Below are 56873 nucleotides of genomic sequence, written 5' to 3' on the forward strand. Positions count from 1 at the left end.
CGGTCACTGACCGGCGTTACTTTACCTGCATTTGCAATGGCTACTTTCCTTTATCCCGCATAATCTCCGTCAACTGTCGGTCTTTCTCTTCCCAAAGCCCATTCAACCAGCGCTGAAAACTACGCTTAAAGTTCTTATCGTTAACGTAATCGCCGTGCAGCTCTTCACCAATAGGGATCAGATTGATACGTACTACAATGCGCGTCAGGCGGCCGCTTAACATATCGTAAAACGGTCTTGTATTATTCTCCGGGTAACACAGCGTGACGTTCAGCAGTTTATCGAACTGCGAACCGAGTACGTTGAGCGCCATGGCGATACCAGCGGCTTTCGGCGGTAAAAGATTGTGGTAAGGAGAGCGCGTTTCGCGCTTTTTTTCTTCGGTAAAACGCGAGCCTTCTACGAAATTGACGATAGTTGTTGGATGCGAACGGAATTTCTCACAGGAACGACGGGTGGTTTCGACATCTTTACCACGGCGCTCCGGATGACGAATCAGATAGCTGCGCGAATAGCGGCGCATAAAGGGCATATCCAGCGCCCAGCAGGCGAGCCCGATAAACGGTACCCACGCCAGCTGTTGTTTAAGGAAATACTTGTTCATCGGAATGTGTTTGCGAAAGAGCACACACAGCACCACGATATCTGCCCAACTGTGGTGGTTGCTGATCAGCAGATACCAGTTTTTTTTGTTCAAGCCTTCCAGCCCCTGGACGTCCCATTTAATCCAGGGATTGAGATGTAACAGCAGCGCCAGCCCTTCGCACCAGCAGTACATCATAAAATTGCAAAAAACGGATATAGAGCGCCATACCGCAGGAATAGGGACCAGCAGTTTAATCAGCCCGGCGACGATGATCGGTACAGAGCAGATAATGGTGACTAAGATGGTTAAGGCGATACTCAGCGGAAGTGTTATCGCAGCGAGTAATCTCGACATAGTTAATTTATTCAGAAAGTTAGGCTAACAAAGAGCGCCTTTAAGCCGCGCAAGAGGCTGATTTTACCAGAAAACGCGGCAAATGACGGGTCTTAACAGAACAGAAAAAAACAAGGATCTTCTATCCACATGGAGCATTGGGTCATCAAATGGATGCCAGGACCGTCGATCTGTTTTTAATTAACTGATATATAAAGATTAATAGTATTTATTCATTTATTTTCAGGGGCGGATAAGCTGACGCTGTAAAACTATACACAAAGTTATCCACAAGCAAAGTTGTCATGCGATCGCGACGATCATGGAATCTTTTCCGCGAATTGCGGGAAAAATTCAGGATTTTATGCCCGTCTGTGGCATCCTTTACCCATAATCTGATAAACAGGCACGGAAATTATGGTTCAGATCCCAGAAAACCCTCTCATCCTCGTTGACGGCTCCTCCTATCTTTATCGCGCATATCATGCGTTTCCGCCGCTAACTAACAGCGCAGGGGAGCCGACCGGGGCTATGTACGGCGTACTCAATATGCTGCGCAGTTTGATCCTGCAGTATCAACCAACCCACGCCGTCGTGGTCTTTGATGCGAAAGGGAAAACCTTCCGTGATGAATTGTTCGAACACTACAAATCTCACCGTCCGCCGATGCCGGACGATCTGCGTGCGCAGATCGAACCGTTGCATAAGATGGTGAAAGCGATGGGGTTACCGCTGATGGCGGTCCCGGGCGTTGAGGCTGACGATGTGATTGGCACCCTGGCGCGGGAAGCGGAAAGGGCGGGACGTCCGGTGCTGATCAGCACCGGTGATAAAGACATGGCCCAGTTGGTGACGCCGGGGATCACCCTGATCAATACCATGACCAACACCATCCTTGGACCTGATGAGGTGGTCACCAAATATGGCGTTCCGCCGGAGCTGATTATTGATTTCCTGGCGCTGATGGGTGACTCGTCAGATAACATTCCCGGCGTACCAGGCGTGGGCGAAAAGACTGCCCAGGCGCTGCTGCAAGGCCTTGGTGGCCTCGATACGCTGTATGCGGAACCGGAGAAAATTGCTGAACTGAGCTTCCGTGGCGCGAAAACGATGGCGGCGAAGCTGGAGCAGAACAAGGATGTGGCTTATCTCTCTTATCAGCTGGCGACCATTAAAACCGATGTCGAGCTGGAGCTCACGTGCGAAGAGCTGGAGGTGCAGCCGCCGGCGGCTGACGATTTGCTGGCGCTGTTCAGACAGTATGAGTTTAAGCGCTGGACAACCGACGTTGAGGCCGGGAAATGGCTACAGGCGAAGGGCGGCAAACCGGCTGCGAAACCTGCAGAGCCTGCAGCGGCACAAGCAGAAGACGTTGAACCGGCCACCGCCCTTTCAGCAGAGCATTATGTCACTATTCTTGATGAGGCCACGCTGCTCAGCTGGATCGATAAGCTCAAGCAGGCGCCGCTTTTTGCCTTTGATACGGAAACCGACAGCCTGGATAATATCTCCGCCAATATGGTCGGCCTTTCATTCGCGGTTGAGCCGGGTGTGGCCGCCTATGTTCCGGTGGCGCATGATTATCTTGATGCGCCGGATCAGATCCCTCGCGAGCGTGTGCTGGCGCTGCTTAAACCGCTGCTGGAGGATGAGAAGCTGCTCAAGGTCGGGCAAAATCTCAAATACGATCGCGGTATTTTGGCCAATTACGACATTGAGCTGCGCGGGATTGCATTCGATACCATGCTGGAGTCTTACATCCTCGACAGCGTGGCGGGCCGTCATGATATGGACAGCCTTTCCGATCGCTGGCTGAAGCATAAAACCATTACCTTTGAAGAAATTGCCGGCAAGGGTAAGAATCAGCTCACCTTTAACCAGATTGCGCTGGAAGAGGCTGGTCGCTACGCGGCGGAAGACGCCGACGTCACGCTCCAGCTGCATCTGAAGATGTGGCCGAAGCTGCAGCAGCATGAAGGTCCGCTGAATATCTTTAAGCATATCGAAATGCCGCTGGTGCCGGTGCTGTCTCGGGTTGAGCGCAACGGCGTGAAAATAGACCCTGCCGTGCTGCATGCGCATTCGCAGGAGATCGCTCAGCGTCTGGTAGAGCTGGAACAGCGCGCGCATGAGATTGCCGGGGAAGCGTTTAATCTCTCCTCCACCAAACAGCTGCAAACGATCTTGTTTGAAAAACAGGGCATCAAGCCGCTGAAGAAAACGCCGGGCGGCGCGCCGTCCACCTCTGAAGAGGTGCTGGAAGAGCTGGCGTTGGATTATCCGTTGCCGAAAGTGATTCTGGAGTACCGCGGGTTGGCGAAGCTGAAGTCCACCTATACCGATAAACTGCCGCTGATGATTAACCCTAAAACGGGCCGAGTGCATACCTCCTATCATCAGGCGGTTACCGCTACCGGCCGTTTGTCGTCTACCGATCCCAACCTGCAAAATATTCCGGTGCGTAACGAAGAAGGGCGACGTATTCGCCAGGCGTTTATCGCGCCGGAAGATTACGTCATTGTCTCAGCGGACTACTCGCAAATCGAACTGCGTATTATGGCGCACCTGTCACGAGATAAAGGCCTGCTGACCGCCTTTGCTGAAGGTAAGGATATTCACCGGGCGACGGCGGCTGAAGTGTTTGGCTTACCGCTGGACAGCGTCAGCAGCGAACAGCGCCGCAGTGCGAAAGCTATCAACTTCGGTCTGATCTATGGCATGAGCGCCTTCGGCCTGGCCCGCCAGCTGAACATTCCGCGTAAGGAAGCGCAGAAGTACATGGATCTTTATTTCGAGCGTTACCCGGGCGTCCTGGAGTATATGGAGCGCACCCGCGTTCAGGCGAAAGAGCAAGGGTATGTTGAAACGCTGGATGGCCGTCGACTCTATCTGCCGGATATTAAATCCAGCAATGGTGCCCGTCGCGCTGGAGCGGAACGTGCGGCGATCAACGCCCCAATGCAGGGGACGGCAGCGGACATTATCAAGCGGGCGATGATTGCTGTTGATGAATGGCTGCGGAAGGAGCAACCTCGCGTGCGGATGATCATGCAGGTTCACGATGAACTGGTCTTTGAAGTCCATAAGGATGAGCTTGATGCTGTATCGAAGAAGATCCATGAACTGATGGAGAACAGTACCACCCTGGCGGTACCGTTGCTGGTGGAAGTGGGCAGCGGCGAAAATTGGGATCAAGCGCACTAAGTATACAAAGTACAAAGCGATTTTCTGTAAGTAAGCAACATAACTTATAGAGTTTTGTGAGGATCATTTGAATTTGCTATGTAAATAGTGAAAAAAAACTACAAAAAATGCTTTATCCGTGAGCGAAAGAAGAGTAAAGTTATTCGCGTAGGGTACAGAGGTAAGATGTTCTATCTTTCAGACCTTTTACTTCACGTAATCGGATTTGGCTGAATATTTTAGCCGCCCCGGTCATTTATGACCGGGGCGTTTTTTATTGCGCGAAAGAAAAGTTTTACACAGTTAAAACTGCGTAGTATGAACGTCCGGATAGGGCGCTAAGCGCCGTTATCCGGAAAAAGCGGGGTTACTCTGCGTCTTCGACAGCTTCTTGCGGCGGGATTTCGTTAAACCAGCTATCCAGCTTCTGTCGCAGCTTATCCACGCCAGATTTTTTCAGCGAAGAGAAGGGTTCAACCTGGACATCGCCATTGAAGGCCAGTACCGCTTCTCGCACCATATTCACTTGCGCTTTACGCGCGCCACTGGCGAGCTTATCGGCTTTGGTCAGCAGCACCAGCACCTGAATATCGCTCTCTACCGCCCATTCGATCATCTGCTGATCGAGATCTTTAAGCGGATGGCGAATGTCCATCAGGACCACCAGGCCCTTCAGGCACAGACGTTTTTCCAGGTATTCCCCCAGCGCGCGCTGCCATTTAATCTTCATCTCTTCCGGGACTTGCGCATAACCATAGCCGGGCAGGTCGACCAGGCGTTTGCCTTCGGCGACTTCGAACAGGTTAATCAGCTGCGTACGTCCGGGGGTTTTGGAGGTGCGCGCCAGGTTTTTCTGGTTGGTCAGCGTATTCAGCGCGCTGGATTTTCCCGCATTGGAGCGGCCGGCGAACGCCACTTCAATACCAGTATCGGCAGGAAGATGGCGGATATCTGGCGCGCTAGTGACAAAGTGCGTCAGTTGATAATTCCAGTTGGTCAAGACGGTCGTCTCCGTTAAAACAGGCTATGGCAGGGATTATACCTGAACAGCAGAAAAAGGCTGTTTTTACCGCACGCTGGTTCTGTAAGTAAAAACCATACGCTTTGTGAGACATTGGCTATTCTTCGTATAGGACATACCTGAGAAAAATGAGACCAATTGCAATTAACCTACTGAAAATAAATACATTATAAAAATAGAGAAATCTGAAAATGGATTTTTAACGGCCAGACTGGTTGTCGATTTTTGTCAGCAAGGTAAAGTAATACACAACGGCGGGGATGCTGAAAGGATTAGGACTCAGGACGAGGAGTCAGGAAGCGCCAGGAGGCGAAGACCACAGGATTGTCAGGATGACGCGCGTCTTGGAGACGTTTCGAAGGGAAAAGGAAGTAACAAGGATAGTTGGACGCTAAGGGAAAGACAGGGTAAGTCGTTAGCGAACAGGGAAAGAAGAGCCCGTAAAGGGTGGTCAGTGAGGAAAAAGGCGACAGAGTAATCTGTCGCCTTTTTTCTTTGCTTGCTTTCTGCTAGATTCCGCCTCAATTCTATACTGAATAATACTGTCTGAAGATTACACACCATGAAAAAACCGACATCCGCCACCCGTGGCAAATCCGGCCGCAAGTCGCGTGAAGAGTTAAATCAGGAAGCTCGCGATCGCAAACGGCAGAAGAAACATCGTGGCCACGCGGCTGGAAGTCGCGCGAACGGCGGCGATGCGGCTTCAGCGGGTAAAAAACAGCGTCAGGCGCAAGATCCGCGCGTTGGCAGCAAAAAACCGATCCCGCTGGGCGTGAGCGAAAGCAGCACCCCAGCTCCCAAGCAGCATAAACCAAAGAGCGAGAAACCTATGCTTTCACCGCAGGCTGAGCTGGAGTTGCTGGAGAATGATGAGCGCCTGGACGCGCTACTGGAACGTCTGGAAGAGGGCGGCACCCTGAATGCTGAAGAGCAGAGCTGGGTGGATGCCAAACTGGATCGCATTGATGAGCTGATGCAACAGCTCGGCCTCTCTTACGATGACGAAGATGAAGAAGAGGAAGAGCGGCAGGAAGATATGATGCGTCTGCTGAAGGGTGGAAACTAACATTTGCATCCCATCGGATTCCCGGTACTGCTTATAACCCTTCTGGTTATATGTTATCTGCTGTGGTTATTCGTTAAACTACGACGGTTGTCGCGGCGTCAGAAATGGCTGCGCAACCGGCTCATGACCCGCGGTGCGGTAGGGCCGGGACGGCGTACCCGTCGGCGGCACCATCGGAAGGAGTGAGCATGTCTGAGCAGATAATCGACTGGGATCTGGCCCTGATCCAGAAATATAACTATTCCGGGCCGCGCTATACCTCGTATCCCACCGCGCTGGAGTTTTCACCGCAATTCGGCGCGGCGGAATTCGATGCCGCTGTGGCTCGATACCCACAGCGTCCCCTGTCGCTGTACGTGCATATCCCGTTTTGCCATAAGCTGTGTTATTTCTGCGGCTGCAATAAGATAGTCACCCGCCAGCAGCATAAGGCCGATCAGTATCTTGATGTCCTTGAACAGGAAATTATTCACCGCGCGCCACTGTTTGCTAACCGTCAGGTTAAGCAATTGCACTGGGGGGGTGGCACGCCAACCTATCTTAATAAGGCGCAAATCAGTCGTCTGATGGCCCTGTTGCGGAGCCACTTCCATTTCAGCGCGGAAGCTGAGATCTCCATTGAGGTCGATCCGCGTGAAATCGAACTGGATGTCCTCGATCATTTACGCACTGAAGGGTTCAACCGCCTGAGTATGGGCGTGCAGGACTTCAATAAAGAGGTTCAGCGTCTGGTTAACCGCGAGCAGGACGAAGCGTTCATCTTTGATTTGCTCAACCATGCGCGGGAGATTGGATTTACCTCGACCAATATCGACCTCATTTATGGCCTGCCGAAGCAAACGCCGGAGAGCTTTGCCTTTACCCTGCAAAAGGTTGCGGAACTTAACCCTGACCGCCTCAGCGTGTTCAACTATGCGCATCTGCCCACGCTCTTTGCCGCTCAGCGGAAGATTAAAGATGCCGATCTGCCCTCTGCTGAACAGAAACTGGAGATCCTGCAGGAGACCATCGGCTCGTTAACGGCGGCAGGTTATCAGTTTATCGGTATGGACCACTTCGCGCGTCCTGATGATGAATTAGCTGTCGCACAACGTCACGGCGTTCTACATCGCAATTTCCAGGGTTACACCACCCAGGGCGATACCGATCTGCTGGGGATGGGCGTTTCGGCGATCAGCATGATTGGCGACAGCTACGCCCAGAACCAAAAAGAGCTCAAGCAGTACTACCAGCAGGTGGCTGAGCAAGGAAACGCCCTGTGGCGCGGGATCGCGTTAACCCGCGATGACTGTCTGCGTCGCGACGTGATTAAGGCGTTGATCTGTAATTTCCGGCTGGATATCGCGGCGGTCGAGGCGCAGTGGGACGTGGATTTTGCGTCTTATTTTGCGGAAGACCTGAAGCTGCTGGCGCCGCTGGCGCATGACGGGCTGGTGGAGGTGGATAGTAAGGCAATTCAGGTAACGGCGAAAGGCCGCCTGCTGATCCGCAACATCTGTATGTGCTTTGATGCCTATCTACGGCAAAAGGCCCGGATGCAGCAGTTCTCACGGGTAATTTAAGGTTTTCCCCCTCTCCCGCAGGAGAGGGGGAACAATTAGCTGAACAGCCCGACCAGCGCAGCGCACAGCACGGCAGCGACTGCCGTTTGTGGCGTGTGACTCGCAGCGGCGCCGCTCGATATCATACTCACCAGTGATTCAAACATGATGCTCTCCCCTAATGCCGGGCACGATCATACTCAACTCATCGGAACAGTAAAGTACAAAATAGCAGCACTTTGCGCTGTTCGGCGATTTTTCATCACGCCGTTAATCACTACTCCATGCCCAGCTCTTTTAGCTTACGTGTCAGGGTATTACGCCCCCATCCCAGCAGGCGCGCAGCCTCCTGTTTGTGCCCCTGAGTATGGCGCAGGGCGGTCGTCAGCAGCGTGCGTTCCATTTCGGGTTGCGCTTCGGAGAGCAGGTTTTGATGACCGGAGCGCAGCGCCCGATCGGCCCACTGGCCCAGCAGCGTCGCCCAGCTGTCGGGCTGCATTTGCGTCGGGCTGTCCGGGACCGTGGTCTCAAACAGTTCGCTCGGTAGATCCTGCGTCAGCACCTCCTGGCCGGCGGCCATGACGGTGAGCCAGCGACAGGTATTTTCCAGCTGACGGACGTTGCCCGGCCACGCCAGGCGGGTCAGCGCCGTCTCCGTTTCCGGATGCAACTGCTTGGCTTCAACGCCCAGCTCGCGGGCGGCTATCTGCAGGAAATGGCGGGCCAGACGCGGAATATCTTCCCGGCGCTCGCGCAGCGGCGGCAAATGCACCCGGATGACGTTCAGGCGGTGGAATAAATCTTCCCGGAATTTCCCCTCCTGCACCCGCTGCTCCAGATTCTGGTGGGTGGCGGCGATGATCCGCACATCAACCTTCACCGGCGCGTAGCCGCCCACACGATAAAACTGGCCATCCGCCAGCACGCGCAGCAGACGAGTCTGGACATCAAGCGGCATATCGCCAATTTCATCCAGGAATAGCGTGCCGCCATCAGCCTGTTCGAAGCGTCCCTGGCGGACGGTATTGGCGCCGGTAAAGGCTCCTTTTTCATGCCCGAACAGTTCAGACTCGATCAGGTCCTTGGGGATCGCCGCCATATTAAGCGCGATAAACGGCGCTTTCGCGCGCGGGCTATGACGATGCAGGGCATGAGCGACCAGCTCTTTACCGGTACCGGATTCACCATTGATCAATACGCTGATGGATGAGCGCGACAAGCGGCCAATAATGCGAAAGACATCCTGCATAGCCGGCGCTTCGCCAATGATATCGGCGGTTGGGCTACTTATCGGCGCATTTCGCGGCTGCTGTTGCTCTTGATAGTGGCTAATCGCCCGGTCGACCAGGGCAACGGCTTCATCAATATCAAAAGGTTTGGGCAGATAATCAAACGCGCCTTGCTGATAAGCGCTGACCGCAGCGTCCAGATCGGAATGCGCGGTCATTATGATGACCGGAAGCATTGGATGACGCTGCTTAATTTGTTTGAGCAGCGCCAGACCATCCATTCCCGGCATACGGATATCTGACAGCAGGACATCCGGGGTTTTGGTGGTGAGGGCATCTAGCACCTCATTGCCGCTTTCGAACGTTGTGCAGCTCAAGCCGGCTCCGGTGAGCGCGCGTTCAAGCACCCAGCGGATGGAGCTATCGTCATCAACGATCCAGGCTATCCCTCGTTGCATAAACACCTCTACTTCCGAATAGGCAGGTATACCGAAAATTCGGTATGACCCGGCCAGCTGGTGAATTCAATTTTGCCGGAGTGCTGATCGATAAGGCTGCGGGCGATCGATAAACCCAGACCGGTACCGCCTTCGCGGCCGCTGACCATCGGATAAAACAGCGTATCCTGAAGATGGGGCGGAATACCCGGGCCATTATCTTCAACGTCAATACGGGCGGCGAGGCGATAACGCACCCCGTGCAGCGTCAGCTGGAAAGCAGTGCGGGTGCGGAGAACAATTTCGCCCCCTTCCGGCCCCAGCGCCTGCAGCGCATTACGGACGATGTTCAGCAACACCTGTTCAATTTGATCCGGGTCGTGGGGTAGCTCTGGTAGGCTGGGGTCGTAATCGCGGATCAACTTCACGTTGTCCGGTAACTCCATGGAGACCAGTTTCACTACCCGCTCGGCGACTTTGTGGATGCTTTCGGTAACGTGCATACCCGGATGCTGTGGCCCAAGCAGGCGGTCGACCAGATTTCTCAGCCGATCGGCTTGCTCAATGATCACTTTGGTATATTCCGTTAGCGCCGGGTCGGGCAGGGCTTTGCTGAGCAGCTGTGCCGCGCCGCGCAGGCCACCTAACGGGTTTTTTATCTCATGTGCCAGGCCGCGGACCAGATCGCGGGCGGCGACCTGCTGCGCGTGCTGCAACTGCTCCTGGCTCAGGCGGCGCTGGTTATCCATCGGCGCCATTTCCAGCAGAATAAAGCCTTCCGGTAGCCGCTGGGCGGTCAGCGACAGGATGTGCGAGCGGCCATCGATAACCAGCGTGACTTCGTTATCGGTAAATCCCTGGCCCGCCTGCAGACTCTCCTGCATCAGCCCAATATTCAGTGAGAAATAGCTCAACAGCTCAGGTAACGGGGTGCCAAACAGCTTGCGCGAACTCTGCGCCAGCAGCTGCTGCGCCGCAGGGTTGGCAAAGTGCACCGCCAGGTCATCATCGACCAGTAAAATACTGTTGATAAGAGAGTTAAGGATCTGCCCAGCATCGGGCAGTGTGCCTGTTGCCATTCGACAGTCTCCTGAAAATGAGTGCACCAATTTAGTGCAGTATAGCTTTTTAGCGGTAAAAAGCTCGCGAGATCAGCGTGTTGGTGGAGAAAAAAGCCCATCCTGAGATGGGCTGAAAGTTTCCACGGCAACAAAATATCCCGGGCATCCCGCGCCACAACACGACATACCCTGGATTTACAGCAAAATTAGACGCTGTAGTACAGTTCGAACTCAACCGGATGCGGCGTCATGCGTACACGGTCGTTCTCTTCCAGACGCAGGGCGATGTAGGCATCGATAGCGTCATTGGTGAACACGCCGCCAGCGGTCAGGAACTCGCGGTCAGCATCCAGGGCCTGCAGGGCTTCTTCCAGAGAGCCTGCAACCTGCGGGATCTCTTTCGCTTCTTCCGGCGGCAGGTCATACAGGTTTTTGTCCATTGCTTCGCCCGGATGGATTTTGTTCTTGATACCATCAAGGCCAGCCATCAGCAGCGCCGCAAAGCACAGGTACGGGTTGGCAGCCGGGTCCGGGAAACGCACTTCGATACGACGCGCTTTCGGAGAGGTTACTACCGGAATACGGATAGAGGCAGAGCGGTTACGGGCAGAGTAAGCCAGCATAACCGGCGCTTCGTAACCCGGGACCAGACGCTTGTAGGAGTTGGTGGTCGGGTTCGCCAGGGCGTTGATGGCTTTAGCGTGTTTGATGACGCCGCCGATGTAGAACAGCGCCTGCTCAGACAGACCAGCGTATTTGTCGCCGGAGAACAGGTTAGTCCCGTTTTTCGCCAGAGACATATGGCAGTGCATGCCGGAGCCGTTATCGCCGAACATTGGTTTCGGCATAAAGGTCGCGGTTTTACCGAAGCGGTGAGCGACGTTGTGAACAACGTATTTGTAAATCTGAATTTCGTCCGCTTTTTTGGTCATGGTGTTGAAGCGGGTTGCCACTTCGTTCTGACCTGCGGTAGCCACTTCGTGGTGGTGAGCTTCAACAACCAGGCCCATCTCTTCCATGATCATACACATGGTGGAACGGATATCCTGAGAAGAGTCTACTGGCGGAACCGGGAAGTAACCCCCTTTCACGCCCGGACGGTGACCTTTGTTACCGCCTTCGTATTTGGTGGAGGAGTTCCACGCACCTTCGATGTCATCGATCGCGACATGGGAGCCGGAGATAGAGGCGCCAAAACGGATGTCGTCGAACAGGAAGAATTCTGGTTCTGGCCCGAACAGGACGGTGTCAGCGATGCCAGTGGCGCGCAGGTACTCTTCAGCGCGTTTCGCGATGGAGCGCGGGTCACGGTCATAGCCCTGCAGGGTGCCTGGCTCGAGGATATCGCAGCGGATGATCAGGGTCGGTTCTTCGTAGAACGGGTCAATGACCGCGGTGGACGCGTCCGGCATCAGGACCATGTCAGATTCGTTGATACCTTTCCAGCCACCAATCGAGGAGCCATCAAACATTTTGCCTTCTTCGAAGAATTCGGCATTTACCTGATGAGACGGAATCGTGACGTGCTGTTCTTTACCTTTGGTATCGGTGAAGCGCAGATCGACAAACTTCACTTCGTGCTCGTTCAGCATCGTCAAAACGTGTTCAGCGGACATACTTAAACTCTCCCGGATTGGTCATTGTCGTCGTGGTAACGAAAACTTCATACTGCTTAAAAGTGGCGTTGTTGCCTTAAAAAATATAAAGCGAAATCTGTGCCAACTTTTAAATGCCCCATAAAACGCTGTATCATGCGCACCATAGTGCAAAAGGACTGCACCATGATGGAGATAATGCACCAAAATAGTGCCTCAGTGTGAACATTGAGCACCATTTTGGTGCAATTTTTGTTACGGTGCCCTTTTATCGCTCCGTGAAAGCGGTCACAAAGAAACTCTGCAATACTTGTTTGCGGAGGATGTTTGTGATCCTGTTCAGTCCTTCGCTTAATACGTGTACAATAACGCGCTATTTCTAATGCCTGAGGCAAAGTTGTGATCGAAAATCTGCGTAATATCGCCATCATCGCGCACGTTGACCATGGTAAAACTACCCTGGTTGACAAGCTGCTACAGCAATCCGGTACGTTCGACGCACGTACTGAAGCACAAGAACGTGTGATGGACTCCAACGATTTGGAGAAAGAGCGTGGGATTACCATCCTCGCTAAAAACACCGCAATCAAATGGAATGATTACCGTATCAACATCGTTGATACCCCAGGGCACGCCGACTTCGGAGGTGAAGTTGAGCGTGTTATGTCCATGGTTGACTCTGTGCTGCTGGTGGTAGATGCCTTTGATGGCCCGATGCCGCAAACGCGCTTCGTGACCAAAAAAGCTTTTGCCCACGGTCTGAAGCCGATCGTGGTCATTAACAAAGTTGACCGCCCGGGCGCGCGTCCGGATTGGGTTGTCGATCAGGTGTTCGACCTGTTCGTTAACCTCGACGCGACCGACGAACAGCTGGACTTCCCGATCGTTTACGCGTCCGCGCTGAACGGTATCGCCGGTCTGGACCACGAAGACATGGCTGACGACATGACCCCGCTGTATCAGGCGATTGTCGATCGCGTGCCGGCGCCGGACGTTGACCTTGACGGCCCGCTGCAGATGCAGATCTCCCAGCTGGACTACAACAACTACGTTGGCGTCATCGGCATCGGCCGCATCAAACGCGGTAAAGTGAAGCCGAACCAGCAGGTCACTATCATCGATAGCGAAGGCAAAACCCGTAACGGTAAAGTCGGTAAAGTGCTGACTCACCTGGGTCTTGAGCGTATCGAGAGCGACGTAGCTGAAGCGGGCGACATCATCGCGATCACCGGTCTGGGCGAGCTGAACATCTCCGACACCATCTGCGACCCGCAGAATGTCGAAGCGCTGCCGGCCCTGTCCGTTGATGAGCCGACCGTTTCCATGTTCTTCAACGTCAACACCTCTCCGTTCTGCGGTAAAGAAGGTAAGTTCGTTACCTCTCGCCAGATCCTGGACCGTCTGAACAAAGAGCTGGTGCACAACGTGGCGCTGCGCGTTGAAGAAACCGAAGACGCTGATGCGTTCCGCGTTTCCGGCCGTGGTGAACTGCACCTGTCTGTTCTGATTGAAAACATGCGTCGTGAAGGTTTCGAGATGGCGGTTTCCCGTCCGAAAGTTATCTTCCGCGAAATCGACGGCCGTAAACAAGAGCCGTTCGAAAACGTGACGCTGGACGTCGAAGAGCAGCACCAGGGTTCTGTGATGCAGGCGCTGGGCGAGCGTAAAGGCGACCTGAAAAACATGAATCCGGACGGTAAAGGCCGCGTACGTCTCGACTACGTGATCCCAAGCCGCGGTCTGATCGGCTTCCGTTCAGAGTTCATGACCATGACCTCCGGTACCGGTCTGCTGTACTCCACCTTCAGCCACTACGACGACGTTCGTCCGGGCGAAGTGGGCCAGCGTAACAACGGCGTGCTGATCTCCAACGGTCAGGGTAAAGCGGTAGCGTTCGCGCTGTTCGGTCTGCAGGATCGCGGTAAGCTGTTCCTCGGTCACGGTGCGGAAGTTTACGAAGGCCAGATCATCGGTATTCACAGCCGCTCTAACGACCTGACCGTAAACTGCCTGACCGGTAAGAAACTGACCAACATGCGTGCGTCCGGTACTGACGAAGCCACGGTTCTGGTTCCGCCGGTTAAGATGACCCTGGAACAGGCTCTGGAGTTCATCGATGACGACGAACTGGTAGAAGTCACTCCGACCTCTATCCGTATCCGTAAACGTCACCTGACCGAGAACGACCGTAAACGCGCGATGCGCGGTGCAAAAGAAGAGTAATTTTTCTTTTCTTTGTTCGCTAAACCCCGCCTCTCCGGCGGGGTTTTTTTATGGGCGGAATCTGCTTATCGTCGTACTGTCTCCGGGATCCCGAGAGAGCTCGGTCACATTTATATCTAAAGTTTGCGCGAGGAATTGCTTTCTTTTTTTACGGAAGAGTAAGATGAGTCATCTGGTTTAAACCAAATGGATTAAACAATGACTGAAAATCTCTCCACTGTCGAAAATGCGAAAGAGAAACTGGATCTGTGGCTTAAGCAAGGGCTGACGGTTGCGGGGGGGAAACTGCCGTCAGAAAGAGAGCTTGGTGAGTTACTGGGCATCAAACGGATGACGCTGCGTCAGGCGCTGCTCGGCCTGGAAGCGGAATCGAGGATTTTTCGTAAAGACCGTAAAGGATGGTTTGTCGCCCAGCCGCGTTTTAATTATAGCCCTGAGCTCTCCGCGAGCTTTCAGCGGGCCGCCATTGAGCAGGGCAGAGAGCCCTCATGGGGCTTTATTGAGAAACAGCGTACCCGAGAGTATCCCGACGTTGCTAAGCCCCTGCTCGCAGCAACCCCGGCTGATGATTTATATCTGGTGACCGGCTGGGGAGCGCTGGAAGGGCATAAAGTTTTCTACCACGAGACCTTTATCAATCCTAACGTCGCGCCAGGTTTTATTGACAGACTTAAGAACCAGTCTTTTTCCTCCGTTTGGGAGCGTGAATATCACAAACCTGTCGTCATTAAAAAGCTGGCCTTTCGACCCGTAAGAATGTCGGGAGAGGTGAGCAAATTTATCGGCGGCTCTGCGGGCCTGCCAGCCATCCTGATTGAAAAACACCGTGCCGATAGTGCAGGTAATATTGTGCAGATAGATCTCGAATACTGGCGATTTGAAGCTGTGGATCTCTTTATTAACTTGTAGGTATTTTATGGTCACTAAAGATAACGCCGGGAAGATCCTTTCCCGTATTGATAATATACCGCTCTACCTTCATGCCTATGCCTATCATTTGAATATGCGGCTTGAACGTATTTTACCGAATGATTTGCTGAACATCGCAGACAGCCTGCATTTAAAGGGGGTGAAAATACATGTTCTTGATGGCGAGCGCTACTCGCTGAGCAATATGAAGGATATCCAGTTAGCTGAGTTTGGTGATAAAGCAAAATCGTTGCAGCTGGATATTCATATCGAGACCAGTGCCTCCGATAAACAGACTATCGATCAGGCCGTTACTATCGCCTTAAAAACAGGCGCATCCTCCGTTCGCTTTTATCCTCGTTATGAAGGGCATTTACACGACGTTATTGAAAAAATCGCCTTCGATATTCAATATATTAAAAAAGCATATAGCCATACCGGCCTGACGTTCGCCCTTGAGCAACATGAAGATCTGAAAAGCGTTGAACTGGTGAATTTAATTAAACACAGCGAGATGCCATCTCTATCGCTCCTTTTTGACTTTGCCAATATGATCAACGCCAATGAACGACCGCTTGAGGCGTTAGCGTTGATGTCACCTTACATTACGCAGGTTCATATTAAAGATGCTTGTATTATTGCTGAGAACGGTGGGCTTGGGCATCGGGCCTGTAACTCAGGCCAGGGCGATATGCCATTTAAGGCGCTGCTGACGAAATTAATTTGCCTTGGCGATGACCAGCCGCAGGTCATCGCGTACGGCCTGGAAGAGGAGGTGGATTACTATGCACCCCCGTTCCGATTTGCCACGGAAGGTGACAACCCGTGGATCCCGTGGCGGCAGATGAGCGAAACCCCACTGCCTGACGCTGACCAGCTTGAAGAACGACTGCTGAAAGAAAAGCAGGATGCAATTGCGCAGTTGAAATATGTCGAAGATACTTTGCAAATAATAAAAGACGAAGCGCTTGCCGTACTGGCACACTAAATTTATTGATAATTCGTTATACCGGAACATCATTTTTAATAAATGATGATGGTTTGTTATATTCCTTAAACCAAATGATGTTAAATCATTAGGGGAACCTATGCTCACGAAAAAGAAATGGGCTATATTCAGTTTATTAACCCTGTGCGGCGGCACCATTTATAAACTGCCTTCACTGAAAGATGCTTTTTATATTCCCATGCAGGACTATTTTCATCTGACTAATGGCCAGATAGGTAATGCCATGTCGGTGAACTCCGTGGTGACCACGATTGGTTTTTTCTTGTCAATTTACTTTGCCGATAAGCTTCCTCGCCGTTACACCATGTCATTGTCACTGATTGCGACAGGTTTATTAGGAATTTACCTGACGACGATGCCTGGATATTGGGGGATTCTCTTCGTTTGGGCCTTATTTGGTGTCACCTGCGATATGATGAACTGGCCGGTGTTATTAAAGTCGGTGAGTCGGCTGGGTAACAGCGAACAGCAGGGGCGATTATTTGGTTTCTTTGAAACCGGACGGGGGATTGTCGACACGATTATTGCTTTCTCTGCCCTGGCTATTTTCACCTGGTTTGGTAGCGGTTTGCTGGGTTTTAAAGCCGGGATCTGGTTCTACGCTCTCATCGTGATTGTTGTCGGGATCATGCTGTTTTTTATGCTGAAAGAAAAGGATGAGGATGCGCCTGAGAAAACTATCGCCGAGAGCGCTACAGAGAAAAGTAGCATCTCTTCGGTATTAAAAGATAAAACCATCTGGCTCATCGCGTTCAACGTCTTCTTCGTTTATGCAGTTTACTGTGGACTTACTTTCTTTATCCCCTTCCTGAAAAATATCTACCTGTTGCCGGTGGCGCTGGTGGGCGCCTACGGCATCATTAACCAGTATTGTTTAAAAATGGTTGGCGGACCGATTGGCGGCCTGATAGCCGATAAAATCCTTAAGTCGCCTAGCAAATATCTCTTCTATACCTTCTGTGTCAGTACCGTGGCCTTAGTCGCGTTAATATTGTTGCCCCATGAAAGTATGCCGGTCTATCTGGGCATGATCTGTACCCTCGGATTTGGCGCGATTGTGTTTACGCAGCGAGCGGTATTCTTTGCTCCGATCGGGGAAGCAAAAATCGCTGAAAACCGGACAGGCGCAGCCATGGCGCTGGGGAGCTTTATAGGCTATGCGCCGGCCATGTTCTGCTACAGCCTGTACGGCTACATTCTTGATCTCAACCCTGGTCTGGCAGGCTACAAGATAGTCTTTGGCATCATGGCGGGCTTTGCGCTCTGCGGCGCGTTCGTTTCGGTCATGTTAGTGAAACGAATTAGCGGTGGCAGGAAAACGCTGCGCGCTGCGACTGAATAACCCCCCACCTCATTTTGTTTATTCAAAGCCGCGCTATGCGGCTTTGTTCGTCAGGGGCTGGCGACCCACGCGGTTGTTTCAGGTTTATGCATAGTCAAACCTCATCTTTCCCGCTAAAGTTAATTTTCCACGGCGCGGAAGGAGACAAAAATGCTCTATATCTTTGATTTAGGTAATGTGATTGTCGACATTGACTTCAACCGGGTATTGGGAGCCTGGAGTGATTTAACCCGCATCCCGCTGGCGACGCTTAAGCAACATTTCACCATGGGAGAGGCTTTCCATCAGCATGAGCGCGGCGAGATCAGCGATGAAGACTTTGCCGCTGCCATGTGTCATGAAATGAATATGTCCCTCAGCTATGAGCAGTTTGCTCACGGTTGGCAGGCGGTATTCGTCGCACTGCGCCCGGAGGTGATTACCATCATGCATAAACTGCGTGCCCAGGGCCATCGGGTAGTGGTGCTCTCCAATACCAACCGTCTTCACACCACGTTCTGGCCTGATGAATACCCTGAAGTGCGCGCTGCCGCCGATCGCATCTATCTCTCACAGGAGATGGGAATGCGTAAGCCTGAAGCGCAAATTTATCAGCGAGTACTGGAAGAAGAGGGCTTTTCCGCCGCAGATACGGTCTTTTTTGATGATAACGTCGATAATATAGCAGGGGCCAACCGGTTGGGGATCACCAGTATTCTGGTGACCGGGAAGAAGACCATCCCTGACTATTTCGCGAAACAGCTATGCTAAAAACCGTTCAGCAAAAATTACTCCACCATACCCGGCCGCTGCTAGCGTGGCTTAAGCTGCTGTGGCGGCGCATTGATGAAGACCATATGACCACCCTGGCGGGGAACCTCGCCTATGTGTCATTACTTTCCCTGGTGCCGCTGATAGCCGTCGTGTTCGCGCTGTTTGCGGCCTTTCCCATGTTTTCTGAAGTCAGCGTACAGATCCGCCACTTTATCTTCGCCAATTTTATTCCGGCGACCGGGGATGTTATTCAGGGCTATATTGAGCAGTTCGTGGCCAATTCCAGCCGTATGACCGCTGTGGGTGCGTTTGGCCTGATTGTCACCTCGCTGCTGCTGATGTACTCCATCGACAGTGCGCTAAACACCATCTGGCGCAGCACGCGCAGCCGTCCCAAAATTTACTCTTTTGCCGTCTACTGGATGATCCTGACCCTCGGCCCGCTGCTGGCGGGCGCGAGTTTGGCGATCAGTTCCTATCTGCTGTCGCTGCGCTGGGCGAGCGATCTGGACGGTGTGATTGATAATCTGCTCCGCCTCTTCCCGCTGATCCTTTCCTGGGCAGCGTTCTGGCTGCTCTACAGTATTGTGCCGACCACCCAGGTGCGTAACCGCGATGCGGTGATCGGGGCGCTGGTGGCGGCGTTGCTGTTTGAGGCAGGTAAAAAAGCATTTGCCCTCTACATCACTACCTTTCCGTCCTACCAGTTAATTTATGGTGTGATTTCGGTGGTACCGATTTTGTTCGTCTGGGTGTACTGGACCTGGTGTATCGTCTTGCTTGGCGCTGAAATTACTGTCACTCTCGGTGAATACCGCAAACTTAAAACAGAAGAAACAGAACAACCATGATTGCATTAATTCAACGCGTATCCCGTGCAAGCGTTACCGTGGCGGATGAAGTGACGGGCGAAATCGGCCCGGGGCTTCTGGTGCTGCTGGGCGTCGAGAAAGACGATGATGAACAAAAGGCGAATCGCCTCTGTGAACGAGTGCTGGGCTACCGCATCTTTAGCGATGCGGAGGGTAAAATGAACCTGAATGTCCAGCAGGCGGGCGGCAGCGTGCTGGTGGTTTCGCAATTTACGCTGGCGGCGGATACCGAGAGGGGGATGCGGCCGAGCTTTTCGAAAGGTGCAGCACCGGACCGCGCCGAGGCGCTATATGAGTATTTCGTCGCCCGCTGTCGCCAGCAGGAAATGAACACCCAGACCGGAAGATTCGCTGCGGATATGCAGGTTTCTTTGGTCAATGATGGTCCCGTGACCTTTTGGTTGCAGGTATGACCCAGCTTCCGGGCAGGCTGCGGGTAACAAAAGAGAGTACGACTATGTATCACCTTCGTGTACCGCAAACAGCAGAAGAGTTAGAGAGCTACTACCAGTTCCGCTGGGAGATGCTGCGTAAGCCGCTGCATCAGCCTAAAGGATCGGAACGCGACGCCTGGGATGCGATGGCGCATCATCAGATGGTGGTGGATGAAGAGGGCAATCTGGTTGCCGTCGGTCGGCTATATATCAATGCGGAGAATGAAGCTTCTATTCGCTTTATGGCCGTTCATCCCTCGGTGCAGGATAAAGGGCTCGGGACGCTGATGGCGATGACCCTCGAGTCCGTCGCGCGCCAGGAAGGGGTGAAGCGGGTTACCTGTAGCGCCCGCGAAGATGCAGTGGAGTTTTTCTCTAAGCTGGGCTTTGTCAATCAGGGGGAGATCACTACCCCAACCACCACGCCGATCCGCCATTTTCTGATGATTAAACCGGTCGCGTCGCTGGACGATATTTTGCATCGCGGCGACTGGTGCGCGCAGCTGCAGCAGGCGTGGTATCAGCACATTCCGCTGAGTGAAAAAATGGGTGTACGCATTCAGCAGTACACCGGGCAGAAATTTATTACCACCATGCCGGAGGCGGGGAACCAGAATCCGCACCATACGCTGTTTGCCGGCAGCCTGTTTTCGCTCGCCACCTTAACCGGCTGGGGACTTATCTGGCTGATGCTGCGCGAGCGGCACCTGGGGGGTACCATCATTCTGGCGGATGCGCATATCCGTTACAGTCAGCCCATTAGCGGCCGCCCCAGCGCCATCGCCGACCTGGGATCGCTGAGCGGCGACCTCGACCGCCTGGCGCGGGGGCGTAAAGCCCGCGTGCAAATGCAGGTGGAGCTTTTTGGCGACGATAAACAAGGCGCCGTTTTCGAGGGGATCTACATCGTGCTGCCGGCGAAGCCCTTTGGCTCGTACGAAGAGGGTGGCAACGAAGAAGAGTAAGCGCCTGCGGCAGTTATCGTCCTGGCGATGCCACGCGCCAGGCGATATCCCGCATGGCATCACGCGCGGCGTTGCTGACGCCTCCCAGCTGAAAGAAGCCGTGGATCACCCCCAGGTAGCGCTGGCAGGAACTCTCCACCCCTTGCTCCGTCAGCCTTCGGTACAGCGCTTCTCCCTCATCGCGCAAAGGGTCAAATTCGGCCGTCAGGATATGAACCGGTGGCAGACCGTGAAAATCGTCGCGCCACAGCGGACTGGCTTCCGGATGGGTAGCGGGTGTGGCCGCTAAATACATTTCGTAGCCGCTCAGCAGCGTGTCCCGGGTAATGATGTAATCCTCGCCGTTGCTGGCGTAGCTTTCCATGCTGGCGGTAGCGTCGAGCATCGGGTAAATCAGGATAAGCTGCGCAGGTTGCCATGCTCCCGCCGCTTTCAGGCGCAAAGCCGTGACCAGGGCAAGGTGGCCGCCGGCGCTGTCGCCGGCCAGCGTGATGCGCGCCGCGTCAACGCCAAGCTGCTGCGCATACCGATGGATAATGTTGGCGCCTCGTTCCGCATCATCGTGCGCCGCCGGAAAAGGGTACTCCGGGGCCAGGCGATACTGCATGGCGATCACCCGGCACCCACTGAACCAGGCAAGCTGGCGCAATTGATTGTCATGGGTGGCAAAGCCGCCACTCACAAAACAGCCGCCGTGGTAATACACCATGGTGGGTAGCAAGCCGTTGCTTCTTGGCGGCGAGACGACGCGCAAGGTCATGCCATCGAGCGTAATGTCTTCAACCTGTACCCGCGTTTCCATTGCCCCGGCGAGAACGGTGCTGGCGAGATAGCCGTTTCTCCGGTCATCAATACTCTGTTCTCGCGATGATGGCCGCCCCGCAGCAATAAACTCCTCAACCAGCGAAGCAATACCTTTTTCCAACGTCATGGTAAGTCCCTTTTACTGGATTAATATCCAGTGTTATAGCCTGGTTTATGCGAAAAAGATATACCGAATAAAGCCGCGATCGCATTCTGGAAAGCGGCTCGCAAAAGCGTATTTCTCAACAGAGATCTGCTTCTTCTTAGCTTTTATCGGGTGTAATTTGCTCGTTATCTGAACGCTGATGATATACTGGAGGTATATATGAGCATGCTGGCTGAAAGCGATATGGGCAGAATTCTTCTCGATTTACCAGACGATGTCATCAAACGGCTGGATGACCTCAAAGCGCAGCGTAATCTTCCGCGAGCGGAGCTGTTACGTGAAGCCGTTGAACAATATCTGGAGAAGCAGGATCGGGCTAAAGAGAGCATTTCAGGCGCCCTCGGCCTGTGGCAAGGCTGCGAAGAAGACGGCGTTGAATACCAACGTAAACTGCGCGAGGAGTGGTAATGGTTAAGGGCGTCGCGCTATTTGATACTAATATTCTCATTGATTTATTTAGCGGGCGGCGTGAAGCCAAGGAGGCGTTAGAGTCCTGGCCGTCGCAGAATGCAATTAGTTTAATTACCTGGATGGAGGTCATGGTTGGCGCCAAAAAGTATCACCAGGAGCAGCGTACGCGGATTGCCTTGAGCTCTTTTAACATCATTGATGTTTCGCATGAGATTGCTGAACGAAGCGTCGATCTGCGACATGAGTATCGCATGAAACTGCCGGACGCCATTATCCTGGCGACGGCGCGGGTTCATCGTCTTGAACTGATTACACGGAATACGAAGGATTTTGCAGGCATTCCCGGCGTGCTCACACCGTATGAATTATAACGGGCGACCTGAGCCGCCCGTTATAGTAGCGCAGAACTTACTCCCCTTCGCCAGGGAACATGAACGGGTTAATCGAGCTTCTGGCGAAGCCTTCCTGTTCCATGCGGGCGTCGAGCACCAGGGATGCCAAATCGTCGGCGACGACTTCGACTTTCGGATCCTTCTCCTGATACATAATCTTCAGGTAGGTTCCGCAGTCGCCACAGCTTTCGGCTTTCACCGCCGCCTGCTCGTTGTCCAGCGACCAGTAGTGCAGGTCGCGGCTCTGTTCACAGTTACTGCACTTGACGCGCACCACGTGCCACTCGGTTTCGCACAGGTTGCAGTGCAGATAGCGCAGCCCCTGAGTGGTGCCGATCTGCACGATACTGGAGACTGGCATCGAGCCGCACACCGGGCAAAACTGCCGTTGTTCTCCATATTCGGCGCGCGCTTTTCCTGGGATCAGACTGGCCATCTGCGCCCAGTAGAGCGACAGCGCGGCCCAGATAAACGGCGCTTTGTCGCTACTGACGGAGGCGAAATCGGAAACAAACAGCGCGCTGGCCATCTGCTCCAGCTCCTGCTCAGAGGCTTTTTCCAGATTCTCAATGACCGCCAGCGCCGGGCCGCTCATCTCCGGCTTCAGCTCGGCAATCAGCGAGTGCAGCAGCTTGTGCCAGTGCTTGTCGCGCGGCAGAACGTGGATATCCAGCGGCGGTTTACCCTGTTCGCTGGCCGCTTTAATGCGGGCAGTGAGATCCATCTGCAGCGGATGGTCGTACAGCACCACTTCCTGGGCATGGGCAATCAGTGCGGCAAAGCGCAGGTAATCGCCCAGCGGGTTATCGGCGGCCAGCTCGCGCAGGCGTTCAGCGCGGCGGTTGTACAGATTTTTCAGCCTGGGGAACAGTAACGGCGGAATTGCTTCCGCCGTGCGTTTCTCGCTCGAACCCAGCTCGTCTTGCGGGATTATGCGAATACTCATTCAGATGACTTTTCCTGTTTCTGGCGGACCTCTCGGTACCAGCGCGGGTGATGTTTCTTCGCCCACGTTTTGGTAACCCAGCCTTCCACCATCGCGGTAATGGTGCCTTTCACCCAGAGGGCGGCGTAGATATGCACCATGATAACCACAATTAACGCCACTGCGGCAAATGAATGCAGCATCAGCGCAAATCGGATCACCGGGATTGAGAAAGCCGGCGCAAAATACGGACGCCAGATGATCACACCGCTCACCAGCAGCAGTACCAGCAAAATAATCGCCGCCCAGAACACGCATTTCTGGCCGAAGTTATAGCGCCCGGTATCGCCTACCTCCTCGTTGACGACGATCTTACGAATATTCTTCGCCCAAAAGATATCATCCCGATTGATTAGGTTGTGGTGCCAGTAACGGAAAAACATGATGATAAACGACGCGAACATCACCACCCCGACGAACGGGTGGAGAATACGCGCCAGCTGCGGCGTGCCGAGAATATGCATCAGCCAGTTAAAGGACGGGAAGAAAAAGCCTAACCCGCTCACCGCCGCCAGGACGAAGCAGAAGGCGGTGACCCAGTGGTTGATGCGTTCCGGCGCCGTGTAGCGCACGATGGTGTCACGTCTTTTCATTTGCGCACCTCGTCTTTCTCTTCATGCAGATTGTCCTCTTCCTCTTCCGCGCGGTTCGGACCGACGCCGACGTAGTGGAAGATACTGGCTGCGAAGGTCGCGGCGAAGCCGACGGCCGCCAGCGGTTTCCAGATGCCTTTCCAGAACTTCACGGTCTGGCTGATCTCCGGATTCTCCGGCAGGCCATGGTACAGATTCGGTTTGTCGGCGTGGTGCAGCACGTACATGACGTGGGTGCCGCCGACGCCGGCCGGATCGTACAGGCCCGCATTGTCGTAACCGCGGGTTTTCAGCTCAGCCACGCGTTCGCCGGCCAGCGTTTTCATATCCTCTTTGGAGCCAAAGTGGATTGCGCCGGTCGGGCAGGTTTTCACGCAGGCTGGTTCCTGGCCGACGGTCACACGGTCTACGCACAGCGTACATTTGTAGACGCGGTTGTCTTCCGGGTTCAGACGCGGTACATCAAACGGGCAACCTGCGATGCAGTAGCCGCAGCCGATGCACTGCTCGGACTGAAAGTCGACGATACCGTTGGCGTACTGAATGATCGCGCCTTCTGACGGGCAGGCCTTCAGGCAGCCCGGGTCAGCGCAATGCATGCAGCCATCCTTGCGGATAAGCCATTCCAGCTTGTCGTTTTGCTCTACTTCCGAGAAGCGCATCACCGTCCATGACTTGGCGGTCAGGTCCGCCGGATTGTCATACACCCCGACGTTGTGACCGACTTCATCACGAATATCGTTCCATTCGGAGCAGGCCACCTGACAGGCTTTGCAGCCGATACAGGTGGTGACGTCGATAAGCTTCGCCACCTCCTGCTGGTGGTCCCGCGCCTGAGGCGCGGGGGTGAAACCGTTAGTCGCGGAACGACGAATAATATCTTGCGATTGATAAGCCATAAGTCGTCTCCGTTACACCTTTTCCACGTTCACGAGGAAAGCTTTGAACTCCGGCGTCTGCGTGTTCGCATCACCGACGAACGGCGTCAGCGTGTTGGCAATAAAGCCTTTTTTCGCCACACCTTCATAGCCCCAGTGAATAGGAATGCCGATGGTATCGATATCCTTACCGTCAACTTTCAGCGTGCGAATACGCTTGGTCACCACCGCCTTGGCTTTGATATAGCCGCGGTTGGAGGAAACTTTCACGGTATCGCCGTGACCGATGCCGAGCTTATTCGCCAGTTTTTCACCGATCTCCACAAACTGCTCCGGCTGTGCGATAGCGTTGAGCAGCGCATGCTTGGTCCAGTAGTGGAAGTGCTCGGTCAGACGGTATGTGGTGCCGACGTACGGGAACTTCTCGGCCTTACCCATCTGCTCGAGATCGCCTTTAAAGACGCGAGCGGCCGGGTTAGAGACCACGTTCGGGTGCAACGGGTTGGTTCCGAGCGGCGTTTCAAATGGCTCGTAGTGTTCCGGGAACGGTCCTTCCGCCATCTTATCGATAGCGAACAGACGGCCCATCCCTTCCGGCTGCATGATAAACGGACCGACATCGCTGCCAGGCGCGGCGGCGCTATAGTCCGGAATATCCACGCCGCCCCATTTGGCGCCGTCCCACTTCAGCAACTGCCGCTTCGCATCCCACGGTTTACCCTGCGGGTCCGCGGAGGCGCGGTTATACAGAATGCGGCGGTTCAGCGGCCATGCCCAGGCCCAGCCCAGCGTATTGCCGAGACCGGATGGATCGGCGTTATCGCGGCGCGCCATCTGGTTGCCTTCCGGCGTCCAGCTCCCGGCGAAGATCCAGCAGCCGCTGGAGGTGGTGCCGTCATCGCGCAACTGGGCAAAGGAGCTAAGCTGTTGGCCTTTCTTGACGATCACCGCCCCGGTTGCCGGGTCGATAATATCCGCCAGCGCTTTACCGTTGCTCTCCATCGCCACTTCTTCCGATGCCGGTTCGTGCGGTGTGGAGTAGTTCCACGTCATGTTGAGCACCGGCTCTGGCGCTGGGCCGCCTTCTTCGGCATACATCTTACGCAGGCGTGAGAATATACCGGCGAGTATTTCACCATCGGTGACGGCAATCCCCGGGGCATCAGCGCCTTTCCAGTGCCATTGCAGCCAGCGGCCGGAGTTGACGATAGACCCGTTCTCTTCGGCGAAGCAGGTACATGGCAGACGGAACACTTCGGTCTGGATTTTCGCCGGATCAACATCGTTGGACTCACCGTGGTTTTGCCAGAAGGTGGACGTTTCGGTGTTGAGCGGATCGATGGTCACCAGGAACTTCAGTTTCGACAGAGAAGCCACAACCTTGTTTTTGTTCGGGAATGACGCCACCGGGTTAAAGCCCTGGCAAATATAGCCATTCACTTTGCCCTGATTCATCATCTCGAAGTACTGCAGAACGTCGTAGCTCTTATCCCATTTCGGCAGCCAGTCATAACCCCAGCTGTTTTCTGCGGTGGCTTTGTCACCGAAGAAAGCTTTCATCATCGAGACGAAGAACTTCGGATAGTTGCCCCAGTAGTTGACCTGATCTTTCAGCAGCGGTTTCGGCGTGTTGGCCGCCAGGTAGGTCTGCAGATCGGCCTGCTTTTCGTTCGGCAGCGACATGTAGCCTGGCAGGCTGGTGGAGAGCAGGCCGAGGTCGGTCAGACCCTGGATATTGGAGTGACCGCGCAGGGCGTTGACGCCACCGCCTGCCATCCCCATGTTGCCGAGCAGCAGCTGGATCATCGCCATGGTGCGGATGTTCTGTGCGCCGATGGAGTGCTGGGTCCAGCCGAGAGCATACAGGAACGACGCGGTCTTATCCGGCGCGCTGGTTTCGGCAATGTATTCACAGACTTTGAGGAAGTCAGCCTTCGGCGTACCACAGATATTTTCGACCACATCCGGGGTATAACGGGAGACGTGCTGTTTCAGCAGGTTCCAGACGCAGCGCGGATGTTGCAGCGTAGTATCGCGTTTGGCGAAGCCGTTTTCGTCCAGCTCATAGTTCCAGCTGGTTTTGTCGTACTGGCGTTTTTCTGCGTTATAGCCGCTGAACAGCCCGTCGTCGAAGCTATAGTCCTCACGCACGATCAGGCTGGCGTTGGTGTAGGCTTCGGTGTATTCGCGGTTGAATTTTTCGTTATTCAGCAGATACAGGATCACGCCCGACAGGAAGGTAATGTCGGTACCGGAACGAATCGGGGTATAGAAATCAGCCACCGACGCCGTACGCGTAAAGCGCGGATCGATAACGATGAGCTTGGCGCCGTTATGAATTTTGGCTTCCATCGCCCAGCGGAACCCCACCGGATGCGCTTCTGCGGCGTTACCGCCCATCACTACGACCAGGTTGGCGTTTTTAATATCAACCCAGTGGTTGGTCATCGCACCGCGACCAAATGTTGGAGCAAGACTTGCTACCGTTGGTCCGTGTCAGACACGCGCCTGGTTATCCACCGCCAGCATCCCGAGGGCGCGGGTGAATTTTTGCGTTAAATAGCCGGTTTCGTTACTGGAGGCGGAGGCGCACAGCATCCCGGTAGTCAACCAGCGGTTGACGGTGGTGCCGGCGTCGTTTTGCGCGATAAAGTTGGCGTCGCGGTCCTCTTTCATCAGCTTGGCGATGCGATCGAACGCTTCGTCCCAACTGATTTGCTGCCATTTATCGGAGCCTGGCGCGCGATATTCCGGGAATTTCAGGCGGCTTTCAGAATGGATAAAGTCCACCAGACCAGCCCCTTTCGGACAGAGCGCACCACGGTTGACCGGATGATCCGGATCGCCTTCGATATGGAAAATGGATGCTTTGGCGTTTTTCGCGCCGTCGCCGAGGCTATACATCAACAGCCCACAGCCGACAGAACAGTATGTGCAGGTGTTACGGGTTTCGCGCGTGCGCAGCAATTTGTACTGCCGTGTCTCCGCGAGCGCAGTTGCCGGGGCAAAGCCCAGCGCTGCTGCCGTGGTTCCCGCCATACCGCCAGCGCAGATCTTAAAGAACTGCCTTCTGCTGACCTGCATGGTTCGCTCCTTGTTTCGACATTGTCACATGTAGTTATTTGCTTTGCGGTGAAGGCCGCAAAGGTTCAGAATTAGGGCAAATTTCCCTCATTCCTGAAGGGATAAAAACAGAATACCACATTGTGTGTATGCCTGTTCCAATACGGTTAAAGCAAAGTGAACAAGAAGCCTCTCGAACAAATCAAAAATGTGACGAATGTCACAGGATATCGCCAGGTCTCCCTCTGGAAACGCGAGGATCTGCAACACCCTCAGCCAGATGAGTTAGCGGAAGAGGTGCCCGTCGCGCTGGTCTACAACGGTATCTCCCACGTGGTGATGATGGCCTCCCCGAAAGATCTGGAGCAATTCGCCGTCGGCTTCTCCTTATCCGAAGGGATTATCGAGCACCGGCGGGAGATTTTCGGCATGGACGTGGTAGCGGTGTGCAACGGCCTTGAGGTGCAGATTGAGCTCTCCAGCCGGCGTTTTATGGGCCTCAAAGCCCGGCGTCGCGCGCTGGCCGGGCGCACCGGCTGCGGCGTATGCGGCGTCGAGCAGCTCAATGATATTGGTAAGCCGGTCCAGCCGCTGCCGTTCACTCAGTCGTTCGATTTAGCCAATCTCGATCAGGCCCTGGCGCATCTTAACGACTTTCAACCGGTTGGCCGGCTCACCGGCTGTACTCACGCGGCCGCGTGGGTCCGGTTGACGGGCGAACTGGCGGGGGGGTTTGAAGACGTTGGCCGGCATGTCGCCCTGGATAAATTGCTGGGCCGGCGGGCGGAAGTCGGCGAGGGGTGGCAGCATGGCGCCGCGCTGGTCTCCAGCCGCGCCAGCTATGAAATGGTGCAGAAGGCGGCGATGTGCGGCGTCGAGATCCTGTTCGCGGTCTCGGCGGCCACCACCTTAGCAGTGGAAGTTGCCGAGCGCTGCAATCTGACGCTGGTGGGCTTTTGCAAGCCGGGCAGGGCGACAGTTTACACCCATCCGCAGCGTTTAATTGCGGGTTAAATATTGGTCAATAAATTTGAACAATGACAGCAAATCCTTCCGCTTTTTGTTTAGCGATGTGCGGGATACTATTTAACACATCAAGGCACAGCGCCTTATCTAAACAACTAAATGAAAGGGTTTATATCATGAAAAGCATCAAAACTTTTGTCGCAGTAATCGCTATGGCCGCCTCTTTCGCTTCCTTCGCTGCTGAAACCGTGACCGCAACCGCCTCCACAATGGACGGCGCGGAAGCGAAAATCGCCGCACAGGCGCAGGCTGCCGGCGCTTCGTCTTACAAAATCACCGAAGCGTTTACCGGCAACCGCGTGCATATGACTGCCGAACTGAACAAATAAGCGTATAGCAACTGTCGAAAGAGCGCCTCAGGGCGCTTTTTTTGTTTTCGTTTTCCGCTTCCCGTCTCTGCGAAATTTGCCAATATTTTCCTCTGCTACGAAAAAAATGTGGCAGTAATCACGTTTCCGTTCTTTTCTTAAATCCTCCTTTTTATGGCAAAGGAAAGGTCAGCACGCCTGAATATCTCGATTTTTTAACGCCATGAAATTTAAAGATATTAAAAACAGAAAGCGATGGAGATCACTCTCTTTAAATGGGATATGTATCACAAAAATAGGCGTTTCGCCGTACCTGTCAACTATTCACTGCGGTAATTTAATACGCATTATGTGATCTTCATTGCAAATAGAAGGCTTGTACTCAGGGAAAAATGTTGTCAGGCAAATGAGCGAGGATGCGTCATGAAAATTGGTATCGTTATTAGCGGCGGGGATGTTTCTGGAATGAATAATTTTATATTCCAGATAGCCAGGCAGGCTAATGCCGATATCACGCTGTTTAATGGCGGTATTCCAGGGCTACTGGAGAAAAGTCATCAGGATATGGCGTGGCGCGATCTGGTTGATTATTCAATTACCGCGGTGCCGATCATTACCTCGGGGCGAACCAGTCGCAAACTGCAGCGAAGTGAATATGAAAGCATTGCTAAAAAACTTAAATCTCTGCGTATTGATGTGCTCATTATGGCCGGGGGGGATGGCAGCCTGCAGTTTCTGAATACCCTTAGTGAATTTGAGATTAATTGCTTTGGTGTGGGAATGACTATCGATAATGATGTGTATGGCAGTGATTATACGATTGGTTTTTCCACGGCCTGTGAGCAAATTATTAAAGAAGTCTCTCGTTTAAGAAATACCGGAAGAGCGCTGCCCGGTCGGGTTTTTATGGTTGAGATATTAGGAGGCTATTGTGGAGAACTAACGTTGCAGTCCGCCATTAAATGTAATGCGGATATTGCCCTGATCCCGGAGGCACAGATGCCGTTGGCCGTGCTCGCGGAACGGATTACCCGGAAGCTGAGTACGCAGAATAGCGTCGTTATCCTCTGCTCAGAAGGCTATACCAAAGAGTACTCTCCCGGCTTTCAGGGGGCGATTGATACCATGATTAAACAGCTGGAACCACAAATAGGTGTCCGTATCCGTAAAACGATCGTCGGCTATGGTTTACGCAGCGGTGATCCAACCTGCGAAGAGATTTATCAGGGCACTATTATGGCCAGTGAAGTGGTTCGCTGTATTCAGTCAGGTATGAAAAATAAAGCCATAATAATTAATTCCAGTAACAAACCTATTCCGATTGATTTAGTCAGTATGAAAAAACGTCTGGTCGATACTGAAGGACATCATTATAAACTTGCCAAGCAACTCAATATTATTTGAGGAGACCCTCCATGCTGAAAATTTTATGCGTATGTGGCTGCGGCCTCGGTTCAAGCTTTGCCATTGAAATGACGGCGAAGGCAGTTTTAAAGAAGCTGGAAATTCCCGCTCATATTGAACACACCACCGTTTCCGAAGCCGGAGCCTTTAAATCGGATATGATTTTGACGCAAAAAACCTTTGCCGACATCTTAACTGCCGATGCCAGTGAAGAAGAAATTAAGCGTGTCGTGGTATTGAATAAACTTACTGATAAAGAGGAGATTGAAACCAAGATCGTCGCATTCTTAAAAGAACGTCATCTGAAGGTGGCTGATTATGAATAGCTTCGTTGCGTTTATTGTTAAGGATTTACTCGGCCAGGCATCCATCCTTATTGCTTTTATTGCCATGCTTGGCCTGATCCTGCAAAAGAAATCGCCAGGCAAAACCGCGGAAGGGACGTTTAAAACGCTGCTCGGTTTCTTAATTATGATGGCCGGGATCAACATCATTGTCGCCACGCTGACCTTCCTGAACGATATCTTCACCCAGGGATTTGGCATGAAGGGCTACATTACCGATGTGGCCGCTATCGCCGGGTTAGCGAATCGGGAATTAGGGTCGGAAGTGGCGCTGACGCTGCTGGTGATCTTTGCCGTCAATATTATTATCGCTCGTCTGACGCCGCTGAAATATATTTTCCTGACCGGCCAGGCGCTGCTGTGGATGGCGACAATTGGGGCTGTCATTGGCTATAAGTCCGGGCTCACTGGCGTACCGCTGATTTTAACCGGGGGTATCTTCGGCGGGGTGATGGCGGTCTTAATGCCGGCCCTGGCGCAGCCGGTGGTCAGGCGCATTACCGGGTCTGACGATGTGGCCCTGGGGCACTTCTGTACCATCGGCTATCTGGTGCAGGCCGCCGTCGCTAAAGTTGTCGGAAAAGGCTCTCGCTCCACGGAAGATCTCGAGCTGCCTGATAACTTTAAGTTTCTGCAGGATACCTATCTGGCGATGGCGGTGGTGATGGTGCCGATGTATCTCATTCCGGCTGTCGCGGCGGGGCCGCAGTACATCGCCCAATTCTCCGGCGGCATTAACTACCTGATGTATGCCTTTATGCAATCCATTCAGTTCGTCGCCGGGGTTTTTGTTCTCTATAGCGGCGTGCGTTTATTGCTCAATGAGCTGGTGCCGGCTTTTCGCGGTATCGCGATGCGTATTGTCCCGGATGCAAAGCCCGCTCTCGATTGCCCGGTGCTGTTTCCCTATGCGCCGAATGCGGTGATTGTCGGATTTCTGGCGACCACGGTCGGCTCAATCATCGGCATGCTGGTCTTCCCGATGTTCGGCCTGGCGATGATCCTCCCCGGGCTGTTAACCAACTTTTTTGCCGGTGGCACAGCAGGGGTATTTGGCAATGCGCTGGGTGGACGCCGTGGGGCGATGATCGGCGGGGTTATCCATGGCCTGTTTATCACCTTTCTGCCAGCCATCCTGGTACCCATGCTGGAGAGCTACGGCTTTACAGGCGTCACCTTCAGCGATTCAGACGTTATCAGCTCCGGCCTGGTATTAGGTCACGCCTTCCAGAATAACTGGCTCTTTGTCGCCGTGTTTATTGTGTTTGTCGCCGCACTGGCATGGTTTGTAAACGGTAAATCCGCTAAGCCGAAAGGGGAAAATGTTCATGAGTCTGTATAATTTTAATGAGATTTTAAATATCGCTCAGGAGAGAAATTTCAAAGCGATTGGCTCGTTTAACTTACACTGTATTGAGATGTTGCCGGCTTTTTTTAAAGCGGCACAAAATAGTCATAGTCCGTTAATGATCCAAATTTCAACCGGTACCGCAGAGTATCTGGGGTATCGGTTACTGGTCGATGCCGTGTGTTCATTAGCTGACAGCGAAAATATCCCAACCTGCCTGCATCTTGATCACTGTTCCGATATTAAGGCCATCGAGACGGCAATGAATGCGGGCTTTTCTTCGGTGATGTACGACGGCTCTCATTTAAGCCTCGAGGAAAATATCGGTAATACGCGAATTGTGGTGGAGATGGCCCGCCCGCGGAATATTACGGTCGAAGGCGAACTGGGGGCAATCGGCGGATCAGAGGATGGAAAAGCGGTGGCGGCGGAAGATATTTGTTTTACTACCGTTGAAGACGCGAAACGTTTTGTGCAGGAGACGCAGGTCGATATGCTGGCCATCTCCGTGGGCACAGTGCATGGCCTGTACACCGGTAAAGCGCAGATACAGCATGCGCGGCTGAAGGCGATAAGCGAAGCGACCGGCGTGCCGCTGGTGCTGCATGGTGGCACCGGCGTCAGTGATGAGGATATGCGGCTGGCCGTCACCGAAGGGATTAATAAAGTGAACGTCGGCACGGAAATGAACGTGCAATGGGTCGACCGCTGTAAGACGACGTTTGAGAAAGGAAAAGTGAATGACAGTGTCCGGAAATTTTTAATTCCCGCCAACCAGGCGGTCACTGACGTCTTAATGGAAAAAATGGCGTTATTTAAATAACGTTTTCTCTATCACACTCTATTTCGTTGCCCTGTCTTCCGCCAGGGAGGGAGCTTGCTATGTTTGAATCATTGAAAACGTTGTGGAAAAAAGAGCAAAGCCCGCTGCAGGATTATGATCAACAGTCCCGTCAGCTGGCGGAAGAGATCGCCAGACTGGAAGGCGAATTACAGCGCAAGCCCGATAATAGCGACGTGCAAAAAACATTGATGTTGACTTACAACCGGGCACTATCGGTATATGCCAAAAGTAAGAGCCACCGGCAGGATATCGATGCGCTGTTTCTGCAGATTGATAATTTACGCAATATTATTCGCCGCAATATTTAGGAACAGAGAATGACCATAAAAGAACTGCTTATTGAGGCCGATGCAATACAGGTTGGCGTTGTGGAATCTGACTGGCAGCGGGTAATAAAGCTGGCTGCCCGCCCGCTGGAGGCAAAAGGCTTTATTTCGGCGGAATATAGCCAGGCGGTGATCGCCAATACCCTGAACCATGGTGCCTACTATGTTTTTGATGAAGGGATTGCCATCCCCCATGCCCGCCCCGAGTGCGGCGTCAGACGCAACTGCTTTAGTCTGGTGGTGCTGGAAAAGCCTATCCCATTTGCGGACAGTGAAAAGGCGGATATTGTCATTATGTTTGGCGCTCAGGACAGCAATGCGCATATCGAGGAGGGCATTCGTGCCATCGTCGCCTTGCTCGATAACAATGAAACGATGGCCAAACTGCGGACGGCCCGCAGCCGGGAGGAGGTCGTCGCATTATTATGAACAGACATCTGACGCCAGGCTGTAAAACGGCCATTTTAATCAACGGCATTCCGGCTTCCGGAAAGAGCACCATTACCCGTTTGCTGGCGGAGACCTTTAGCCTGCCGGTGTTGACGATCGACGGCATCAAAGAGCCGTTTATGGCGCGCCTGGCCCCTGTCGACCGGCCGATGAATCGCCAGCTGGGCTGCGCGGCGTATGAGGTGATTTGGTCGATTGTCGGCGCATCGCCTGCCAGCATGGTCTGGTTGATCGACGCCTGGTTCGGCTTTCAGCCACGGGAGACCTTGCAGAGACTGCTACAGCAGGCGGGCGTGGAGCAGGTGATTGAGGTCTGGAACCATATCTCTCCGGAGCTGGCCGTCGCGCGCTATGCCTCGCGGCTGGCGACGCGGCCGCCGGGCCACCCCGGAGAAGAGTATCTGCCGGAGCTGGCACAGCTGGCCGGGCGGGCGCAGCCCATGTCGTTAGGACCTGTACTGACGATAGACCAGCGGCACCCGCTGCAGATCGAACCGGTTATTCAGTGGCTTGAAGGCACGATCGCCCGACAGCACAGCGGTTTTACAGATTACGCTTACTCGTCCTAGGGCATACCCGCCAGGCGCAGCAGCGCCGTCACTACCGCTGCGGCGATAATCACGCCGATCAGCGGGACCTTGCGCCAGGCGAGGAACACAGCGAAAGCAACGCCCAGGACGCGCGCCATGCCGGCGAAGTGTGCGCCTTCATAGAAGGTGGTGGCCAGGGCGACGGAAAAAAGCAGTACCGTCGCCGCATCGGAAAGCAGCGCCTGCGAGCGCTCGGAAAATGCCAGCCGATTACCAAGCTTCGCGCCGCCGAGACGCATCAGATAGGTTCCCAGTGACAGGATGGCGATACCGGCGATAAACAGCGTCATATTGCCCATTATTTTTTCCTCGACAGTAAACCAAACAGTGAAAGCAGCACTGGCAGCCCGGTGGGCACAAACGGTACGGCGGCAAGCGCCAGCGCGGCGCCGCTGGCGGCGCGGATCAGCGTAGTGCGGTTTTTAAAGGCCGGGATCACCAGCGCCAGCAGGATCGCCGGGAAGACCGCATCAAGCCCGATGGTTTCCGGCGCCGGCAGCAGTTTGCCGACGGCTGCGCCGGTTAGGGTTCCGAGGGGCCAGATCAGCGCCACGCCGGCGCCGCACAGCCAGTAGGCCGCTTTGCGCTGCGCGGGGGTGGGCTGCGACAAACCAAAGACCACACTCTCGTCGTTCATAATGTGGCACCCGATAAAGCTTAAGGCGCGCTGACCAACCAGTTCGCGCACGGTCACCCCGAACGGGATATGGCGTGCATTGACCAGCAGGCCGGCGGCAGCGGCGGCTAGCGGGCTACCGCCGCTGGCAACAATGCCGATAAACATAAATTCAGAGGCGCCCGCCAGGACGGACACCGACAGCAAGAGCGGCACCCATAAGGGGAAGCCGTAAGCCACCGCCAGCGACCCATAGGACATGCCCACCACCCCGACGGCGAGGCAAACTAAAACAATCGCTTTTATCGTGTCTCCGCTGAGACTGGAGAGAGTTTGTTTCATATCACTTAGCCATATCGAACGAATTTCCATTATAATGAACGCAGAAAAATCGTTTTTCAAGACGAACGAATCGTTCGATATAAAAAACTAAGGGGCGGATATGACACAGCCAATTAGCGTTATTGCCAAGAGCCTGGTGCGGGAGCGGGCGCGGACCGGTCTTTCGCTGGCGGAAGTCGCGCGCCGGGCAGGTATCGCAAAATCCACGCTTTCACAACTGGAGTCCGGGAATGGCAATCCGAGTCTGGAAACATTGTGGTCGCTCTGCGTGGCGCTGGATATCCCGTTTGCCCGGCTGCTTGAGCCGCAGGTGAACAAAACGCAGGTGATCCGCCGCGGCGAGGGGACCAAAGTGGTGGCGGAGCAGGCGAACTATCAGGCTATTTTACTGGCCGCCTGTCCCCCCGGCGCGCGTCGGGATATTTATTTACTGTTAACCCAGCCCGGGGCGGACCGTATTTCACATCCCCATCCGTCAGGCTCGGTGGAACATATTATCGTCACCCAGGGGCGGGCGCGGGTCGGGCTGACGTCGGCGCCGGAAGAGCTGGGCGAGGGCGACTATATCTGTTACCCGGCGGATCAGGAGCATGTTTTTCAGGCGCTGGAGCCGGATACGCAGGCTCTGCTGATCGCTGAGCAAAACTGACACCGCACCGGCGGGGGACGCGCGCTCGCTGGACGCCATAGCCGTATTGCGGGAAACTAGCTTTTCCTATGCGAAAACAGGGAATTTTATGTCGCTGAAAGCCATTGCTAAACAACTTGGGATCTCCGTCACGACCGTCAGCCGGGCGTTGAACGGCTATGACGATGTGTCGCAGGAGACCCGCGCCCGGGTTGAGGCTGAAGCGCAGCGCCGGGGCTATCGCCCCAACACTTTCGCCCGCCGTCTGAAAATGGGCACCATCGATGCCGTTGGTCTCGTCTTTCCTGTCCGTCCCGTACCGCTCAACAATAACGTTTTTCTCGAGATGGTCGGGGAGATCAGCCATGAGCTGGCGCGCCATGATATTGATTTGTTATTGATCGCCGATGATGAGCAGGCGGATAAACATGGCTATATGCGCATGGTGCAGGGCCGTCGCGTCGACGCATTAATCGTGGCTCATACCCTGGATGACGATCCGCGGCTGGCGCAGCTGCAGGCCTCCGGCTTTCCATTTCTGGCGCTCGGCCGTAGCCGCCTGACGCAGCCCTACGCCTGGTTTGATTTTGATAACTATGCCGGTACCTGTCGCGCCACCCGCCATCTGATTCAGCAGGGCCACCAGCGTATCGCTCTGCTGGGCGAGAACAATAATCAGGCGTTTATTTTGCAACGGCGTAACGGCTACCTCGATGCCCTGCGCGAGGCGGGGTTATCCGATGCATGGCTGCGCAGCGTGTCGCCGACGCGCCGCGGCGGCTATCAGGCCACGCTGGAGCTGCTGCGCCTGCCGGAGCCGCCCACCGCGATTATCACCGACTGCAACACCCATGGCGATGGCGCCGCAATGGCGCTCGCCCATCTGGGGCGTTTGACCGGTGACAACCGCGTCGCCTTAGTAGTGTATGACGGTTTGCCGCAGGACAGCATCATTGAGACCGACGTTGCCGCGGTGATCCAGTCCACGCGCCAGGGCGTGGGACGCCAGATTGCCGATATGGTGCGCCGCTTAATCGCCGGGGAGGATCTCGCCACGCTGCAGGTGCTGTGGCAGCCAGAATTTATCCCGGGTGAAACCGCCTGATCTGACGTTTTTTAAATCGTAATTCTGAAGCCGATCACGGATCCAAAACGTTTTGGTTGGCATCCGAAACGTTTCGGATCAACAGTAAGACATTCCTTGTTATGGAGATGTCTGATGTCTGATTCGCTGATTCACCTGCAAAGCGCGGGTGCCGATGTTGTGATTAAAACCCGTCCTTTCGCCGAAATTGTCTACTGGGGGCCGCATTTAAGCCATTTTTCACCGCAGGATGCCGACAGCCTGACGCGCCCGGTCGCCAACGGCAGACTGGATGTCGATTCGCCAGTGACCTTAATGGCGGAGCTGGGCCATGGCCTGTTTGGCGCGCCGGGCATTGAAGGCCATCGTCAGGGGCGGGATGCCTCTCCGCTGTTCACCACTACCGAAGTGCGGCGCGAGGGCCAGGCGCTGATCCTGGTCAGTGAGGACCCGCATGCCGGCCTGCGTCTGCACAGTGAAATTGCGCTGGATGCCAGCGGCGTGCTGAGCGTGCGTCATGGCGTGACTAATCTGCGCGCCAGCCCATGGCAGGTGGATCGCCTGGCGGTCACATTGCCGGTCGCCGAACGCGCTCGCGAGGTGATGGCTTTCCATGGCCGCTGGATCCGCGAGTTTCAGCCTCACCGCCTGACGCTGGAGCACGACAGCTTTGTGCTGGAGAACCGCCGCGGGCGCACCTCTCACGAACATTTCCCGGCCCTGATCACCGGCAGCCGCGCCTTTAGCGAGATGCAGGGTGAAGTCTGGGGCGTACATCTGGCCTGGAGCGGTAACCATCGCCTGCGGGCAGAGGTGAAAACCGATGGCCGCCGCTATCTGCAGGCCGAGGCGCTCTATCTGCCGGGCGAAATGGCGCTGGCGGAAGGGGAAACCTTGTGGACGCCGTACCTGTATGCCAGCTACTCGGCGAATGGGCTGAACGGCATGAGCCAGCAGTTCCATCGCTTCCTGCGACAACAGATTATCCGTTTTCCGGGCAACAAGCCTCGCCCGGTGCATCTCAACACCTGGGAGGGGATCTATTTCGATCACGACCCGGACTACATCATGCGTATGGCCGAAGAAGCGGCAGCGCTGGGCGTCGAGCGCTTTATTATCGATGATGGCTGGTTTAAAGGGCGCAACGACGACTGGGCGGCGCTTGGGGACTGGTATCTCGATGAGAAAAAATATCCCCACGGCCTGACGCCGGTTATCGATCATGTGAAATCGCTGGGGATGGAATTCGGTATCTGGGTGGAGCCGGAAATGATTAACCCGGATTCCGATCTGTACCGGGCACATCCGGACTGGGTGTTGGCGCTGCCGGGCTATACCCCGCTGACCGGCCGTCATCAGTTTGTCCTGAACCTCAATATTCCCGAAGCGTTTGATTATCTGCTGGAGCGGATGAGCTGGCTGCTGGGCGAGCATGCAGTGGACTATGTGAAGTGGGACATGAACCGCGAGCTGGTGCAGCCCGGGCATCAGGGACGCGCCGCTGCGGACGCGCAAACGCGCCAGTTCTACCGCCTGCTGGATACGCTGGTGGCCCGTTTCCCGCACATTGAATTTGAATCCTGCTCCTCCGGCGGCGGACGGATCGATTATGAAGTTCTCAAGCGCAGCCATCGCTTCTGGGCGTCTGACAACAATGACGCCCTTGAGCGCAACACCATCCAGCGGGGCATGAGCTACTTCTTCCCGCCGGAGGTGATGGGCGCGCACATCGGCAACCGCCACTGTCATGCCACCTTCCGCCAGCACAGTATCGCCTTCCGCGGCCTGACGGCGCTGTTCGGTCATATGGGGCTTGAGCTGGATCCGGTGAGCGCCGATGAAGAAGAGCGCGCCGGATACCGGAAATATGCGGCCCTGCATAAACAGTGGCGCGACGTGATCCATCACGGCGTGCAGTGGCGGATAGATATGCCGGACGCCACCACGCTTGCCCATGGCGTCGTCAGCCCGGATAAAGCGCAGGCGATTTTCCTCGTTAGCCAGCTGGCGATGCCGGACTACACCCTGATGGCGCCCCTGCGCCTGGCGGGGCTGGAGACGAGCGCCCGCTATCAGGTGACGCTCCTCGATCATCCGAATATTCAGATCACCGGCGAGGGCGGCCACACCATGCGCAAGCTGCCGGCATGGATGACGACGCCGCAAACGGTGAGCGGTGAGTGGCTACAGCAGGCGGGGCTGGCGCTGCCCATTCTTGATCCGGAAAGCGCCATTCTAATTGGCCTGCAACGCGTGTGATGGTATCGGGCCGCGTCGCGGCCCTTCTTGAGGAAAATATAATGAACCCGACCGTCTGTACCCACAAAAACAACCCCAACTTCTGGATTTTCGGGCTGTTCTTCTTTCTCTACTTCTTCATCATGGCCACCTGCTTTCCGTTTCTGCCGATCTGGCTGTCGGACGTCATTGGCCTGAATAAAACCGAAACCGGCCTCGTTTTCTCCAGCCTGTCGCTGTTCGCCATCTGTTTCCAGCCGGTTCTCGGGGTGATCTCTGACAAGCTGGGGCTGAAAAAACACCTGATGTGGATCGTGACCGTTCTGCTGGTGCTGATCGCTCCCTTCTTCCTCTATGTTTTTGCTCCGCTGCTGAAAGCCAACATCTGGCTCGGGGCGCTGAGCGGCGGCGCCTATATCGGCTTTGTTTTCTCTGCGGGCGCCGGCGCGATGGAGGCCTATATCGAACGGGTAAGCCGCAACAGCGGGTTTGAATACGGCAAGGCGCGCACCTTTGGCTGCCTGGGATGGGCGCTGTGCGCGACCACCGCCGGAATGCTGTTCAGCATTAATCCCGAATGGGTGTTCTGGATGGGGTCGGCCGCCGCGCTGCTGCTGGTGGTGCTGGTGGCCATCGCCAAACCGCAGACCAGTCAGGCCGCGCAGGTGATGGACTCGCTCGGCGCCAATCGCCCGGCCGTCGATTTAAAAACGGCGGTGCGCATGTTCCGCCAGCGGAAGATGTGGATGTTTATTCTGTATGTCATCGGCGTGGCCTGCGTGTATGACGTCTTCGATCAGCAGTTCGCCACCTTCTTCAAATCATTCTTCGCGACCCCGGAAGCGGGCACCCGCGCCTTTGGTTTCGCCACCACCGCGGGAGAAATATGTAACGCCATCATTATGTTCAGCTCACCGTGGATTATTAACCGCATCGGGGCGAAGAATACCCTGCTGATCGCCGGGATGGTGATGGCGGCACGGATGATTGGCTCTTCCTTCGCCACCACCGCCGCAGAAGTGGTGGCGCTGAAAATGCTTCATGCGCTGGAGGTGCCGTTCCTGCTGGTGGGCGCCTTTAAATATATTACCGGCGTGTTTGACGTCCGGCTGTCGGCGACCATTTATCTGGTGGGCTTCCAGTTTGCCAAGCAGGTGGCGGCGATCTTCCTCTCCGCCTTCGCCGGCAATATGTACGATCGGATCGGCTTTCAGGATACCTATATGATCCTCGGCGGTATTGCCCTGACCGTCACCTTAATCTCCGCGTTTACGTTAGCGGGTAAGGCGAAAACCGAGCCGCTGCGCGATAATGCGATGACCGTTTAATTATCAACATTCCGTGGCACAGGGTGGTGCCTGACAGAGAAGGAAGATGTCATGATGGATATGAAAAAACGTATGAACAGCGGCGAGCTTTACCTGGATGCAGGATATGGCTTGCCGGAGCAGCGACTGATGGGTAAAGCGCGGGCCTATGAATATAATCATTCGCATCCGTTTAATCAGGAATTGCGCAACGATATTATTCAGCGCATGTTCGCGAAAGTCGGCGAACAATGCTGGATAGAACCGCCGATCAATATTGCCTATGGGATCCATACGACGATTGGTGACAATTTTTACGCCAATTTTAACCTCACGTTGGTCGACGATGCGGACATTATCATCGGCAATAACGTCATGTTTGCACCAAATGTCACCATCTCCACCGCCGGACATCCCATCCACCCCGCGCTGCGCCATACACATCAACAGTTTTCATTGCCGGTGGTGATTGAAGATGGGGTCTGGTTAGGCACGGGGGTGATTATTAATCCCGGGGTAACGATTGGGGAGAATTCGGTCATTGGCGCGGGCAGTGTGGTGAATCGTTCCATACCGGCAAATGTGGTTGCCGCAGGCGTACCTTGCCGGGTATTAAGAGAAATTACCGAGGCGGATAAAGACAAATACGCGCTTTTCCCCGGATGATGGGCGATAGAAACCGGGTGGCGTAAGGGATCATGTTATTTGTTTTGAACCGGCCTCCAGCCCGGATCGGGCGGAGGCCGGAGACGTGACTGCCCGGCCTCGCGATTTTTTACGCCAGATAAAACACTTCTTTAAGTTCCGCGCTCAGCGGGCTGTTATCCGGGTTGCTGGGCATCACCTCGCGCATGTATTTCCACCAGCGCTGGCATACTTCCGTGCTGGCGACCGCCTCCCAGCGGGCTTCCGACTCAATCTCCACCGTCGCGAACAGCAGATGGCGTTCTTTATCGAGATAAATGGCGTAGTGGTGCGCACCGTGTGCTTTCAGCGTCGCTTCCAGCTCTGGCCAGATGGGGTTATGGCGGCGCTGGTACTCTTCGTGCGCGTCGGGGTTCACCTGCATGACGAAGGCTTTACGGATCATAAGGCCTCCAGATAGAGCTCGCGAACCTCATCGCGGCTGGCGGTGCGCGGGTTACACGGCGCGCATGGGTCGGCCAGCGCCTTATCCAGCCAGCCTTCGATATCGGCTTTGCTGATGCCAAGCTGGCTGAAACCCTGGGGGATCCCGACGCGTTTGCTCAGCGCGCGGATGGCATTGATGGCCTCCATGCTGGCAGCCTCATCGCTCATGCCGCGAGTATCGACGCCCATCGCCTGCGCCACGCGGGCAAAGCGCGCCACCGCGTTCGGGCGGTTAAAGTTTTCGATGATCGGCAGCAGGATGGCGTTGCATACCCCGTGCGGCAGATTATGGGTGGCGCCAGGCTGATGCGCCAGGGCGTGTACCAGCCCGAGACCGGCGCTGTTGAACGCCATGCCCGCCAGATACTGGCCAAAGGCCATCTGCTCGCGGGCCTGCAGATCGTGTCCATCGTCTACCGCTTTCGGCAGCCACAGATTGATCAGGCGAATGGCCTCGAGGGCATTGGCATCGGTCAGCGGATGGGCGCCAACGGAGACAAAGGCCTCGACGGCGTGGGTCAGGGCGTCCATTCCGGTGGCGGCGGTAACGGCTGGCGGGATGTCGAGCATCACGCTGGCGTCGTCGACGGCGATATCCGGGATCAGGTTCGGGTCGATAATCACCTCTTTCACCTGCCGCTCGCTATCGATAATCACGGCATTACTGGTCATCTCCGCCGCTGTGCCGGCGGTGGTGTTGATGGCTACCAGCGGTACGCCAGCGTTTTTCACTTTGCCGACGCCGGAGTAGGCGGTTGATGGCCCCGGGTTGGCGGTGAGGATTTTTATCGCTTTGGCGGTATCAATCGGGCTGCCGCCGCCGAAGGCGATCAGGTAATCGCAGTGTGCCGCCTGGTATGCCGCATAGCCTTGCTGCACCAGCGCTTCGGTGGGGTTAGGGAACACCTCGTCAAATAGCTGATAAGCCATCTGTTGTTCATCCAGCGCGGCGAACAGGCTGTCCAGCAGGCCCAGCTTCACCAGCTGACCGTCGGTGACGATCAGCGCCTTGCCCCACTGCTTACCGGCCACCAGTTTAACCATATCACCGATAGCGCCTGCGCCGTGGAGGCTGATTTTTGGTAGTGCCAACATAAAGCTCATGATAATTCTCCTTAATGTTTATTTTGGGAAATCCGTTTCCCCTCACCCCGACCCTCTCCCGCAGGGAGAGGGGGAAAACCGGTCCCGGACTACAGGCTGCCTGCGTGCGCCGGGCAGTCCCCTCTCCCTTGGGGAGAGGGCCAGGGTGAGGGGGAAATTAACATCGTCTTCGCTGCATCATCCGCCGGGTAATAATCGGCAGGGAGATCACCACGATCAGCATGGCGCCGATAATCACCGACATCACGATGCCGGGGACGTTCAGCAGGCTCAGGCCGAAGGTCACCAGCCCCATCAGAAAGGCGGCAATGATCACCCCGGGCATGCTGCCGGAGCCGCCGAGAATATTGACGCCGCCGAGCACCGCCATGGTGACAACCGCCAGCTCCCAGCCCATCGCCAGGGTAGGGCGGGTACTGCCGAGCCGTGAGGTCAGCAGGACCGCCGCCAGCCCGGCCATCAGCCCGACCAGCGCGAACAGCACCAGGTTATGACGCTTAACGTTGATCCCGGAGAACCAGGCGCCGGTCGGGTTATTGCCGATGGCGTAGGTCCGGCGGCCAAAGTTGGTTTTATGCAGCAGGAAGGTGAAGGCGGCGGCAAGGAGGATAAACAGCGCAAACTCAAAAGAGAGCGCCCCCCACACATACCCCTGGCCGAACCAGGCGAAGCTCTCCGGATAGTGGTTGAGCGCCTGATCGCCCAGCAGGATATAGGTGATGCCGCGATACAGGCTCATGGTGCCGATGGTGATCACAATGGACGACAGGTTAAAGCGGGTCACCAGCAAGCCGTTGAACAGACCGCACAGCAGACCTACGCCCAGGCCGATGACCACCAGCAGCGGAGTATCAACCCCCGCTGCCGCGCAGAAGCCCATCACCGTTGAGCTGAGGGCCATCGTCGAGGCTACCGACAGATCGATTTCCCGGGCGATAATTAGCATCGCCATCGGCAGGACGACGATCGCCTTCTCGGTAAAGGTAAAGGTCGCGTCCGACAGGTTCCAGATATTGAGAAAGTACGGGGAAGCCACCGCGTTGCCGATAAATACCGCCAGGGTGACCGCCAGTAAAAACCCTTCCCAGCACAGCAGGCGGCGCAGCGGCGACGGCGCGGCCGGGGCGTTTTTCATCTCTTCCGATACCATCATCTTGCTCATGATTTCACCGCCTGTTTCTGTCGGGCTAACGCCGCGTTGCGCAGGATTAACCGCCCATGACCGCGATTGCCGCGCTCGTTGAGCAGCACCGCCATGACGATCACCGCCCCGGAAATCGCCATTTGCCAGAAGGGCGAGATGCCGATCACCGGCAGGGCGTTATTGATGACGCCGAGGAACAGCGCGCCGCACAGGCAGCCCAGCACCCGTCCGCTTCCGCCCATGGTGCTGATACCGCCGATCACGCAGGCGGCGACCACCTGGAGTTCAAAACCGTTGGCGACGTCGACATAGGCGACAGCGAAGCGCGAGATCCACAGATAGCCGCAGAAGCCGGCCAGCGCGCCGGAGAGGCAGAAGCTGACGAACTGCATTTTTCCGGCGTTAATGCCGGTGTAGTACGCCGCCGTCGCGTTGCCGCCCGCGGTGTATAAGGCCCGGCCGGTGCGGCTGTAGCGCAGGAAATACCCCACCAGCAGCAGCGCGGCGATGGCGCACCAGCTCAGCAGAGGCAGCCCCAGGAGCGTGCTGCGCGGCAGACTGAGGAAATCAGCGCTCATCTGATGTGAGTTAACCCAGCCGCCGTCAGTCAGCAGGAAGATAATGCCGCGATAAATGCTCATGGTGCCGAGGGTCACCACGATGGCGGGAATGCCGAGGCGCCAGACCAGCAGGCCGTTAATCATCCCCATCAGCAGGCCCAGCAGAGTCGCCAGCGCCAGCAGCACTACCACCGGAATACCCGGATAGTGGGCGTTAAGCAGGGCGACGATCATCCCGGTCAGCGCCAGGTTGGCGGCCATAGACAGATCGATGCCTTTGGTGAGCAACACCATCATCTGCCCGAGAGCGAGGATGATAAGAATGGCGGTATCGTTAAACATCTCCACCAGATTGCCCGGTGAAACGAACGAGGGCGCCCGGCTGCCAATAGCGCCGATCATCAAAATGATGACCACCGCCAGCAGCGCTTCGCGATGTTTAAGCCATGCGTGTCCCATCATGCCGCCTCCTGGCCGATGCCGCTGGCGGCGCTGACGATGGTTTCCGCTGTCGCTTCACCGGCCTGGTACTCGGCGACCATCAGCCCTTCGTGCATCACGATAATCCGGTCGGCCATGCCCATCACTTCCGGCAGCTCTGACGACACCATAATCACCGCCAGCCCCTGGCTGACCAGCTCGGACATAAACTGATGCACGGCGGCTTTTGAGCCGATATCGATGCCTTTGGTCGGCTCATCGAGAATGATCACCTCGGGCTGGGTCGCCAGCCATTTGCCGATCACCACTTTCTGCTGGTTGCCGCCGGAGAGGGTCTCCACCGGCTGGCGCCAGCTGAAGGCTTTAACCTGCAGGCGCAAGGCGTACTCGTCCGCCAGCCGCCATTCCCGGGCGTCGTTCAGGACGCCGTTAGGATTGAGCTTGCTGAGCTGCGGTAGACTGATGTTCTGGGCGATAGGCAGGGCGATGATCGCTCCCTGTTTCTGTCGCTCTTCCGGCACGCAGACGATGCCCGCGCGGATGGCATCGGCAGGCTGGTCAAAGTGCATGGATCTGCCGTTCAGGCGGATCTCGCCGGAGGAGGGACGCGAGACACCGGAGAGCGCCTGCATCAGCTCGGTGCGTCCGGCGCCCACCAGGCCGTAAAAGCCGAGAATTTCTCCCTTGCGCAGGCGGAAGCTGATATGGGCAAACTCGGTAGGATGACAGAGATCGTTTACCTCCAGCACCGTTTCTCCGGGTGTGCAGTCGACTTTCGGGTAGGTTTGGCTGATCGCCCGGCCCACCATCATCGACACCATCCGCTCTTCGGTGATGTCACTCATTGCCCCGGAGCTGACGTACACCCCATCGCGCAGGATGGTGTAATAGTCGGCCAGCTCGAAAATTTCATCGAACTTATGTGAGATAAACAGGATCGCTTTGCCGTCCTGCTTCAGGCGCTCAACGATGTGATAGAACTCCAGAATTTCATGCTGGGAGAGCGCGGCGGTTGGCTCATCGAGGATCACCACCTGGGCGTCGAAAGCCAGCGCCCGGGCAATCGCCACCATGTGCCGCTGGGCGATGCTGAGCGTTTTCAGCGTGGCCCGCGGGTCGATCTGGACTTCCAGCCGGGCGAGGATTTCGCTGGCTCTGCGGTGCATCGCCGGCCAGTCGAGCGTTTTGAGCAGCCCTTTATACAGATACTGGCAGACGAAAATATTCTCACTGACCGAGAGTTCGTCAAACAGCACGGTTTCCTGGTGAATGGCGGTGATCCCCACTTTATGCGCCGACTCCGGCGTTGGCAGATGAATGGGGATCGCTTTATAGAGGATCTCGCCCTCTTCGGGCTGATAAATACCGGTCATCACTTTGACCAGCGTGGATTTCCCCGCGCCGTTTTCGCCGATTAAGGCGGTCACTTTGCCGGGCCAGAGATCGAGCTGTACGTTCTCAAGGGCGCGCACACCGGGAAAAATCTTGGTGATCCCCTTCAGCGACAGCAGTGGCGTTGATGCTGACATGATAGTTCTCCGTAAAATCCCCCTCACCCTAACCCTCTCCCCAAAGGGGCGAGGGGACCGTTTGGTGCGCCCTGACAGCATTGCGCAGAGGGCCAGCCCTTTTCCTCTTCCCCAATGGGGCGAAGGAACGGTCCGGCGCCCGCTGGCCGCATCGCGCAGAGGACCAGCCTTTCCCCCTCTCCCTTCGGGAGAGGGCCGGGGTGAGGGAACAAGGGTTAGAAAATTTTCGAGAACTTATCAATGTTGCTCGCATCGTAGACAAACGGCTCGGCCATCGCGCCATTCCCCTCGGCATCCAGCTTCACTTTGCCCAGCTTGCCCATACTGGCTTCGGTTTTGGTCGCCGTGCCTTTGACTAAATCGTCGGCCAGATAGGTGGCGGCGTAGCCCAGGTCAATCGGGTTCCAGATGGCGAAGCTTTTGCTGGCGCCGGACTTAATCGCGCCGGCCATTTCCGACGGCAGCCCCAGCCCGGTGACATACACTTTGCCGATTTTGCCCTGGTCCTTCACCGCCTGCGCGGCGGCAACAATCCCCACCGACGACGGCGAAACAATGACTTTCAGGTCCGGATATGATTTCAGCAGGCCCACCGCTTCGCGGTAGCTTTTATCCGACAGATCGTCCCCGTAGGCGACGGTGACCAGCTGTACGGACGGATACTGCGGCAGCACCTTTTTCATCTCCTCAATCCAGATGTTCTGGTTAGTGGAGGTTGGGGTGGCGCTTAACACGGCCACCTCGCCTTTCTCAACGTTCAGCGTCTTCAGCGCCTCGGCGGCGAGCTTGACGTTGGTTTCGCCAATTAAGGCGTTATTCGAGGGGTTAAGATGGATCTGGCGGCCTGCCGGCGCCACGCCGGAGTCCCACGAGACCACCTTGATGCCGCGCTGCATCGCTTTTTTCAGCACCGGCACCACCGCGTCCGGATCGTTGGCGGAAATGGCGATCGCATCCACCCCCTGGGCGATCAACCCGTTCAGCACATCGATCTGCGCTTCGGCGGTGGTAGTGGTCGGGCCGGTGTAGATCACTTTGACATCACCTAACTCTTTGGCTGCCTGTTGGGCGCCAGCGTTGGCGGCTTCGAAGAAGCCATTTCCCAGCGATTTCGCCACGAGGGCGATTTTAACTTCTGCTAAGGCGGAACCGGACAACGCCAGGGCGGCAACGGTGAGGATCAAGCTTGTCTTTGTTTTCATTGCTTTTACTCCACATGAGTTAGTTTTGTAGGGTTTGCAGGTGATGTTTCGCCCCGTCTCGGTGAGCGGGGCGCAATGTTGTTATGGATAAAGATCTAATGCGGACTGCAGCGGCTGCACGTTGAAGCGTTTGCCAAGGGCGATAAGCTCTTCGCGGGTGATGGTTTGCTTCATCCCGCCCATCGACAAGACTTTTACCAGCACTTCAGCGGACTTCTCGGCGGTGTCGATCAGGCCGAAGGTCTCATCCAGCGTGGGGCCGCTGCCGAAGACACCGTGGAACGGCCACAGCACCAGCGAGTGTTTTTGCATGGTTTCGGCGGTCGCCTGGCCGATTTCATCGGTGCCCGGCACCATCCACGGCAGAATGCCGACGCCGTCCGGGAAGACCACCAGACATTCGGTGCTACCTTCCCACAGCTTGCGGGTGAACAGATCGCTGTGGTTCTCCAGAACATAGGTCAGGGCGATCAGGTTGGTGGCATGGCAGTGCATGATCACCCGGTCTTTGCCGCCGGTCAGTTTGATGCGCTCGCTGTGCGACAGGAAGTGTGCCGGCAGCTCGGAGGTCGGTACGGCATCTTCGGTGAGGCCCCAGAGGATATGGTATCCCGCGCCGTCGCTGTCGACCTTCACCACCCCGAGGTTAGCGGCCGGGTCGAGCTGGACGTTACGGAAGAATTTGCCGGAGCCGGTGACGATAAACGGCTGGTTGGCCAGGGTTGGCATCGGCTGGCTGAGGGCGATATAGCGCGGTTTGGCGTGGAAATCCGCCGCGTAAGGTTCGATATCCGCTTCATCCAGACGCAGCGTCAGGTTGCCGCCGTTGCGCTCGTCCCAGCCTTTCAGCCAGGCGTCGGAGGTGGCTTTGATCATGCCCTGGACGAACCAGGCGTCGATAATGGTCTGCATAGTCTTGTCTTTCCTGTTGATTCGGTGCGGGGTTGACCCCCTCACCCTAAATATGTGCGTGCCCCGGATTGCGCCGTAAACGGCTTATCCGGGCTACCGGTTCTTTCTCCCTCTCCCTTGCAGGGAGAGGGGCGGGGTGAGGGTTTACCCGCGCTGGCTCAGAACCGCATTCTCATAAGCCCGCACGTTATCCAGCCACTGGCTGCCCGCCGGCGTGTCGTGACGCTGACAGTACATCTCCCAGATGGCCTGCCACGGCAGACATTTCTGCTCTTCCAGCAGCGCCAGGCGGGCGGTGTAATCGCCATCCAGTTCCAGCTGGCGCAGCTGGGCGGTCGGCTCCAGCAGAGCGCGCAGCAGCGCTTTCTTCATATTGCGGGTACCAATCACCCACGCTGCGATGCGGTTGATCGAGGCATCGAAGAAATCGAGGCCGATATGCACGCGGTCGAACAGATCGTGGCGAATAATTTCGCTGGCGATGGCCTGGGTTTCGTCATCCAGCAGCACCACGTGGTCGCTGTCCCAGCGCACCGGGCGGCTGACGTGCAGCAGCAGGCGCGGGATGTAGAGCATCGCGGCGGAGATTTTGTCGGAGATCACTTCCGTCGGATGGAAGTGGCCGGCATCGAGGCACAGCGCGGTCTGGCGGCTGGTGGCGTAGCCCATATAGAACTCGTTGGAGCCGACGGTGTAGCTCTCTGCGCCAATCCCGAATAGCTTGCTCTCCACGGCGTCGATATGATGCGCCGGATCGAACTTCTCGCTGATCACTTCATCAAGCGCATTCAGCAGCCGCTGGCGCGGGGCGAAGCGGTCAACGGTGATATCTTTCATGCCGTCCGGGATCCAGATATTCATCACCGACGGCGTACCCAGCTGCTCGCCGAAATACGCGGAAACGCGGCGGCTGGCCTTGCAGTGGTCGATCCAGAACTGGCGGATCTCATCGTTGGCATGCGACAGGGTAAAGCCGTCGGCGCTCAGCGGATGCGAGAAGCAGGAGGGGTTGAAATCCAGCCCCAGGTTATTGGCTTTCGCCCACGTAACCCAGTTTTTAAAGTGCTCCGGCTTAATCTCATTGCGCGCTACCGGCGCGTCGGATTCCAGGTAAATAGCGTGCAGGTTGAGACGCTTTGGTCCCGGGATCAGGCTCAGCGCCTGCTCAAGGTCGGCGCGTAGCTCTTGCGCATTTCGCGCTTTGCCCGGGTAGTTGCCGGTCGCCTGGATGCCGCCGGTCAGGCTTCCCGCCGGGTTTTCGAAACCGGCGACGTCGTCACCCTGCCAGCAGTGCATGGAGACGGGCAGACGGTCCAGCTGGCGCAGGGCCTCCTCGACATCCACGCCGACGGCGGCGTAGCGCTGCTTAGCAATTTCCCAGGCTTGTTCAAGTTGAGTGGTCATGCGCAAAGCTCCTTGGTCTGTTGTGGCTGAAACTGCGCCACGAAACGGGCAATTTCACTATCAGGATTGGGGGTAAAAGTGGTGAGCGCCGCGTTGCCGCGCACTACCTGACGAAACTCATCGACATTGGCCAGCTCGTCGAGGGTCATTAACTGGATGCCGATATTGCCGAGGGTAGAGGCCTCCACCGGGCCGGCCACGACGGCGATCCCGCAGGCGTCAGCGCACAGCTGGTTGAGCAGGGCGTTCTGACAGCCGCCGCCGACGATATGCAACTGGCTGAAGGGCTGGCCGCGCAGAGTCGCCAGCTCGTTAAGTACCCGGGCGTAAAGCAACGCCAGGCTGTCGAAAATGCAGCGCGCCAGCTCGGCGTCGCTGTCAGGAACCGGTTGGCCCGCGTCGCGACAGGCGGCCTGGATCTCGGCGCTCATACTGGCCGGGTTGATAAAGCGATCATCGTTGCAGTCAATAATGAAGCGGCACGCCGGTAGCGCGGCGGTGCGGGCGATCAGCGCCTGCAGGTCGCTGACGTTTTGCTCTTTCAGCACCCGCTGCAGCAGCCACAGGCCCATGATATTTTTCAGCACCCGATAGCGGCCTTCGGCTCCGCCTTCGTTGGTGATATTGGCCTGCAGCGCCGCGTCACAGGTATATGGCGTCAGGCTTTCAAACCCCATCAGCGACCAGGTGCCGGAGGAGAGATAGGCGGCATGGCGGTCGGCCAGCGGGGAGGCGATCACCGCGCTGGCGGTGTCGTGGCTGGCGACAGCGACCACCGGAATACGGTTGCCCTGCGGGCAGATCCAGTGACCAATCACATTGCCGGGGTGGGTCGGCTTTCCGAACCACGCCAACGGCGCGCCGGTCCAGTTCAGCAGCGTCTCATCCCAGCTGTCGCTGTTAATGTTGACCAGCTGGGTGGTGGTGGCGTTGGTATACTCCCAGTTCAGATTGCCGGTCAGGCGGAAGCTGAAATAGTCGGGGATCAGCAGGGCGTGGGCGGCCTGACTGACCAGCTCCGGCTGCTGCTCCACCAGAGCGCGCAGCTGATAAAGGGTGTTAAACGGCAGAAACTGAATACCGCTGCGGCGATAGATTTCCGCCCGGCCCAGCTGCGCTTCAGCGTGACGCAGCAGGCCCTGGGTGCGGTCGTCACGATAGGAGATCGGCAGCCCGACGCGCTGACCCTGCTTATCCAGCAGGACATAATCCACTCCCCAGGTATCGATGCCGATACTGTCGATCAGAATGCCCTGCTCACACACTTTCTCCAGCCCGCGGCGGATCTCGCCTTCCAGGCTATCCACATCCCAGCAGTCGAAGCCGTCTACCTTCTGCAGGCTATTGGTGAAGCGGTGCATTTCGCGCAGCGTCAGGGCGCGCGGCCCGGACTGATAGCTGGCGAGCATTACCCGCCCGCTGGAGGCGCCTAAATCGACGGCGACACAATGACGAATACTCATGGAACAATCCTTCTTAAAATCATTGTTCGCAGTCTAAAAAAGGCCGCTTACTGACACCTTCTCATTACGGACAGTGCAAACTGGCCGCTGGCAAGAAAGCAAAGGTGACCGTGAGGGACATCACAGTTTGCAGTTTTAGGGGGTGGCGAGGGGGATGTGATGGCGTCCGCAGTTCCGCATCTTTCCGGCTGATTCTTGAAAAAGCGGCAGGATTTACGAATTTCGCGGTCAAAAATTGAAGGCCGGATAGCCAACCCTTCATTACTATCAGCCGGTGACTGATAATTTTTCTCATTACGAGGGTGGTATCATGACCATATTGCACAGTACGGATTTCTTTAAGGCCGGGATCTCGACGGTGGCTATTGAACCCCGCCTCCCTCAGTCGGCCTTTCCGGAACATCATCATGATTTCCATGAAATAGTTATCGTGGAACAGGGATCGGGTATTCACGTCTTCAATGGCCAGCCCTATACCATTGGCGGCGGTTCGGTCTGTTTTATCCGCGATCACGATCGCCATCTTTACGAGCACACGGACAATTTGTGTCTGACCAATGTGCTCTATCGCGCGCCGGATGCGTTTCGCTTTCTCGCCGGGGTCAGTCAACTCCTGCCCCAGGAGCAGGAAGGGAACTACCCGTCGCACTGGCGGGTGAATCAGACCGTCCTGCAACAGGTGCGGCATATCGTGGCGCAGATCGAGGCCGTGGGGAGCGACACGGATACCCATGCTGTCGCCAGCCGTGAGATCCTGTTTATGCAGCTGCTGGTGCTGTTACGTAAAAGCAGCCTTGCGGAAGAGGCCACCAACAACGATGCGCGCTTGAATCAACTGTTGGCCTGGCTGGAAGACCATTTTGCGCAGGAGATCTGCTGGGAGGAGGCGGCGGCGCAGTTTTCGCTGTCGCTGCGTACCCTGCACCGCCAGCTGAAGCAGCAGACCGGCCTGACGCCCCAGCGCTATCTTAATCGGGTGCGCCTGATGAAGGCCCGCCACCTGTTGCGCCATAGCGATGAAAGCGTGACTGATATCGCTTATCGCTGCGGCTTTGGCGACAGTAATCATTTTTCGACGCTTTTTCGCCGCGAGTTTGACTGGTCACCGCGCGATATCCGCCAGGGGCGCGACGCCATTCTTCAGTAACGCGAGAAGAGTCAACGTATTGCGGACTAAAAACGCGAATAATGTGCCGTTATCCGCGTTTGGAGTGTGAGCCGTGGCCGGTCTGATTCTACGTAAAGAGGAGTTTTTCCCTTCCGCCACGCAGGCGGTGGCGGTGGCCGACCGCTATCCGCAAAATGTCTTTGCCGAACATACCCATGAGTTCTGCGAGCTGGTGCTGGTGTGGCGGGGCAACGGGCTGCACGTCCTTAACGATCGCCCCTGGCGCATTACCCGCGGCGATCTGTTCTATATTCGCGCCGAAGATAAACACTCCTATGCTTCCGTTAACGATCTCGTTCTGCAGAACATCATCTATTGCCCGGAGCGGCTGCAGCTCAATTTCGACTGGGCCGGGGCGATCCCTGGCCTTTTCGGCACGCCGTGGAAGCCCCACTGGCGCATGGGCAGCACCGGTATGGCGCAGGCGCGCCAGGTGATTAGCCAGCTTGAGCATGAGTGCGCCCGGCGCGACGCGCAGGGAAATGCGATGGCTGAGCTGCTGTTTGCCCAGCTGGCGCTGACGCTGCAGCGCCATCGCTACGCGACGGATGATCCGGCGGCGACGCAGCGCGAAGCATTGCTCGACAAACTGCTGGCCGCGCTGGCGGCCAGCCTTAGCCGCCCCTTTGTTCTGGAGCGTTTCTGCGAGCAAGAGGGCGGCAGCGAGCGGGCGCTTCGTCAGCAGTTCCGCCAGCAAACCGGGATGACCATCAATCACTATTTACGCCAGCTGCGGATCTGCCACGCGCAGTACCTGCTGCAGCATACCGAGCGCTTAATCGGCGATATCGCCATGCAGTGCGGCTTTGAGGACAGTAACTACTTTTCGGTGGTTTTTAGCCGGGAAATCGGCATGTCGCCGGGGCAGTGGCGGCAGCGCAGTCGCGCCGCCGCCTGAAGGCCGTTATTGTCTGTCTGATGACCCGATGGTTAACTGGCCATTCCCAGACCGACGATATTGGCGGCGATGATAATCACCACGCAGCCGAGGCTCAGGACGCTCACCGGACGGCGGCCGGCATTGTTCCACTCCTTCAGTACCAGGCCCACCACTCCGCCGCACAGCACGTAGAAGCTCATGTGCAGCATCCAGCTCATATAGTCATACTGCGCCGGAATGCTGGCGTGGCCCCAGGCATAGAAGAAGAACTGGAGATACCACATCAGACCGCCGAGGGCGGAGAGCAGAAGGTTGCTGATGATAAGCGGTTTTGCCAGCGAGAAATCGGCTTTGACTGACAGGTTCTTCACTTTCGCCAGACGAATAAAGCAGAAGCCAAGATTGACCAGCGCCCCGCCGCCCATAATGACTACATAGCTTGGCAGCGCAGCGTACAGCGGGTCGACGCCGAGCGCTGCGGCGGCATCATGCATCGGTTTGGCGGCGTTCATCGCGAACGACATCCCTGCCGAGAAGATGCCGCACATCACCGCCAGCAGAAGCCCTTTCTTCAGATTGAACTCTTCGGCTTTAATGCCCATTTTACGCTCTTTCAACTGGCCCGCGCGGGTGACGATGCCGACGCCAATCACCGCCACCAGCACGCCGAGCAGCGTCATTTGACCGCCCTGGGTGTGCATCAGCACTGCAAACTGACCGTTAATAATGGGCGTCATCAGCGTGCCGACAATCAGCGTGATACCAATGGCGATGCCAATCCCCATCGACATGCCGAGATAGCGCATGGTCAGGCCATAGTTAATATTACCGATGCCCCACATGGCGCCGAACAGAAAGACCGGCAGCAGCGTGGAGGCGCTAAAAGAGCGGTAGTAGGCCCAGAAATCGGGTAACAGCGTGGCGCTGATGGCCCAGGGCAGGATCAGCCAGGAGACAATCCCACCAACCGACCACATGGTTTCCCACGACCAGTGTTTTACTTTCTTGAACGGGGCATAGAAACAGGCGGCACTGGCGGCCCCTATCAAATGCCAAAAAATACCCATCGTAATCGCGTGGTTCATTGATTTTATCCTCATCTTTTTTTATCGGAGACGGCGGCTTCCGATGTGATGAGTGTAAAAATTGGCCGCTTTGGCCGCCTTCAAGTCCTTGCCACAGGATGGCGAACCCTGGCAACCACTGACTTAATTAGTTGTTCTACATCACAAAACGGCGGGTATTTCTTCTGGTTATATCCATATGAAAAATACGGCATTGATAAGCATTTTCAATACCATTTAATTAACTATAATGGACAAACTGCTTACGCGGCGTTAACACTTGAGCCGCTCGACAATAATGGAGATGATTATGAGCTATACCCTGCCATCCCTGCCGTACGCTTACGATGCTCTGGAACCGCACTTCGACAAGCAGACGATGGAGATCCATCACACTAAACACCACCAGACCTATGTGAACAACGCCAACGCCGCGCTGGAAAGCCTGCCGGAGTTCGCTAACCTGTCCGCTGAAGAGCTGATCACCAAACTGGATCAGCTGCCGGCTGACAAAAAAACCGTACTGCGTAACAACGCGGGCGGCCACGCGAACCACAGCCTGTTCTGGAAAGGCCTGAAAACCGGCACTACCCTGCAGGGCGATCTGAAAGCGGCTATCGAGCGCGATTTCGGCTCCGTAGACAACTTCAAAGCGGAATTTGAAAAAGCCGCTGCGACCCGTTTCGGCTCCGGCTGGGCGTGGCTGGTCCTGAAAGGTGACAAACTGGCCGTTGTCTCCACGGCTAACCAGGATTCCCCGCTGATGGGCGAAGCCATTTCCGGCGCTTCCGGCTACCCGATCCTGGGTCTGGACGTATGGGAACACGCTTACTACCTGAAATTCCAGAACCGTCGTCCGGACTACATCAAAGCCTTCTGGGACGTGGTGAACTGGGACGAAGCTGCAGCGCGTTTTGCCGCCAAAAAATAAGGTTGCATTGCGCTAAGAGAGAAGCGAGTCTGATGACTCGCTTTTTTTATATCTGTAGCAAGGAGAGCAGCCATGCATTATCCGGTGAATGTCTTTGTCGGCAAAATCAGGGATTACGCGGGCAGTCGCCCCAGCGCGATCGGTAAAATCCAGGTTGATGGCGAACTGCTGCTTGGCGAACGCGGTCTCGAAGGGGACGAGCAGGCGGAGAAAAAAATCCACGGCGGTCCGGACCGCGCGCTGTGCCACTATCCGCGCGAACACTATGCCGACTGGATCCGTGACTTCCCCCAGCAGGCCGAGCGGTTCTGTGCGCCGGCGTTCGGCGAAAACCTCTCCACCACCGGGCTTACCGAGCAAAACGTCTATATCGGCGATATCTTTCGCTGGGGCGACGCGCTGATTCAGGTCACCCAGCCGCGATCGCCGTGCTTCAAGCTCAACTTTCATTTTGCGATCAATGATATGGCTCAGCTGATGCAAAACAGCGGAAAAACCGGCTGGCTGTACCGGGTGATTGCCGGAGGGCAAGTTTCCAGCGATGCGCCGCTCGAGCTGGTTTCCCGGCTGAGTGATGTCAGTGTTCATGAAGCCGGGGCGATTGCCTGGCAGATGCCGTTTGATGATGACCAGTATCATCGTTTATTGTCGGCAGCGGGCCTGTCGGTGAGCTGGAGCAGAACGATGCAGAAACGGCGTTTAAGCGGCAAGATAGAGGATAGTTCGCGGAGATTATGGGGGAAATAATCCCCCATATTAAGTATTCCCGGGGATGCTCCCGGCGCAGCGCCGCACAGCGCAGGCCGGGTCGGCGTCAGGTTCGTTTATATAGCGGCAGCCAGATTGTTAAACGCAGACCACCCAGCGGGCTGTCGTCGGCCTTCACCCAGCCGCGGTGCTGCTGAATAGCGGTTTCGACAATCGCCAGCCCCAGGCCGGTGCCGCCGGACTCGCGGTCGCGCGCCTCGTCGGTCCGGTAGAATGGCCGGAAAATCTGTTCGCGATCCTCCGGGCTGACGCCCGGGCCGTCGTCGTCCACGTTAACCGTAATTCCGTCTTTGTCCACCGAGAAGCTGACGGAAATCTTCGTGTGCGAGTAACGCAGGGCGTTGCGGACGATATTCTCCAGCGCGCTTTCCAGCGCATTGGGGTTGCCGTACAGCGGCCATGGGCCCGGCGGATACTCAACGGTGAAAGATTTACCCATCTGCTCGGCTTCAAACGCCGCATT

General features: G+C 55.9%; 55 protein-coding genes (1 of these 55 running past the window's edge). 31 read left to right on the forward strand and 24 right to left on the reverse strand.

The features are described 5' to 3' along the window. Positions 1–40: 40 nt before the first annotated feature. A complete protein-coding gene (locus ACKLKD_RS14770) occupies positions 41–940 on the reverse strand; it encodes an acyltransferase (protein WP_025710901.1) in 900 nt (299 codons plus the stop codon). Between the two features lie 396 nt (positions 941–1336). Here ACKLKD_RS14770 and polA point away from each other — a divergent pair, with 396 nt between their 5' ends. Further along, positions 1337–4123, forward strand: a complete 2787-nt coding sequence (polA, locus tag ACKLKD_RS14775; RefSeq protein ID WP_025710902.1) for a DNA polymerase I — start codon at positions 1337–1339, stop codon at positions 4121–4123. Positions 4124–4469: 346 nt separating this feature from the next. On the opposite strand, the gene yihA is transcribed toward polA, so the two are convergent. Continuing rightward, positions 4470–5102, reverse strand: a complete 633-nt coding sequence (gene yihA, locus ACKLKD_RS14780) for a ribosome biogenesis GTP-binding protein YihA/YsxC (RefSeq protein ID WP_002882734.1) — start codon at positions 5100–5102, stop codon at positions 4470–4472. A 583-nt stretch (positions 5103–5685) separates the two neighbouring features. Between yihA and yihI the strand changes: the two genes are divergently transcribed. Further along, the gene (gene yihI / locus ACKLKD_RS14785) at positions 5686–6192 is read left to right on the forward strand and encodes a Der GTPase-activating protein YihI (protein ID WP_025710904.1); all 507 of its coding nucleotides are present in this window, start codon (positions 5686–5688) and stop codon (positions 6190–6192) included. 188 nt (positions 6193–6380) lie between these two features. Next, positions 6381–7754: an oxygen-independent coproporphyrinogen III oxidase gene (hemN, locus tag ACKLKD_RS14790; protein WP_080897843.1), complete on the forward strand. Its 1374-nt coding sequence runs from the start codon at positions 6381–6383 to the stop codon at positions 7752–7754. A gap of 35 nt (positions 7755–7789) precedes the next feature. Here hemN and ACKLKD_RS14795 read toward each other — a convergent pair whose 3' ends face one another. The 4 genes from ACKLKD_RS14795 to glnA form a co-directional block, all read right to left on the reverse strand. Beyond that, the gene (locus ACKLKD_RS14795) at positions 7790–7900 is read right to left on the reverse strand and encodes a YshB family small membrane protein (protein WP_004152951.1); all 111 of its coding nucleotides are present in this window, start codon (positions 7898–7900) and stop codon (positions 7790–7792) included. A 110-nt stretch (positions 7901–8010) separates the two neighbouring features. After that, entirely contained in the window at positions 8011–9420 is a 1410-nt protein-coding gene (gene glnG, locus ACKLKD_RS14800) for a nitrogen regulation protein NR(I) (RefSeq protein ID WP_025710906.1), read from the reverse strand. Positions 9421–9428: 8 nt separating this feature from the next. Continuing rightward, on the reverse strand, positions 9429–10478 hold the full coding sequence (gene glnL / locus ACKLKD_RS14805) for a nitrogen regulation protein NR(II) (protein ID WP_008807910.1): 1050 nt from the start codon (positions 10476–10478) through the stop codon (positions 9429–9431). Positions 10479–10666: 188 nt separating this feature from the next. Next, complete coding sequence (gene glnA / locus ACKLKD_RS14810; RefSeq protein WP_004203622.1) at positions 10667–12076, reverse strand: glutamate--ammonia ligase; 1410 nt, start codon at positions 12074–12076, stop codon at positions 10667–10669. A gap of 378 nt (positions 12077–12454) precedes the next feature. On the opposite strand from glnA, the gene typA reads away from it, so the two are divergent. From typA to fabY, 8 genes are all read left to right on the forward strand, one after another. Beyond that, complete coding sequence (typA, locus tag ACKLKD_RS14815; protein WP_002882755.1) at positions 12455–14278, forward strand: ribosome-dependent GTPase TypA; 1824 nt, start codon at positions 12455–12457, stop codon at positions 14276–14278. 198 nt (positions 14279–14476) lie between these two features. Further along, positions 14477–15187 (forward strand): GntR family transcriptional regulator, encoded by a 711-nt coding sequence (locus tag ACKLKD_RS14820; protein ID WP_025710908.1) that lies wholly within the window; start codon positions 14477–14479, stop codon positions 15185–15187. Between the two features lie 7 nt (positions 15188–15194). After that, positions 15195–16175 carry a sugar phosphate isomerase/epimerase family protein gene (locus tag ACKLKD_RS14825; RefSeq protein ID WP_025710909.1) on the forward strand — a complete coding sequence of 327 codons (981 nt, stop codon included), beginning with the start codon at positions 15195–15197 and terminating at the stop codon, positions 16173–16175. 100 nt (positions 16176–16275) lie between these two features. Beyond that, a complete protein-coding gene (locus ACKLKD_RS14830; protein ID WP_080897842.1) occupies positions 16276–17538 on the forward strand; it encodes an MFS transporter in 1263 nt (420 codons plus the stop codon). 150 nt (positions 17539–17688) lie between these two features. After that, complete coding sequence (gene yihX, locus ACKLKD_RS14835; protein WP_025710910.1) at positions 17689–18288, forward strand: glucose-1-phosphatase; 600 nt, start codon at positions 17689–17691, stop codon at positions 18286–18288. After that, positions 18282–19142 (forward strand): virulence factor BrkB family protein, encoded by an 861-nt coding sequence (locus tag ACKLKD_RS14840; RefSeq protein ID WP_025710911.1) that lies wholly within the window; start codon positions 18282–18284, stop codon positions 19140–19142. The genes yihX and ACKLKD_RS14840 overlap by 7 nt, the downstream gene beginning before the upstream one ends. Further along, positions 19139–19576, forward strand: a complete 438-nt coding sequence (gene dtd / locus ACKLKD_RS14845; RefSeq protein ID WP_004203627.1) for a D-aminoacyl-tRNA deacylase — start codon at positions 19139–19141, stop codon at positions 19574–19576. Before ACKLKD_RS14840 ends, dtd begins: the two co-directional genes overlap by 4 nt. 44 nt (positions 19577–19620) lie before the next feature. Beyond that, on the forward strand, positions 19621–20562 hold the full coding sequence (gene fabY / locus ACKLKD_RS14850) for a fatty acid biosynthesis protein FabY (protein WP_025710912.1): 942 nt from the start codon (positions 19621–19623) through the stop codon (positions 20560–20562). 13 nt (positions 20563–20575) lie between these two features. On the opposite strand, the gene ACKLKD_RS14855 is transcribed toward fabY, so the two are convergent. Beyond that, positions 20576–21493, reverse strand: a complete 918-nt coding sequence (locus ACKLKD_RS14855) for an alpha/beta hydrolase (RefSeq protein ID WP_025710913.1) — start codon at positions 21491–21493, stop codon at positions 20576–20578. 204 nt (positions 21494–21697) lie between these two features. Between ACKLKD_RS14855 and ACKLKD_RS14860 the strand changes: the two genes are divergently transcribed. Further along, a complete protein-coding gene (locus ACKLKD_RS14860; protein ID WP_025710914.1) occupies positions 21698–21940 on the forward strand; it encodes a CopG family transcriptional regulator in 243 nt (80 codons plus the stop codon). After that, positions 21940–22314: a type II toxin-antitoxin system VapC family toxin gene (locus ACKLKD_RS14865; RefSeq protein WP_025710915.1), complete on the forward strand. Its 375-nt coding sequence runs from the start codon at positions 21940–21942 to the stop codon at positions 22312–22314. The genes ACKLKD_RS14860 and ACKLKD_RS14865 overlap by 1 nt, the downstream gene beginning before the upstream one ends. 37 nt (positions 22315–22351) lie before the next feature. On the opposite strand, the gene fdhE is transcribed toward ACKLKD_RS14865, so the two are convergent. Genes fdhE through fdnG form a run of 4 tightly spaced genes read right to left on the reverse strand, consistent with a single transcriptional unit; the run spans position 22352 to position 27875 of the window. Continuing rightward, positions 22352–23281: a formate dehydrogenase accessory protein FdhE gene (fdhE, locus tag ACKLKD_RS14870; protein WP_025710916.1), complete on the reverse strand. Its 930-nt coding sequence runs from the start codon at positions 23279–23281 to the stop codon at positions 22352–22354. After that, positions 23278–23913 carry a formate dehydrogenase cytochrome b556 subunit gene (fdoI, locus tag ACKLKD_RS14875; protein WP_008807902.1) on the reverse strand — a complete coding sequence of 212 codons (636 nt, stop codon included), beginning with the start codon at positions 23911–23913 and terminating at the stop codon, positions 23278–23280. The genes fdhE and fdoI overlap by 4 nt, the downstream gene beginning before the upstream one ends. Continuing rightward, entirely contained in the window at positions 23910–24812 is a 903-nt protein-coding gene (fdxH, locus tag ACKLKD_RS14880) for a formate dehydrogenase subunit beta (protein WP_002882822.1), read from the reverse strand. Before fdxH ends, fdoI begins: the two co-directional genes overlap by 4 nt. A 12-nt stretch (positions 24813–24824) precedes the next feature. After that, complete coding sequence (gene fdnG / locus ACKLKD_RS14885; RefSeq protein WP_136025569.1) at positions 24825–27875, reverse strand: formate dehydrogenase-N subunit alpha; 3051 nt, start codon at positions 27873–27875, stop codon at positions 24825–24827. Positions 27876–28031: 156 nt separating this feature from the next. Between fdnG and fdhD the strand changes: the two genes are divergently transcribed. The 9 genes from fdhD to ACKLKD_RS14930 all read left to right on the forward strand — a co-directional run bounded on the left by fdhD (position 28032) and on the right by ACKLKD_RS14930 (position 34473). Continuing rightward, entirely contained in the window at positions 28032–28868 is an 837-nt protein-coding gene (gene fdhD / locus ACKLKD_RS14890) for a formate dehydrogenase accessory sulfurtransferase FdhD (RefSeq protein WP_002882828.1), read from the forward strand. A 128-nt stretch (positions 28869–28996) separates the two neighbouring features. Continuing rightward, positions 28997–29209, forward strand: coding sequence for a YdgH/BhsA/McbA-like domain containing protein (locus ACKLKD_RS14895; protein WP_002882830.1), 213 nt, complete (start codon positions 28997–28999; stop codon positions 29207–29209). Between the two features lie 402 nt (positions 29210–29611). Then, positions 29612–30592, forward strand: coding sequence for a 6-phosphofructokinase (locus ACKLKD_RS14900; RefSeq protein ID WP_002882831.1), 981 nt, complete (start codon positions 29612–29614; stop codon positions 30590–30592). A gap of 11 nt (positions 30593–30603) precedes the next feature. Beyond that, entirely contained in the window at positions 30604–30918 is a 315-nt protein-coding gene (locus ACKLKD_RS14905; RefSeq protein WP_004151864.1) for a PTS sugar transporter subunit IIB, read from the forward strand. Further along, on the forward strand, positions 30911–32278 hold the full coding sequence (locus ACKLKD_RS14910; protein ID WP_080897840.1) for a PTS sugar transporter subunit IIC: 1368 nt from the start codon (positions 30911–30913) through the stop codon (positions 32276–32278). Before ACKLKD_RS14905 ends, ACKLKD_RS14910 begins: the two co-directional genes overlap by 8 nt. Further along, on the forward strand, positions 32265–33107 hold the full coding sequence (locus tag ACKLKD_RS14915; protein ID WP_025710923.1) for a class II fructose-bisphosphate aldolase: 843 nt from the start codon (positions 32265–32267) through the stop codon (positions 33105–33107). The genes ACKLKD_RS14910 and ACKLKD_RS14915 overlap by 14 nt, the downstream gene beginning before the upstream one ends. A 59-nt stretch (positions 33108–33166) precedes the next feature. Then, positions 33167–33436, forward strand: a complete 270-nt coding sequence (locus ACKLKD_RS14920; protein WP_025710924.1) for a hypothetical protein — start codon at positions 33167–33169, stop codon at positions 33434–33436. Between the two features lie 9 nt (positions 33437–33445). Next, entirely contained in the window at positions 33446–33883 is a 438-nt protein-coding gene (locus ACKLKD_RS14925; protein ID WP_025710926.1) for a PTS sugar transporter subunit IIA, read from the forward strand. Further along, the gene (locus tag ACKLKD_RS14930) at positions 33880–34473 is read left to right on the forward strand and encodes an AAA family ATPase (protein ID WP_025710927.1); all 594 of its coding nucleotides are present in this window, start codon (positions 33880–33882) and stop codon (positions 34471–34473) included. The genes ACKLKD_RS14925 and ACKLKD_RS14930 overlap by 4 nt, the downstream gene beginning before the upstream one ends. Here the strand turns inward: ACKLKD_RS14930 and ACKLKD_RS14935 are convergent. Both ACKLKD_RS14935 and ACKLKD_RS14940 read right to left on the reverse strand, forming a co-directional pair. Next, positions 34470–34793 carry an AzlD domain-containing protein gene (locus ACKLKD_RS14935; RefSeq protein WP_002882863.1) on the reverse strand — a complete coding sequence of 108 codons (324 nt, stop codon included), beginning with the start codon at positions 34791–34793 and terminating at the stop codon, positions 34470–34472. The genes ACKLKD_RS14930 and ACKLKD_RS14935 overlap by 4 nt on opposite strands. Then, on the reverse strand, positions 34793–35452 hold the full coding sequence (locus ACKLKD_RS14940; protein WP_025710928.1) for an AzlC family ABC transporter permease: 660 nt from the start codon (positions 35450–35452) through the stop codon (positions 34793–34795). Before ACKLKD_RS14940 ends, ACKLKD_RS14935 begins: the two co-directional genes overlap by 1 nt. 100 nt (positions 35453–35552) lie before the next feature. Here ACKLKD_RS14940 and ACKLKD_RS14945 point away from each other — a divergent pair, with 100 nt between their 5' ends. From ACKLKD_RS14945 to ACKLKD_RS14965, 5 genes are all read left to right on the forward strand, one after another. Beyond that, positions 35553–36101, forward strand: a complete 549-nt coding sequence (locus ACKLKD_RS14945) for a helix-turn-helix domain-containing protein (RefSeq protein WP_025710929.1) — start codon at positions 35553–35555, stop codon at positions 36099–36101. An 88-nt stretch (positions 36102–36189) separates the two neighbouring features. Further along, the gene (locus ACKLKD_RS14950) at positions 36190–37185 is read left to right on the forward strand and encodes a substrate-binding domain-containing protein (RefSeq protein ID WP_025710930.1); all 996 of its coding nucleotides are present in this window, start codon (positions 36190–36192) and stop codon (positions 37183–37185) included. A 114-nt stretch (positions 37186–37299) separates the two neighbouring features. After that, positions 37300–39423, forward strand: a complete 2124-nt coding sequence (locus ACKLKD_RS14955) for an alpha-galactosidase (RefSeq protein WP_087805128.1) — start codon at positions 37300–37302, stop codon at positions 39421–39423. A 41-nt stretch (positions 39424–39464) separates the two neighbouring features. Next, positions 39465–40730 carry an MFS transporter gene (locus ACKLKD_RS14960; protein ID WP_025710932.1) on the forward strand — a complete coding sequence of 422 codons (1266 nt, stop codon included), beginning with the start codon at positions 39465–39467 and terminating at the stop codon, positions 40728–40730. A gap of 51 nt (positions 40731–40781) precedes the next feature. Then, on the forward strand, positions 40782–41375 hold the full coding sequence (locus ACKLKD_RS14965) for a maltose acetyltransferase domain-containing protein (protein WP_077253998.1): 594 nt from the start codon (positions 40782–40784) through the stop codon (positions 41373–41375). 109 nt (positions 41376–41484) lie between these two features. Here the strand turns inward: ACKLKD_RS14965 and rhaM are convergent, their stop codons facing one another. The 9 genes from rhaM to rhaB form a co-directional block, all read right to left on the reverse strand. Then, on the reverse strand, positions 41485–41799 hold the full coding sequence (rhaM, locus tag ACKLKD_RS14970) for an L-rhamnose mutarotase (protein WP_025710935.1): 315 nt from the start codon (positions 41797–41799) through the stop codon (positions 41485–41487). Beyond that, positions 41796–42944, reverse strand: a complete 1149-nt coding sequence (gene fucO, locus ACKLKD_RS14975; protein WP_025710936.1) for a lactaldehyde reductase — start codon at positions 42942–42944, stop codon at positions 41796–41798. The genes rhaM and fucO overlap by 4 nt, the downstream gene beginning before the upstream one ends. Before the next feature lie 157 nt (positions 42945–43101). After that, complete coding sequence (locus tag ACKLKD_RS14980; RefSeq protein ID WP_025710937.1) at positions 43102–44106, reverse strand: ABC transporter permease; 1005 nt, start codon at positions 44104–44106, stop codon at positions 43102–43104. Further along, positions 44103–45110, reverse strand: coding sequence for an ABC transporter permease (locus ACKLKD_RS14985; RefSeq protein ID WP_162263624.1), 1008 nt, complete (start codon positions 45108–45110; stop codon positions 44103–44105). The genes ACKLKD_RS14980 and ACKLKD_RS14985 overlap by 4 nt, the downstream gene beginning before the upstream one ends. After that, complete coding sequence (locus tag ACKLKD_RS14990) at positions 45107–46618, reverse strand: sugar ABC transporter ATP-binding protein (RefSeq protein WP_087805126.1); 1512 nt, start codon at positions 46616–46618, stop codon at positions 45107–45109. Before ACKLKD_RS14990 ends, ACKLKD_RS14985 begins: the two co-directional genes overlap by 4 nt. Positions 46619–46833: 215 nt before the next feature. Then, positions 46834–47820 (reverse strand): rhamnose ABC transporter substrate-binding protein, encoded by a 987-nt coding sequence (gene rhaS / locus ACKLKD_RS14995; RefSeq protein ID WP_025710941.1) that lies wholly within the window; start codon positions 47818–47820, stop codon positions 46834–46836. Positions 47821–47901: 81 nt separating this feature from the next. After that, positions 47902–48732: a rhamnulose-1-phosphate aldolase gene (gene rhaD / locus ACKLKD_RS15000; protein ID WP_025710942.1), complete on the reverse strand. Its 831-nt coding sequence runs from the start codon at positions 48730–48732 to the stop codon at positions 47902–47904. Between the two features lie 144 nt (positions 48733–48876). Then, positions 48877–50136 (reverse strand): L-rhamnose isomerase, encoded by a 1260-nt coding sequence (rhaA, locus tag ACKLKD_RS15005; RefSeq protein ID WP_025710943.1) that lies wholly within the window; start codon positions 50134–50136, stop codon positions 48877–48879. Beyond that, on the reverse strand, positions 50133–51599 hold the full coding sequence (gene rhaB / locus ACKLKD_RS15010) for a rhamnulokinase (protein WP_080897837.1): 1467 nt from the start codon (positions 51597–51599) through the stop codon (positions 50133–50135). Before rhaB ends, rhaA begins: the two co-directional genes overlap by 4 nt. A gap of 310 nt (positions 51600–51909) precedes the next feature. Between rhaB and rhaS (ACKLKD_RS15015) the strand changes: the two genes are divergently transcribed. After that, a complete protein-coding gene (rhaS, locus tag ACKLKD_RS15015) occupies positions 51910–52746 on the forward strand; it encodes an HTH-type transcriptional activator RhaS (RefSeq protein WP_025710946.1) in 837 nt (278 codons plus the stop codon). Between the two features lie 73 nt (positions 52747–52819). Continuing rightward, positions 52820–53665, forward strand: a complete 846-nt coding sequence (rhaR, locus tag ACKLKD_RS15020) for an HTH-type transcriptional activator RhaR (protein ID WP_002882891.1) — start codon at positions 52820–52822, stop codon at positions 53663–53665. 32 nt (positions 53666–53697) lie between these two features. Here the strand turns inward: rhaR and rhaT are convergent, their stop codons facing one another. Continuing rightward, positions 53698–54732 (reverse strand): L-rhamnose/proton symporter RhaT, encoded by a 1035-nt coding sequence (gene rhaT / locus ACKLKD_RS15025; RefSeq protein ID WP_002882892.1) that lies wholly within the window; start codon positions 54730–54732, stop codon positions 53698–53700. A 289-nt stretch (positions 54733–55021) separates the two neighbouring features. Between rhaT and sodA the strand changes: the two genes are divergently transcribed. After that, positions 55022–55642, forward strand: coding sequence for a superoxide dismutase [Mn] (gene sodA / locus ACKLKD_RS15030; protein WP_025710948.1), 621 nt, complete (start codon positions 55022–55024; stop codon positions 55640–55642). Positions 55643–55714: 72 nt separating this feature from the next. Continuing rightward, complete coding sequence (yiiM, locus tag ACKLKD_RS15035) at positions 55715–56389, forward strand: 6-hydroxyaminopurine reductase (RefSeq protein ID WP_025710949.1); 675 nt, start codon at positions 55715–55717, stop codon at positions 56387–56389. A gap of 67 nt (positions 56390–56456) precedes the next feature. On the opposite strand, the gene cpxA is transcribed toward yiiM, so the two are convergent. Then, on the reverse strand, positions 56457–56873 hold the 3' portion of the coding sequence (cpxA, locus tag ACKLKD_RS15040; RefSeq protein WP_025710950.1) for an envelope stress sensor histidine kinase CpxA. It continues 957 nt past the right edge of the window; only the last 417 of its 1374 coding nucleotides appear in the window; its start codon lies off the right edge, out of view; it ends in the stop codon at positions 56457–56459.

Source organism: Klebsiella sp. 10982, from assembly GCF_048589245.1.
Lineage (GTDB): Bacteria > Pseudomonadota > Gammaproteobacteria > Enterobacterales > Enterobacteriaceae > Klebsiella > Klebsiella quasivariicola.

What these genes read in the sequence shown, in the direction of transcription:
- ACKLKD_RS14770 (WP_025710901.1), bottom strand. Translation starts at nt 940, where the DNA reads ATGTCGAGATTACTCGCTGCGATAACACTTCCGCTGAGTATCGCCTTA.
- polA (WP_025710902.1), top strand. Translation starts at nt 1,337, where the DNA reads ATGGTTCAGATCCCAGAAAACCCTCTCATCCTCGTTGACGGCTCCTCC.
- yihI (WP_025710904.1), top strand. Translation starts at nt 5,686, where the DNA reads ATGAAAAAACCGACATCCGCCACCCGTGGCAAATCCGGCCGCAAGTCG.
- hemN (WP_080897843.1), top strand. Translation starts at nt 6,381, where the DNA reads ATGTCTGAGCAGATAATCGACTGGGATCTGGCCCTGATCCAGAAATAT.
- ACKLKD_RS14795 (WP_004152951.1), bottom strand. Translation starts at nt 7,900, where the DNA reads ATGTTTGAATCACTGGTGAGTATGATATCGAGCGGCGCCGCTGCGAGT.
- glnG (WP_025710906.1), bottom strand. Translation starts at nt 9,420, where the DNA reads ATGCAACGAGGGATAGCCTGGATCGTTGATGACGATAGCTCCATCCGC.
- glnL (WP_008807910.1), bottom strand. Translation starts at nt 10,478, where the DNA reads ATGGCAACAGGCACACTGCCCGATGCTGGGCAGATCCTTAACTCTCTT.
- glnA (WP_004203622.1), bottom strand. Translation starts at nt 12,076, where the DNA reads ATGTCCGCTGAACACGTTTTGACGATGCTGAACGAGCACGAAGTGAAG.
- ACKLKD_RS14820 (WP_025710908.1), top strand. Translation starts at nt 14,477, where the DNA reads ATGACTGAAAATCTCTCCACTGTCGAAAATGCGAAAGAGAAACTGGAT.
- ACKLKD_RS14825 (WP_025710909.1), top strand. Translation starts at nt 15,195, where the DNA reads ATGGTCACTAAAGATAACGCCGGGAAGATCCTTTCCCGTATTGATAAT.
- ACKLKD_RS14830 (WP_080897842.1), top strand. Translation starts at nt 16,276, where the DNA reads ATGCTCACGAAAAAGAAATGGGCTATATTCAGTTTATTAACCCTGTGC.
- yihX (WP_025710910.1), top strand. Translation starts at nt 17,689, where the DNA reads ATGCTCTATATCTTTGATTTAGGTAATGTGATTGTCGACATTGACTTC.
- ACKLKD_RS14840 (WP_025710911.1), top strand. Translation starts at nt 18,282, where the DNA reads ATGCTAAAAACCGTTCAGCAAAAATTACTCCACCATACCCGGCCGCTG.
- dtd (WP_004203627.1), top strand. Translation starts at nt 19,139, where the DNA reads ATGATTGCATTAATTCAACGCGTATCCCGTGCAAGCGTTACCGTGGCG.
- fabY (WP_025710912.1), top strand. Translation starts at nt 19,621, where the DNA reads ATGTATCACCTTCGTGTACCGCAAACAGCAGAAGAGTTAGAGAGCTAC.
- ACKLKD_RS14855 (WP_025710913.1), bottom strand. Translation starts at nt 21,493, where the DNA reads ATGACGTTGGAAAAAGGTATTGCTTCGCTGGTTGAGGAGTTTATTGCT.
- ACKLKD_RS14860 (WP_025710914.1), top strand. Translation starts at nt 21,698, where the DNA reads ATGCTGGCTGAAAGCGATATGGGCAGAATTCTTCTCGATTTACCAGAC.
- ACKLKD_RS14865 (WP_025710915.1), top strand. Translation starts at nt 21,940, where the DNA reads ATGGTTAAGGGCGTCGCGCTATTTGATACTAATATTCTCATTGATTTA.
- fdhE (WP_025710916.1), bottom strand. Translation starts at nt 23,281, where the DNA reads ATGAGTATTCGCATAATCCCGCAAGACGAGCTGGGTTCGAGCGAGAAA.
- fdoI (WP_008807902.1), bottom strand. Translation starts at nt 23,913, where the DNA reads ATGAAAAGACGTGACACCATCGTGCGCTACACGGCGCCGGAACGCATC.
- fdxH (WP_002882822.1), bottom strand. Translation starts at nt 24,812, where the DNA reads ATGGCTTATCAATCGCAAGATATTATTCGTCGTTCCGCGACTAACGGT.
- ACKLKD_RS14895 (WP_002882830.1), top strand. Translation starts at nt 28,997, where the DNA reads ATGAAAAGCATCAAAACTTTTGTCGCAGTAATCGCTATGGCCGCCTCT.
- ACKLKD_RS14900 (WP_002882831.1), top strand. Translation starts at nt 29,612, where the DNA reads ATGAAAATTGGTATCGTTATTAGCGGCGGGGATGTTTCTGGAATGAAT.
- ACKLKD_RS14905 (WP_004151864.1), top strand. Translation starts at nt 30,604, where the DNA reads ATGCTGAAAATTTTATGCGTATGTGGCTGCGGCCTCGGTTCAAGCTTT.
- ACKLKD_RS14910 (WP_080897840.1), top strand. Translation starts at nt 30,911, where the DNA reads ATGAATAGCTTCGTTGCGTTTATTGTTAAGGATTTACTCGGCCAGGCA.
- ACKLKD_RS14915 (WP_025710923.1), top strand. Translation starts at nt 32,265, where the DNA reads ATGAGTCTGTATAATTTTAATGAGATTTTAAATATCGCTCAGGAGAGA.
- ACKLKD_RS14920 (WP_025710924.1), top strand. Translation starts at nt 33,167, where the DNA reads ATGTTTGAATCATTGAAAACGTTGTGGAAAAAAGAGCAAAGCCCGCTG.
- ACKLKD_RS14925 (WP_025710926.1), top strand. Translation starts at nt 33,446, where the DNA reads ATGACCATAAAAGAACTGCTTATTGAGGCCGATGCAATACAGGTTGGC.
- ACKLKD_RS14930 (WP_025710927.1), top strand. Translation starts at nt 33,880, where the DNA reads ATGAACAGACATCTGACGCCAGGCTGTAAAACGGCCATTTTAATCAAC.
- ACKLKD_RS14935 (WP_002882863.1), bottom strand. Translation starts at nt 34,793, where the DNA reads ATGGGCAATATGACGCTGTTTATCGCCGGTATCGCCATCCTGTCACTG.
- ACKLKD_RS14940 (WP_025710928.1), bottom strand. Translation starts at nt 35,452, where the DNA reads ATGAAACAAACTCTCTCCAGTCTCAGCGGAGACACGATAAAAGCGATT.
- ACKLKD_RS14945 (WP_025710929.1), top strand. Translation starts at nt 35,553, where the DNA reads ATGACACAGCCAATTAGCGTTATTGCCAAGAGCCTGGTGCGGGAGCGG.
- ACKLKD_RS14950 (WP_025710930.1), top strand. Translation starts at nt 36,190, where the DNA reads ATGTCGCTGAAAGCCATTGCTAAACAACTTGGGATCTCCGTCACGACC.
- ACKLKD_RS14955 (WP_087805128.1), top strand. Translation starts at nt 37,300, where the DNA reads ATGTCTGATTCGCTGATTCACCTGCAAAGCGCGGGTGCCGATGTTGTG.
- ACKLKD_RS14960 (WP_025710932.1), top strand. Translation starts at nt 39,465, where the DNA reads ATGAACCCGACCGTCTGTACCCACAAAAACAACCCCAACTTCTGGATT.
- ACKLKD_RS14965 (WP_077253998.1), top strand. Translation starts at nt 40,782, where the DNA reads ATGATGGATATGAAAAAACGTATGAACAGCGGCGAGCTTTACCTGGAT.
- rhaM (WP_025710935.1), bottom strand. Translation starts at nt 41,799, where the DNA reads ATGATCCGTAAAGCCTTCGTCATGCAGGTGAACCCCGACGCGCACGAA.
- fucO (WP_025710936.1), bottom strand. Translation starts at nt 42,944, where the DNA reads ATGAGCTTTATGTTGGCACTACCAAAAATCAGCCTCCACGGCGCAGGC.
- ACKLKD_RS14980 (WP_025710937.1), bottom strand. Translation starts at nt 44,106, where the DNA reads ATGAGCAAGATGATGGTATCGGAAGAGATGAAAAACGCCCCGGCCGCG.
- ACKLKD_RS14985 (WP_162263624.1), bottom strand. Translation starts at nt 45,110, where the DNA reads ATGATGGGACACGCATGGCTTAAACATCGCGAAGCGCTGCTGGCGGTG.
- ACKLKD_RS14990 (WP_087805126.1), bottom strand. Translation starts at nt 46,618, where the DNA reads ATGTCAGCATCAACGCCACTGCTGTCGCTGAAGGGGATCACCAAGATT.
- rhaS (WP_025710941.1), bottom strand. Translation starts at nt 47,820, where the DNA reads ATGAAAACAAAGACAAGCTTGATCCTCACCGTTGCCGCCCTGGCGTTG.
- rhaD (WP_025710942.1), bottom strand. Translation starts at nt 48,732, where the DNA reads ATGCAGACCATTATCGACGCCTGGTTCGTCCAGGGCATGATCAAAGCC.
- rhaA (WP_025710943.1), bottom strand. Translation starts at nt 50,136, where the DNA reads ATGACCACTCAACTTGAACAAGCCTGGGAAATTGCTAAGCAGCGCTAC.
- rhaB (WP_080897837.1), bottom strand. Translation starts at nt 51,599, where the DNA reads ATGAGTATTCGTCATTGTGTCGCCGTCGATTTAGGCGCCTCCAGCGGG.
- rhaS (WP_025710946.1), top strand. Translation starts at nt 51,910, where the DNA reads ATGACCATATTGCACAGTACGGATTTCTTTAAGGCCGGGATCTCGACG.
- rhaT (WP_002882892.1), bottom strand. Translation starts at nt 54,732, where the DNA reads ATGAACCACGCGATTACGATGGGTATTTTTTGGCATTTGATAGGGGCC.
- sodA (WP_025710948.1), top strand. Translation starts at nt 55,022, where the DNA reads ATGAGCTATACCCTGCCATCCCTGCCGTACGCTTACGATGCTCTGGAA.
- yiiM (WP_025710949.1), top strand. Translation starts at nt 55,715, where the DNA reads ATGCATTATCCGGTGAATGTCTTTGTCGGCAAAATCAGGGATTACGCG.